This is a genomic window from Finegoldia magna (assembly GCF_002243175.1).
In the GTDB taxonomy this organism is placed as follows: Bacteria; Bacillota; Clostridia; order Tissierellales; family Peptoniphilaceae; genus Finegoldia; species Finegoldia magna_J.
This window is the reverse complement of record NZ_NDYF01000013.1, coordinates 288,357-341,173: the sequence shown is the minus strand read 5'-3', so window position 1 is coordinate 341,173 and position 52,817 is coordinate 288,357. Positions and strand designations below refer to the sequence as shown.

Below are 52,817 nucleotides of genomic sequence, written 5' to 3'. Positions count from 1 at the left end.
AAGATTTCTATGAGATTACTTGAAGAAAACAAGATAGATAGGTCAGAGGTGTAAAGATAGTAATATCAAAGCTAACTGATACTAATAAATCGAAAACTTGACTGGAAATATATACTGTTATTGATTGAGATGGAAAAGAGAATAAGTATGGTGATAAAAGCAAGAGGGATACACCTGTACCCATGCCGAACACAGAAGTTAAGCCTCTTAACGCCGATGGTACTACGATGGAAACGTCGTGGGAGAGTAGGTAGTCGCCAAACAAAGAAATTAAAGTTTGATTACTAAAGGAAAATTTAATAATTCCATTCGCTCAGTCTCACGTCGAAAATCTTCTATTAGGAAAAAGAAATGAAGATTCCCTCGTTCGAAGCGTCGCTCATGGAAAACATTAAATTTTCTAAAAAAGTAATCAAACTTTAAAAAGCGAACACCACTCTTAGGAGTGGTAATAATCCTAGGTAGCTCAATGGTGGAGCACTCGGCTGTTAACCGATAGGCTGTGGGTTCGAGTCCCACCCTGGGAGCCAAATGCCGGGGTGGCGGAACTGGCAGACGCACAGGACTTAAAATCCTGCGGTGGTAAAACACCGTATCGGTTCGATTCCGATCCTCGGCACCAATAACGCGGGATAGAGCAGTTTGGTAGCTCGTCGGGCTCATAACCCGGAGGTCGTAGGTTCAAATCCTGCTCCCGCAACCATACATAGCGTACAAATCATATAATATGGCGGAGTAGCTCAGATGGCTAGAGCACACGGTTCATACCCGTGGTGTCAGGGGTTCGATTCCCTTCTCCGCTACCAATTTTTTATTAAGCTATGTGGTATTTGAAAATTAAATTACCCTTGGCATTAAGTCTATGGTCACAGCGGTTCTTGATCCTAACCCAAATTACGAAGTAATTTGCAGGTAGGTCAAATGTCACGAAATAGAAATCTTTGATTTCGTGCTGAAGCTGACCCTTGATCCTAACCCAAATTACGAAGTAATTTGCAGGTAGGTCAAATGTCGCGCAATAGAAATCTTCGATTTCGTTATGTAGCGACCAAGACATTTGCAGCGAAGCTGCAACATTACAGAGACAACTTAATACAATAAAAAAATCTTGAATTATAAGGCCCTATGGTCAGCAGATAGTTTCTGCCAATCGGCTAACGCCTCTTGGGAAACTAGTTGCATCAGACCTTCCGTCAATTAGCTATCGCTAATTGGGATAGGTCTAGAAAGCGGTAACCGCAGGGTATGAATTGTAGCCAATAAAATTTAATAAAACAAAAATCATAGACATAAGGCCCTATGGTCAAGCGGTTCTTGATCCTAACCCAAATTACGAAGTAATTTGTAGGTAGGTCAAATGTCGCGCAATAGAAATCTTCGATTTCGTTATGTAGCGACCAAGACATTTGCAGCGAAGCTGCAACCATACTTTCACAATTTAATACAATATATTTAAACTTGAATAACAAGGCCCTATGGTCAAGCGGTTAAGACATCGCCCTTTCACGGCGGTATCCCGGGTTCGAATCCCGGTAGGGTCACCAGATATATGGGCGATTAGCTCAGCTGGGAGAGCATCTGCCTTACAAGCAGGGGGTCACAGGTTCGAGCCCTGTATCGCCCACCATATATTTTTAACAAAAATTTCTAACTAATGGCCCGGTAGTTCAGTTGGTTAGAATGCCAGCCTGTCACGCTGGAGGTCGACGGTTCAAGTCCGTTCCGGGTCGCCAAGTATGCTGGTGTAGCTCAATTGGTAGAGCAACTGACTTGTAATCAGTAGGTTAGGGGTTCAAGTCCTCCCACCAGCTCCAAATCCTTTTCAAATAAAGGATTAAGGAGGAGTTCCCGAGTGGCCAAAGGGGACGGACTGTAAATCCGTTACTTTATGTTTCGGTGGTTCAAATCCACCCTCCTCCACCAAAGAAATTCATGCGGAAGTGGCTCAGTGGTAGAGCATCGCCTTGCCAAGGCGAGGGTCGCGAGTTCGAGTCTCGTCTTCCGCTCCAGACAACAACAGATGTGCATACATCTGTTTTGTTGTATATGAACGATTAGCTCAGCTGGATAGAGCGTCTGGCTACGGACCAGAAGGTCGGGGGTTCGAATCCTCTATCGTTCGCCATGGCTATAGATTCATTCACGAATCTATAGTCTTTTTTTATTTATTAAAATTTAAATATATTTCAATTCAAATAAAATAACCTGCTCTCATGCCCAATTATTTTCAAAATAATCACAAATATCTAATAATTTTAAATAAATTTAAAAAAATTTCCAAAAAATACGACAATTTTTATGTTTATCACTAAGTTATATCAAAAAAATCCTTTTTAAAATCTGTAAATTATAAGGTTTTCTTTAAATAACCCATAAATATATAAAAATATTACTGAATTTTTATCTTATAGATAACTAAATATATAGAAAATAATTGAACAAATAACTTCGAATAAATATCAAAATAGCAATTAATTTCATAATATAAAGTAAAATTAGTCACAACATTCAGCAATAAGATAAAAATAAAACAAGAAAAAATCTATCTAAAAAGTAATTTGTAAATATTTAATAAAACTTTATTTGTATAACATCAAAAAATCATAGAAACTATATGAACAATTCATATAATTTGACATTTCCTATATATACTGGTAAACTTTACTTATAAATAATACATGCAAATATATATTACATAGAAACTCAAGCAAACGTAATTATAATGGATATAAAAAGCAATGCATTTTATTTAGAACTAACTGAGTCAGGCAACATTATTCATAAAACATGTTGGGCTGATTCTTTCTTTACGTTTAGGGGATAAATGCAAATGATTTGCATTAATTAGCTTAAAAAATGTAGTATTTTATTCCAAATGCATGTAAAGTAGTAGAGAATAAAATTAGTATAATAAATATCAAAAAACTAACATTTGAAATAAAAGTCAAGTAATTCAGGAGGTTAAAATGAGAAAAATATTAGACAGACTAACGGCGTTAGTCATGGTGATGCTGATGGTAATTCAGACTATAACACCAGCCATAACATCATTTGCTAAGGAGGAAGAGCTCGACAAGAGATATGTAATACAAAAGCTCGAGACCCTGAAACAGGATACTTATGCTCATTTTTCACTGAACCTCGCTACAGTAATTGATGACAAGAATTTGGACACAGATACGAACGTCAAGTTCACACTGAATGCGACGAGTACCGATTTCAACATTAAACTGTTAGTTAGAAAGGATTTTAGTCTTTATGACGAGAGGACATTTGATACCGTAGAAGATGCCTACAAAGAATTCGACAGAGTAGACAAATTACTAAAAGATCAAGGATTGAGCCTAGATGTATCCGTAGTACAAGATGGCGATAAATACAGAATTAAAAACAACTACGTACCTCAAGCCGATAAGGAAGACTTTGGAAATGACTACAAAGTATACAGCCTAAAAGTTATACCAGAGTTTGATTTTGACAAACAAGGATTGTTCAACAAACTTCCAGAAAACGATAAGTTATCAGCAGAACACAACCTTCAACTAGCTGAGCAAAGAAGACTTCAACAAGACGGCGAAGTTGCAGAACCTGACAAGCACAATCGTACTTACATCTTCGACTTCAAAGTTGACAAATCAGTTGACAGCAAACTTACAACAATAGCTCTTAATAAGGATGAAAACAATCCACTTGAAGTAAAACAAAATGCCGACTTATTTGCAGCTATATTAGATGATAAAACTTACAGCACATATCAAACAGAACAATTACCAGCTGAAGTTACATCATCAATAGAACATAAAAAAGAAGTTGCCAAAAAGAAAGCCGAAGCAGATGCCAAAGCGAAGGCAGAAGCAGATGCTAAGACAAAAAAAGAAGCCGACGAAAAGGCTAAAAAAGAAGCTGAAGAAAAAGCAAAGGCTGACGCCAAAGCAAAAGAAGAAGCTGACAAACAAAAAGCAGAACAAGACAAAAAAGCACAAGAACAAAAAACAGCTGAAGAAAAAACAAAGGCAGAAGCAGATGCAAAAGCAAAGGCAGAAGCAGATGCAAAAGCAAAGGCTGAAGCAGAAAAAATAACTGCAGCTGAAAAAGCAAAACAAGAACAACTTGCCAAAGAACAAAAAGAAGCAGAAGCTAAAAAGCAAGCAGAAGAAAAAGCAAAACAAGATTCTGAAAACAAAAAACTTCTTGGATTAGAACCACAAGACGAACAAACAGAAGAAGAACCTATTATAAAGAAGAAGGAAATAAAACAAGAAGTAAAATCAGAACCTGCAACACCAGAAGAAAGAAAACAAAAAGCAGAAGAATTTGACAAAGCATTAAAAGATAAAAAAGAAGAAATAAAAAAATCAGAAGATAAAAAAGATGCTAATAATAAAGAAGACAATAACAAGACAACTGACAAAAAAGAAGTCAGCAAAGAAACAAAAGGATTATTGGAAGGCATCAAAGAATTCTTCGGACTTACAAATCTTCAAAAAGCAGATCGTGAACTAAAAGCAATCCTATCAGTAAAAGCCAACGGATTAAAAGAAGTTCAGGCATTATTAACAAGCTTTGAAGCAAAATATCACCTAACACAACAAGAACAAGCAAAACTAATGGACGATAACGCAGACGCAATCAAAGCCCTTATCGAAAAAGATGCCGACAAGAACTTCAACCCACATATGCTAATGGCTAATTCAGATCAAGGCTTGGAAAATAAAAAGTTTACAATAAATACTAGGTTCGATACGTCAACAGCAGTTGGCCATATAAAAGCAGGACAATATTTCAATATCCACCTAGATGATAAGCTTACTGTAAAAGATCCATCAAGTCTAAAACCAATAGAATACAATGGAAAAGTTATTGCGACACCATCATATACAGGTAACACAATAACTTACAAAATAACAAATGATATTAATGATAATATCCAAGTCCCACTAGAAATATCTGTGGACTACAACACATCAAAAATAACTGATGGCAGCTTTGATAGTAATGGTCTAATGACTATCACTAACAAAGTATCAGGTCTTGGAGTAACTGATTCAAAAGTTCTACCTGCAAAAAAAATCGATAAAAACGGCAATCCAGCTGGAACTATCATAGAAGAAGGTGGAGATGATGTAGTCCAAATAATTGGTGAAGATGATCAGGACTACAAGGTAAACATGGATATCTTAGGAAATCCAGTTGTAGATGGCAACGAACTAAGTGGAATCAATTGGACACTAAGAGTCAACTCAACAGTAGACCTAAAAGAATTAGGCTACAAACTGAACCTAACTACAGTAGAAGGTTCTGGACTTGGAGAAATTCAAAATGTTAAGGTAAATGGAAAGCCAGTAACCTTAACTAATCAACTAGAAGGAAAACTTGGAATAACAGATTCAAAACACCATGACCTAAGTGAAAGTGAAAGTGGTCAAACACTTGTTTATACCTTCTACACTCCAAGAACAAATAAACAAGCTTCTTATATGATAGATGTATCAACTATCCTTACAAAGAAAAATAATAAGGTTGGTGCTCTAAGGCATATATTAAAGGAAGGATATTCTCAAGAAAAAATTGAAGTAAATTCTCCTAACCGTACTAGTATGAATAATAGAACTACTATAAAAGGTGAGTTCAAATCAGAAACTAAAGGAGAATGGACTATAACAGATGCGGTTTCTACAGGAGATACTAATATTGGACTTCCACTAGAAACAAGAAGTCTTAAAAACCAAACTCTAAATTCTGGCAAAAGAGCAGTTTATGGAATAAATACCACAAATGGTCAGATGGAAGTTAAAAATAAAGAAACTGACATACAAAATGTACCAGTAAAAGAAACTGACACAACTGGCATACAAGCAGTAGGAAATATTGGAGTATATAAGTTTGATACAAAGTTAAACACACCAAATGATCCAACTGATTACAGTGTTGGTGGAGTTACAATTTCTAAATATAAAGATATAATAGTTGACCAACACTGGTCACTAGCTGAAGGCTATGAAAAAATGCCAGCTCAAAGATTAACAGTTAAAGATAATAAGGGTAGTGAGTTAGGTGGAATAGATTTAAAAGAAGAAAACGGTCATCAAAGACTAGTTACAATTCCAAATGTAAGATTTTGGAATATAGGAGATGATGGTTCTTCTTCAATGATTGACCACAAAGTGGACCAACCTCTTCCAAGTGATATTATTTCAGTAGCTGATAAAAAATATACATTTAAAGAAAATGCAAACTACTATGATGTAGATTCAAAATCTCACCAAATTGTAAATGCCTTGGTAGAAAAAAATGACAAAATACCTGCAACATTTACTGTAATAAAAGTAGATGCAAATAATCATGAAAAAAGAATCCCAGGAGCAAACTTCTACCTACTAGGTGCAGGAATAGGAATAACAACAGATTCTAATGGTGAAGCTACTTTTAATAATATCAAACCAGGCACATATACTCTAAAAGAAACAAAAGCACCAACAGGCTACAAGCTTGACCAAGAAGAAAAAACTATCACAATTTCAGATGATGGAAAAGTATCTGTAGCAGGTAAAAATGCTCAATTTTCTTCTGGTTCTGGTAAAACAGATATATTAGAACATTCTGACTTTCCAAACTGGAAAGACTTCATGAATACTCAACACTATGGCAAAGTTGATAAAAATGGAAATTTAAAATTCTATGTATATCTAAAACCATATGACCAAAGAGTAGGCGGAAGAACTGATAAGGACACAACATTTAATATATCAATACCTGGAGTTAACTTACAAAATTCAGATATTAAGGTATATGATGTAAGTCCTTCTAAAAGACCAGATATTTTTGCCTCTATGAATAATCAAAGCGTTGATCAAAAACTATCTAGTCTAGGTCAAATTACTCTAGGGGAAGCGAACAATAACGGAGCGATTGAAGGAAAAGCAAATACAAAAAATCCTCTATCAGGAAATACAGGCTATCAAATAACCTTCCCTCAAGGAAGATTTGGTGACAATTGGGGTTTCTTAGTTGAAGTAAGTGCTAATATAGGAGATAAAGATAGTACAGTTTTATCTTATGATTGGCTTGCAAAAGATACACCAGCTAATCAATCTAAAATTAGAGCAAATGTAAATTTAAGCAAAAACTCTGAGAAAAATGGACATCCAACAATAACAATTTCAAACGATGAACTTCAAAAAAGTGATATAGAAGTAGCAAAATTTGCGAACACTTCTACTAATGGAAAGAAAGATAGATTAGGTGGAGCGGAATTTGTCCTTAAAAATGAAAACAGAGAAATAATTGCTAATAAAATAGCAACAGAAGATGGTAAGGTAAACTTTGGAAAATATCCAACAGGAACCTACTACCTAGTAGAAGTGAAAGCTCCAGAAGGATACGAAAAATCTAACGTATACTTTAGAGTAACTGTAAGTGAAGATGGACAAGTTTCTTACGATGCTAAGTTTAATAACTCATCTGCATCACCAACAGCAGGAGTTGACTACTATATAGAAAGAGAAGAAGGTGGTCAACAGAAAGACAAAGCTGTTGTTACCAATGTTAATCAAAATATGCAAATTAACGATGATGAAGGATCAGGTAACTTTAGAGGAGTATGGGAAGCATACAGACTAGAATCACTAAAATATCACTTAGATGCTACCATAAGTAATGCAGCTCCAGGATCAAGATTTGAAATCCGATTTGACCCTAACCTAGACTTCACTCAATATTTCAAAACTTTCCCAAACCTATATTTTAAGGGAAAGATGATAGCAGAGCCATACTTTAATTACAAGACTAACCTATTAACTTATGTCTTTAATGAAAACTCATTAAGTAATGGGGAAACAAAATTTAGTATAGACCTTAAGGGTATGATTCCATCTAAGTTCTATGCAACTCACTCTGGAGATTGGAATTTCACCAATGTAGTTGCTCCTAACCAATCAGGAACAATTTCAGGTAATCCAGTACAAAAGTTAACAGTCCATGCAGACTACGATGGTTATGATAAACACACCACAGTAGGCAAATTCCCAAGTCAAGCTTACTACTTTAGAGATGTTTACAAGGCAGATGACGGAAATTGGTATGTAAAGGCTATTGGATATTACAACCCATTAGGAGATTATAAAACTGGTGATGCCAACAAAATTTGGTTTAACTGGAAATTTGCTAATTATCAAGGTGCCAAGCAGGAAACTTGGCAAGGTCAATATGATCAACCATATTATTTAGATGATGTTAAAATCTATGAAACAACTATTCCACCACTTAAAAAATACGAGGCTCACCGTGATTACTATCCTCAAGTAAATGATTACATGCCATTGTCAATGGGTATAAGACCTGAACAAAACCCAGATATTTATAGTCTTGTATATCATGCAGAAATTGATCACAAAAAAGCTTACAATAGATCACAGGGTGGATTTAATTTAAGCTATGATCCAAGTAAGGTTACAAGCTCTGGCCAACTTTTTGACACACAAAATCCTCCACTAACTATATCTGTGCCAAAGATAAATCCTACAAAAGATGCTTATTTAATAGAACAAACATTTAGGATTAGAGATATAAATGAGTTTAACAAACACTGGAGAGCCTTTTACATGGCAAATGGTGAAGAAAAAAATGGAAATAGAGCCAATTCACTAAACTCATCTTTTGTAACAGGCCCTAATGATAACTACTCTAAAGCAGATCAAACAGGTGAGCAACTACCTTCATTTACTAAAGAAGTAGTTGGTATCATAAATAAAAAATACCAACCTGCAAGCTTCAAGATAACTAAGCTAAATGAAGCAAATCAAAATGAAAAACTTAAAGGAGCAACTTTCATTTTAATAGATTCTGATGGAAACAAAATTTTTAGAACATCAGGTCAAAACGGAGAGGTTAGCTTTAATAATCTTGCTCCTGGCAAATATACTTTAAGAGAGTATAGAGAACCAAATGGATATATTAAATCTACTAAAGAATGGAATGTTACTGTTTATAGTGATGGAAATGTAAAAATCACTTCAACATCAATCATAGGTGGAGGAGAAGAATACATTGGAAAAGATACTATAAATATTCCAGTAACAAACAAGCCAGTAGGACAAAAATTTAGAGTCTACAAAAAAGACGGCGATGGACAGCCACTTCCTGGAGCAAAATTCAAAATTACAGATCCAGACGATTCAAAATTCTCATATGAAGCTACATCAGGACAAAATGGTATCGCAGAATTCGATGCTACTCTAAAAGAAGGCAAGAATTATATCCTTGAAGAAATAGAGCCACCAGCAGGCTATAATCCACTTAACAAGAAATGGGTTCTAAGAGTAGAAAATGGTAAAACCAAAATCTATACCTACTCAAAATCAGATACTAATGTTATAAAATCAATCCTTGGCGAAAAAGGAACTCATTGGGTTAATGTAAAGGAAAGACCAACAACAGGCTGGTCAAGATATGACAATAGACTTACAGGATGGACTGCAAACTCAAATGAAGCAAGATACATGGGTACCAGAATTGTCGCTATAAATAAAGATAAAAATTATGTTATCCAAAGATATGTAATAAACCCAGAAGCAAGAAAAATCGGTGATACTACAGCGATAATTCATAGAGAAAAACCAGAATATCCAAATATGGATTGGTATAACAATGAAGAATACAAAGTATTTACCCTTGATCCAAAAGAGGGCGGAAATACTGACGGTAAAGTCACAGGATTTGTATCTGACCTAAGACTTGCGGACTTTAATGAAACAGATATTACAAATAGTGTTACAAAATCAGTAGATAAATCTCACTATGGAGAAAGTAGATTAAAACTAGAACTTCCAGCTACTACTAAGCCAATAGTAATAGATGTCAAAATACCATACAAAGATATAAATGGTGGAGTTGGTACTGGAATGGACTGGTATGAGGGTGGACAAACTTACTGGAAGTCTGACTACTATGAAAGAGTTTCTGACATTGTAGAAAGTGATCCAACAACAAGAGAAGAAGGTTCTATTATAGGATCTTACGTAGGAGAAGGATCACTTGATGTAACAAACGACATCAAAACTTATGGCTTTAAGATTAAAAAAGTAAAAGAAGGCGCAACTAATACAACAATTCCAGGAGCAGTTTTCAAACTAAAAGGCCCAGACGATAGTAAAGACGAAAGATTTATGACCACAGGCAAAGACGGAATGATTTCCTTCAACAGCCTTAAACCTGGTAAATATACACTAATAGAAGAAACACCAGCTCCAGGTTATGAAAAGGCAAGTACAATTTGGACAGTAAGAATTACATCTGATGGAAGAGTTTATATCAAAGACAATAATACTCAACCAGCACCAACTGAACCAAATGCACATCTGTCAGTAGCACAAGCAGCTCCTATCTCATCAGCCAATATAATAAAACAATATCTAGAACGAAACTCCACATCATTATACGGAGTGGATACAGGATTAGAATTTGGCCCAGATGTGGTAGAAGCGGCATTGAGAGCTGGAAACGCAGTAACTTATGAAATTTTAGGTACAATTTCTGATGTACAAAAGAGATTTGTAAAAGTATCCACTGATGCAAAATATCTAGGAAATGATGAGTTTTTAGTTAGAATTGATGTCAAGGGAAATGTAAATAAAGATTACTCAGATGTAACATTCTATCTAAAGCTTCATGATGATGTGACATTTGTTCCTAATTCAACAAGTACTTGGAAAGAAAGTGCAAATGACAAAGGTCAAATTCCGAACAATCCAAGTAGATGGCATACTGGATATGATCCAAACACTAATACAATTGGTGTAAGAGACGGAGCTATAAGTATCAACAAAGGTGATACTGCAAGCATGGAATTTAAGGTTAAGATGAACCGTGACTTAAGATCAGGCCAAGTTGGTAATATTATAGACAGTTTAAAAGTATATAACATAGATTGTGGTAAACTTAAAGCTAAAAAGTTTGATGCATATACAATTTATCAAAATGCTCAAAACGGAACTATTATTACAGACCCACTAAACTATCAACGTAATGGACAACCTGTAACTTTCACAGCTAAACCAAACCCAGGATATAAATTAGTAGGAGATGTAACAGTTACTAATAATAATACTAATAGAGATGTTCCAATTAGTAATGGAAATAAATTCACAATGCCAACGAGTGATGTCACAATAAATGCAACATTTGAAGCAGAAACTTATAGCATCACTTATAATAATCCAACAGGCGGAAGTGTAAGTGGACCAACAAATGCTAAAACTAATGAAAATGTAACATTAAAAATAAGTCCACAAACACAAAATGGATATAAGTTAAAATCTTTAACAGTTACTGATGGCAAGGGAAATAATGTTCCAGTAAACAATAATCAATTTACTATGCCAGCAGGTAATGTAAATGTCAATGCAGAATTTGAAAAGATAGAAGAAAAAACTTATACAGTAACTCCTAATGTACAAGAAAATGGTACTGTTACTGCAGAACCAAATCAAAATTTGAAAGCTGGAGACAAAGTTACACTAACATTAAGTCCTAAGACAGCAGATTATGTACTAAATAAACTAGAAGTAAATAGTACCAAAGGAGAAGTAGGAACTACTAAAGTAAAAGACAATACCTACACATTTACAATGCCAGAAGCACATGTAACAGTTAGTGTCTACTTTATAAAACCTCAAGCTGACACTTATACTATTACAGTTAATAATCCACAAGAAGGTGGAAGTATTTCTGCTGATAAAGATTCTGCAACAGAAGGAACACCAATTAACTTAACTGTTACACCAAACGAAGGTTTTGAAATCGGAAGTGTAACAATGAATGGACAATCATTAACAGCAAGCGCTGATGGAACTTACTCATTCAAAATGCCAGCAGGCGGTGTAACTGTTTCTGCAACATTCAAGAAAGCTGAACCAGAGGGACCACAAGCAGGCGAAACTGAAATTAAACCAGGAGAAGCTGCACAAATTACCAACAAGCAAACAGGTCTTGATCTTAGGATTATAAAAAGAGATAACAATGATAGAAGACTTAAAAATGCAGAGTTTGAATTAGAAAGATATACTAATGTAACTTACAAAACTAAGGATGATAACTTTAATAAAGTTCACGGTATATCAGATGCCAATGGTAATGTTAAGCTAGTAGATGATAAGAATAATCCTGTAAGTTTACCAGTTGGTTTCTATAGACTAACAGAAACTAAGTCACCATTAGGTTACAAAAAGCCACAAGCTCCTTTTGATATAGAAGTATATGAAAATGCTGGTCAACTAAAAGCAAAATATAAATCAGCAGAACATACTTCATATGATTATCTAAGAAATAAGAAGTCTTATGATAGCGAAGCAGTAAAAACTGCAGATAATGGTATTAAGTATAAGTCTAAAATAACTTATATAAATACTCAGTCTAAGACTTATATCCAAAGAATATACATTGATACAAGAGGATATACAGGAGCAAGTAATAAGATTAATATTCAAATTAATCCAAAACACAAAAGAGAAGAAACTGACCGTGGGCCAGGAAATGCACCAACTATAGATGTAGAAGGTGTAAAAACTGCTTACAGATCAACCTACAAGATTACAGGTGCACCAAATGATGACAGCTTTGCTGATACAGTATTAAACAATTATGACTTATCTAAAAATGATGTAACAATGCTTAATACTGCAAGATGGAGACCATTCGATTGGGGATTTGATGAAGATATAATGAACCTAGATAAAGGCGGAGTATATTATATCGACGTTGAAGGTTTCTATGATGATGCTATCCTTACTGGAATTGATAGTAAACAAGATAATAAAAATACTATTCCAGAAGCAGATTTGAAAAAACTTGAACTCAATTTTGACTTTTATGATGGAGCGAGAGAATTCCAACAAGCAGTTGGTAGAGATAATCAAGGAAATATAATATTTGAAAAAGTTAAGAAAGGTTCTTACCAAGCTGGTAACTTAGCCCTTGGATTAACAAAATTTGAAAAATCACCAACTGGACAATTAGGTAAAACTGGTGGACGAATCTATCCTCCATTAAATGAAAATGATAGAACAAGAGTTTCAACAAGTATAGATCTTCATACACTTTATTCATCTACAAACTACACAGAAGTTCCACAAGATGGAATGAGTGTTGTAAATGAAGAAGAAAGATACAATGTAACATTTTCTAAACACGGTCGTGATAATCCAAAAGATAAAGTTGATAGCGAAAAAGTAACAACAAACAGACTTGAAGGCGCTATATTTAAACTTGAAAAAGAAATTGCCAACACTTATGTAGATGTAGAAGGTTCATATGTAGGGTCAGCCTTTAACGGATATTTTGGTTTTAGAAACTTAGAGCCAGGTCGTTATAGACTAAAGGAAGTTAAGGCTCCAAAAGGATACAAGCCAATCACAGATCCACTACTATATTTCACAATCAAAACTGTTAATACAAATTCAGGAGATGTAGTAGATCCAGAAACAGGTGATACAGTTGATATTAAAACTATAAATGTTAGATTTGAAAGTAAGGGAAAAACTTATAAACTATCTGACCTTCAAATGGTAAATCCTAAAGATACTACTAAGAAGCTTGATATCAAGAATGTAGTTTCAAAAGATATAGACATAGAAACAAGTAAAATTGTTAACCCTGACACAGGTAAAGAAGTTTTACTAAAAGATATGATAGTAGTAGGTAAGGAACAATTTAAAGAAGATGGCACATCTTACCAAAATGAATATCCAGTAAAACAAATCAAAATCATCCCTGCATCTAGTGGATATATCTCCCTAGAATATGACAATGCAAATGGAGTTTATCAATATGTTCCAGAAAACAAAACTTCTGCAAAAGATGGTAAACTTATAGACTTTGTAACAAGTGCTACAGCCAAAAACATGGGTAAGATTATTAACGAAAAACCAGGTGAAGGAGAAATGACTGTTACAAAGGTCGATCAAAATGGTGATGCTATCAAAGCAAGCAATCTTTTAGCTGGTGCTAAGTTTAAGCTAACTAACTTAACAAATGGCTCAGTAACAAATAAAACTGTTGGAGAAGATGGTAAAATACTTTTCGATAAATTACCAATTGGTAACTACAGACTAGAAGAGATTAAGTCACCAGATGGATATGTAAATACTAACCAAGTTTGGAACTTTACAGTAGGTGGTGAAGGACTTGATCCATATGCAGGTCCTATTGAAAGAAATGGACATAACTTATCAAGTAAGATAAAGTTAGCATCTAGTATGAAAGTTCTAAATCCAGAAGATAAGACTAGCAAGGAAATAAACGAAATTCACCCTCATTTTGGTGAAAGTATGGAATTTACCAACAAGTACTCTGTTGATTCTAGCGTAAAGGTAAATCCAGGGGATTATTTCGTACTCAATATGAGTGATGTAACAGACCTAAATGGAATCGCTGAGAGTGAAATTGAAAACTTAGATATCATTGCAGCTGGAATTGGTACTATTGCTAAGGCTGATTATGACAGAGCAAAGAGAACTATAACCTATACATTCACAGACTATGCAAAAACCTACTCTCTAGTACAATTCTCAAACAAACTAACTTCCTTCATTGATCTATATAAGGTAAGGCAAACAGACGGACCGTTTAGTAAACAAAGAGTTGGATTCTACATTGAAAAGGATACTAGTCAATATAAGGATATGAAAGTAATCTATGATCTTGACTATGGTCACGAGATGGATGCCTATGGAAACAGGATCAACCTTGTTTCAAAGATAGTAAAATACAATACAGAAACAGGCGAATTCTTACATTACTATTATGTCAATAGACTAAAAGAAAATACAGCTGGTCCTGTTCAGTTAAGATATGAATCAGAGCAAAATATAGAAAACTTCAATATGTCTGTAAGCTATCTAAAAAATAACTCTGATGTATCTGAAGATATGCCAGAATCATTTGCTGTAAATGAAAATAGTTCTAACCTAACACCTTTTGACACAGTGAAATCTTTCCGTACCTTAGAAAAAGGATATAACACAGATGTTAAATTCAATGACGGAATTCACAATACCCATTCTTATATAATAAAGGTAACTGGAAGGGTAGCTGGAGATGATAAGTCTGAGTATAAAGCACACGGAACACTTCTTAAATTTAATAATAATTCCACACCAACCTACGCTGAAAGACATGACTCTATCCATTACTTTGTAAATGAGGCAAGTGGAAGTGTTAAACCAGAAATAGTAGCAGTCAACCCAGAAAACAAAATCTTGTTTAAGAAAGTTGACCAGGATGGTAAGGCTCTAGCAAATGCTAAGTTTAAATTAAAATACAAAGAAAAAGCTGTAGATCAATGGTCATATGTTAAGGATGAAAATAACAATGATTTAGTAAAAACATCTGGCGAAGATGGTAAGTTTGAATACACTAAACTAAAACCAGGATTCTATGAGTTAGAAGAGACATCCGCTCCTGACGGGTATAAGATTTTAGCAAATCCTGCTTATGAGTTTGTAGTAAATAGTAACGGCAAAATTATAAGAAAGACTATTGGAGATAAACCTAACGAAGAAAAAGATACAGAAGAGGATGGTATAGTTCCTATTTATATAGAAAATAAGAAGGAGCAAAAGATAAGCTTCAAAAAAGTTGATGCTAGTAACAAAGATAAAAAACTTGCAGGTGCTGAGTTTAAAGTATTCTATAAGAAAGAAAAGACTGGAGAATATTCTGACACTGAGCTTAAATTATATCAAAATGATAAGGGAGATAAGTTAGTCTTAAATAAAGATGAAACTGCTCCAACAGATTATAAGCCAGTAAATAATTTTACTACAGGTAAAGATGGCAAGATAGAGTTTACCTTCTATGAAAATGGCTACTACGCTCTTAAAGAAACAAAAGCTCCATCAGGTTATATAACACCAAGAGACTACGTCAAAGAGTTCAAACTTGACAAAGGAAAACTACAAGTTCTTGAAAAAGATCCATCAAAGGCATCCTTTACAAAGGGAGCAAAGGGATTAATAACAAGTCAAATCTTAGAAGTCGATAAAGGAAATAAGACATTTAAGCAAAGACTAATAGTAAACCCTGGCCACAAATTCAATATGGATCCTTATGAAACTCAATTTTATATAAGATCAGTAAATGATTCTATTAATAAGAATGTGACAATAAATAGTGTAAAGGCAGCTGTTTTAAAACAAAATGAGTCAATAGATTCATTAACAAGCAATAGCTATACAAATTTCACATCAACAAGTAGCTCAGGTAATATCTTATATAAACACAATTTAAGAGAATTGTATAAAATACCATATCAAAACTGGAGTAGCAACATAGATGTAACTGATTCCTTAGTAATTGAAGTTACCGGAACCTTTACAGATGACAATCCTGCTAACTTTAAGGTAGAAATGGTAAGTGACCAGATCACATACGATGATATAAGCTATACTATAGACCTAAATAATTTCTCAGAAGGTAAGGGAGCTTATATAGACTCAATGACTACTATCCAAGTGGAAAACCATCAGGCGACATTCCCTCACACAGGGGCGTTGGGTATATTCGGATTCCTAATTGCAGGGGCGATTATTATGACAACATCGTACTACAAGTATAGGAAAAAGAAGAGAGGACGTGCTTTATCATGATTAAATTAGATCAAAAGATGAGGTACCCTCCGTAAAGGACTAAATAAGAGATAAAGGGATGAGGCGAGAAGCCAATTCCCTGGTATCTCAATGATGTTCGAACAAATCTTTTAAACGTCTATGAGGTGGTCTTATGAGATATGATGGTAAGATAAGAGAAAAATTAAAGTTAGTAAGACTAAATAATAAAGAAATTGAATACGAATTATCTTACTTATTATCAACGACTCGTAGAACTTTTACAACATTAAAAAAAGTCGAGATAATCAATTATGTGGATGAATACTATTTTAGGGAAAAAAACCAAATTGATTATGATAACTTTTATGATAACTTGATAAATGACATTAATGTTTTTAAGAGCTACAGAGATGATGTAGATATAAATGTAAGAAAAGAAAACGACTTTAATCAGTTTGTTATGTTGGTAATTGCAATTATAGCAATATTAGTTAGTATCATTAACTTTGATAATACTGGTACAATTATTAAAAATCTAATTGCAGCCTTAACACTACTTGTACTTGCAGACTATGTATATTATAGGATTATCACTGGCAGCCATTCAGAAGCAAACAAACTTAAGGTAATCAATAACGTGATATACACACTTGAAACTATCAAGGAAGACATGGATAAGAATGGTAGTGCTAGTATGAAATATACTGAAATGAATAGCAATGTTAATGACTATCAAAGTGATGATATTGTTGATAAAATGAGTACTGAAGTTAAGCGTTTCACTGAAAATGACAAGGACATCTACGATGGACTTAAACTTACGGAAGTAAGAGAAGTGAGAACATACAAGGCTACGAAGAACAAATATAGTCCAAAGGCTATGCATGAGAGAAAAAGACGTTAAGAAAAGTTAACAAGCTAATCTAAGTTCTAAGAAAAAGGGCTTGATTATAGAAAGCGGACTGAAAGGTCTGGAGAAGTAGGCGATGCTGATGAAACCGGAAGGGTTGGCAGGTAGAAGCCTAAGAGAAGAAGTGCCCAGAGGGGCAAGGTTAAGGTAATAATTTGCGAAAAGCAAATGGTTATAAAATAAATATAAAGGAGTTATATTATGAAAAAAGATTTTTATCACTAATCATAGCATTAGCGATGATGGTTGGCGTATTCACCCCATTGTTGACAAGTGCTGACCCGGTAAAAAAAGAAGATGTTGTAGGTGATATCAAAGCTGAAGATCTTCAACCTACAGAACCAGACAAGACAACATTAACTATCCATAAATTAGTTGCTGATAGTTATAATGAAGGTGTTCCTGTTGATCATAATGGTGGTACATTAAGTAAAGACCAATTAGGGAAATTAGGAACAAACGTTAAACCTCTTAAAGGAGTTAAATTTACAATCTATAAGATTGAAAAAGATGAAGACTTCAAAGCTATCCAAGCTGCTAATCCAAAAACAACAGACGCTATGAAAGAATATGTTGATGGTGGAAAAGCTACTTTAGTTAAACAAACAGAAGCAACTGGAGAAGATGGATCTGTTTCAGAACAATTAGAAAAAGGAAATTACTGGGTAGTTGAATCTGAAAGACCTTCATCAGTAACAAGTTCACTTGCAGTTCCATTTGCTATCACTCTTCCACTTCTTAACCAAGTAAAAGTAGGAGAAATTGAAGCAGGAACTCAATATATGAAAAATGTTCATGTATATCCAAAGAACACTTCTGAAAAACCAGAAATGGACAAATACTTTGGTGAACCAGTAGAAGGAACAGAATCAAGTAAATTAACTAAAAACCATACAATGCATCCAGATTATCAAAAATATCTAGAAAAGAAAGAAACAATCGATGCAAGAGTTGGTTCAAAAGTTCCTTATGAAGTAAAAACTTCACTAAAAGCTGGACAAAAATATACAATATTATCATGGTCAGATATTATGACTACAGGTCTTAAATATAATAAGGATCTTAAAATAACTTATAAGGTTAAAGATGCAACAGAAGAAACAACTGTATCAATTACTGCTCCAAGTACAATTACAGATTCTGATTATGGATTTGATGTAGTAATTAAAGATGAAGCAACAATTAAAGCTATTAATGAAGCTTTAGCTAAAGGTGATGTAGAATTTACATTAAAATACACTGCTACATTAACAAATGACGCTGTAGTTGATTTACCAGAATCAAACAACATTACATTTACTCCAGGTGAACCAACACACAAAAATGACCAAGAACCAGTTAACCCAACTAATGGAGAATTAACTGTAACAAAAACTTGGGCTGATGGAACTACACCAGAAAATGTACTAGTAACTTATATCCTATTTGAAGGTAATAGTCCAATAGCTTCCGTAACTTTAAATAAAGGTAAAATTGAATCAAGCAGTCTTCCAAAGGATGTTACTGTAACAAATGATGGCTACAATGTAACATTTAAAGGATTAGACAACAATAAAACTTATAAAATCGAAGAATTTGCAAACGGATATGATCCAGAATACAAAGCTGGAAACGCAGTAACAAATAAAGTTAACCCTGATACAATAACTCCAACTCCACCACAAGTAGAAACTTATGGTAAGAAATTTGTTAAGACTGATGACACAGCTGAAAAGAACAGATTAGCTGGAGCTGAATTCGTTGTTAAAAATGGTACTGGTGAAGGCGCTAAATATTTAGTTGCTAAAACAGGTGATCAAATAGCAAAAGAACAAAAAGCTGTTACAGATGCAAAAATAGCATTAGATACAGCAGTAGAAACATATAATAAATTAGAAAAAACACAACAAACAGATGAAGAAAGAGCAAAAGTAACAGCTGCTCAAAAAGCTTATAACGATGCAGTAAAAGCAGCAGGAAATGTTTATGAATGGGGAGATAAAGCTAAAGCAATAACTCTTGTTTCTGATGGTCAAGGTAGATTCGAAATTACAGGACTTGCAAAAGGAGATTACTATCTTGAAGAAACTAAAGCACCTGAAGGATTTGCAAAATTAACAAGTGATATTAAATTCTCTGTTGATAAAAACACTTATACAACAGGAGATATTAACTATAACCCTGAAACTGCAGAAGCAAAAGATGCATTAAGAGTTGAAAATAAGAACTTAACAATCCCACAAACAGGTGGTATTGGTACTATTATATTCACTGCAATTGGTCTTGCAATAATGGCATCAGCTATTATCGCTATCAAAAAAAGACAAGCAGCAGAAGCTAGATAATAACTAAAAGAAGAGAGGAAAAGCAATTTTCCTTCTTCTAAAAGTGCAAATATGTGAGGTATTTGCACTTTTAGAAGGATAAGATAATGGATATAAATATATATGGAAGGTAATAATATGAAGATTTTAAGAAAAATTTTAATGGTTATGATAATGGTGGCGATGGTGGTGACTAGCACTTCATTTGCTGCGGGTGATTATTCGATAACTGTTACTGTGGATAAGAAACACGGTGATGTTACGGGGAAGATGAGCTTGTGGAAGGTATCCGATAAACAGATTCCCGATTCCGAAAAGGCTACTGTGCTTGGAGATTTGAATAAGTTGTCTGTGGATAATCTGAATTCTACATACAAGACAAAAGCTGATGTAGAGTTTTCCAATAATGAGGCTGTGTTTAAGAATTTGGAAAAGGGTGCGTATTATGTGCGTGACACTTCGGGCATCAAACGTAACAAGGAGATAGCTTCGGTATTGGTTAACCTTCCAGATGATGTGGAGGGTGACAGCAAGAATGTGACTATTCACGCGAAGGAATCTTCTACTAATGTGAGACTTGTGAAGGTGGACGAAAGCGGCAATCCTTTGAAGGGTGCTAAGTTTAAACTTTTGGTAAGACGTGGCAGCGAATACGTTGAGTTGAAGAACAAGGATACTTTGAAAAAAGATGACAAGCTTGAACTATCTCCAAAAGATGACGACAGATCTAAGGTCCAATCTGAAGAAAACGCAGATGAGTCTAAGGACGAAAATTCCAAGTCTGAAAAAAGGGAAGAAAAATCCAAGGAAGAAAAAACTGAGGATAAGGAATCCAAGGATGATAAGTCTAAGGAAGACGACAAATCAAGTGATGAGGGCTTATATATTTCAAATGAATCTGGTGAGATTATAATCAACGATATTAAAAGAGGAGATTATATTTTCAGAGAGGTGGAAGCACCAGCAGGTTATTTGATTAAGAATGTGGACACTAGGTTTACTATTACTGACAAGTCGGTGGAACTTAGGGTTGTGAACAGCAAGACTCCTGACAAGGACAAGGGTAGACACGATTTTATGAAGACTGATGAAGCGAAGAAGCCTTTGGGTGGTGCGATGTTCAAGGTTATGACTAAGAACAAGGATGGAAAGTTTGAGCCTGTGAAGAAGGACGGCAAGGATTATATTGTAACAAGTGCTGACAATGGTAAGTTTGCTGTTGAGGATATGGATTATGGTAAGTATTATTTGGTTGAGATAAAGGCTCCACAAGGTTTCATTTTGTTGAGTGAGCCTGTGGAATTTGAAATCAAAAAACAAGCCGATGACAAGACTATTTCCATTGCTTTCATCACTAATAAGAGTGACACTATTACTAGAAGAAGAACTCCAGGTGGAGATATTACACGCGGTGGTAAGATTCCAAAGACTGGGGATATTAGGTTCTTCATGAGTATGATTGGCGGTGCGATTATGTTCTTCATAGGTAAGTGGATAATTGCGAAGGACGATAAGTTAATAGGAAAGAATATTAAGTAATTCGAAAAATTATTTGGAATATGAATGTAGCATGCCCTCATGCTAGGTGATCTACGATTGTGAGTTGGGTTATTGGCGTGAGGGTTTTGTTTATGTTTGAGGGCTCAAATGTTTTTCGATTTTATTTTTTTAGGGTATAATTGACTTGGAAATCGGTGTTTGAGAAAGGTTATTGTAATGTGGAAGAAGATTAAGCATAATTTTGTGTTTATTTTAATATTTTTGTTGGGATTTGGTGTGATGATGTATCCTGTGATTTCTAGGTTGTATTATAGGGTGGATTCCACAAATCAAGTGAAGGAGTTCGACAAGGCTGTGAAGGGTTTGTCGAAGGAGGAATTGGATAAGAGGTTGGCTTTGGCGAAGGGCTACAATGATTCGTTGAACAATGTTGTGAGCAAGGATCCTTATGACAAGAAGAACCAAGAAGAGGGCAGGAAGGCTTATGCGAGAATGCTTGAGGTGAAGGAGAAGATTGGTCACGTGGAGATTCCGAAGATTAATCAGGATTTGCCGATGTATGCTGGTACGAGCGAGGATGTGTTGCAGATTGGGATTGGTCACTTGGAGGGGACTTCTCTTCCTATTGGTGGGAATAATACTCACGCGGTATTGACTGCGCACAGTGGGCTTCCTACGGCGAAGTTGTTTACGGATTTGAAGATGATGAAGATTGGCGATAAGTTCTACGTTCACAATATTTTCGGGACATTGGCTTATCAGGTGGATCAGATTAAGATTGTGGAGCCGTCTAATTTTAATGATTTGCTGATTGTGAAGGGTCATGATTATTGTACGTTACTTACTTGTACTCCTATTATGATTAATTCGCACAGGCTTTTGGTTAGAGGTCACAGGGTTCCTTATGTTCCGGCTGTGGATGAGGCTCTGATTGCTGATAATAAGGCAAGTTATATTTACAGGTATTTGTTCTATGTTTCTTTGGTTATTATCGCTATTTTGTTGTATTTGATTTATCGTCAACGTAAGGCTAAGAAAAGGTTGAAGGAACTTGATGTAGAGGATAAGCATGAAGAAGTCTAAGTTAAAGGAAAATTTGAAATATGTGTTGATTTTCTTGGTGGGTTTTGCTGTAGCGATGTATCCTCTGATTTCAAGGTTGTATTACAGGATTGAGGCTAACAGTGCGGTGCACGATTTTGATACTACGGCTAAGAAGATTGACAAGAAGGAGATTGACAGGAGGATTAGACTCGCTCAGATTTACAACAAGACTTTGGATCCTAGTAAGCTTGCGGATCCTTATTCTGAGAAGGAAAAGAAGAATGCGATTAGCGAGTATGCGAGAATGCTTGAGGTGAAGGAGAAGATAGGCCACGTTGAGATTCCGAAGATTAATCAGGATTTGCCGATTTACGCTGGTACTAGTGAGGAGGTTTTGCAAAAGGGTGTTGGTCACTTGGAGGGGACGTCCCTTCCTGTTGGTGGCAAGGGTACTCACACTGTGTTGACTGCTCACAGGGGTCTTCCTACGGCGAAGTTGTTTACTGATTTGAACAAGATGAAGAAGGGCGATGTGTTCTACATTCACAATATCAAAGAGGTGTTGGCATACAAGGTTATTGACGTTTTTGTTGTGGAGCCTAGCGATTTCGACAAGGTTTTGGTTGTGGAGGACAAGGATTACTGTACGTTGTTGACTTGCACTCCGTATATGATTAATTCGCACAGGTTGTTGGTGCGTGCTGAGCGTACTGAATACAATCCTGCTGCTGTGGAGAAGGATTTGGTGAGTCAAGTGACTGGTAAGTACAAGATTTATTTGATTATTTCACTGATTATTATCGCGATTTTGTTGTGGTACTATATTAGACAAAGAAGAAGGAAGAAGAATAATGAGATCAAGTAGGAAGTTTGGTTATGTGATTTTGTTTGTGGGGATTGGGATATTGACTTTTTGTTTGAGCAATTTGTCGTATAAGATTGTCACGCAAGATAAAAAGATGGATGATTTTTTGAGGACACAAGGTGAGATGTCGACTGAGCTTTCCGAACGAATCGACAAATACAATTCGAATGTGAATGTGGATGATACGGGTCTTGTGGATCCTTTTAATTCGGAGGATATTGAGCTTGAGAGTAGCAAGGTGATTGATGAGAATGGGATTTTCGGGTATTTGGAGATTCCTAAGATTAATTTCAAGAAGCCGATTTATTTGGGAGCTAGTTACAATCATTTGGCGAAGGGTGTCGGTCAACTTGACGGTACTTCGATTCCTGTGGGTGGTAAGGGCAGGCGTAGTGTGCTTGCGGGCCACAGGGGTTGGTACGGCGATATTATGTTGCTGAAGGTGGGTCAATTGTATTCGAATGATGTGGTGTATGTGCATCATCATGGTAAGACGTTGACGTACAAGGTTGTCGGAAGAGAGTACATCAGTCCGTCGGATTGGGATAGGTTGAAGCCTGTGGAAGGCAAGGATATGCTGACTATATTGTCGTGTGATCCTATGTATCCTCCGTTTACTAGAAGGATTTTGATTAACTGCGTGAGAGTTGATGAGAATTCTGGTAAAACTACGGCTGGTGCTACGAATAAGAAAAATGAGGCACAATTGAACGTGAAGAACGATTCGTCATCAAAGACTGTGGATTATGTTTTGTTGGCGTGTACAATCTTAGCGTGGATTGTGTTGATTGTGAATATTAGAAAGTTTGTGTTGGATATTAGAAGACACAAAGATTAGGAGACTGCGGGTGTGAGCTCGCAGTTTTTTGTGTGGGCGAAATATTGGAATGCATGATTATCTTTTAAAATTGGGTATATATAAGTTGTAAAGATTATGACGGAATGTTTTGTGGAGGTGTAGTTATGACTAAGAAGTCGGTAGCATTGAAAGAGTCAAAAGCATTGGAAGAGTTGGTAAATAAATATAAAGAAAAAATAGAAAACGTAGATAAAATTGATAAATTTCCTGAAAAATATAATCCATGGAGAGAAAAGAATCCAGAGGAAGAGAATACTCAACGTAAAGGAAAAGACATTGATGAATTATTAGATGATTTCTTTGAAGCTTTGAAGAATGATGATAAGGAGTTTTCATGGCTAAAGATAGATGATAAGTTATATAATGAATTAAAGGATAAGAATGGTAAGGCAGCAAGTATTGATTATGGAATTCCGAGTCATGTTAGAGGAGATATTGAAAATGGTACGTTGTTTTTGTGCTTAGTGAATCCGAATATTCAATATAACGGCAGAAAAAACAAAGGTATAACTAGTTTTTATGAGGAAGCAAGGAAATTAGAATCTGACGATCAGTCACTAGAAATCTTAGATAAAAACGGAGATATTTTAAAAACTAAAAAAGAAATAGAGAATTATATTATGAATAAAGAGGCAGAAAGTAGCATACTACATAAAGAATTGGATTCTCTTCATAAAAAAATTAAAAAAGATAAAAAAACGCCAAAAAAGTATTATGGATATTATTTAAGCAGGTATTTTGCACAGATTATTATTTCTTACATGGATAATGAAAAGTCTATTCAACCATTGATGAAAAACTTATCAGATGCTGAATGGAACAAACTAGAAAAAATGTCGAAGAAAATAGTAAATTTAGAAGCTTTTCCTTTTAGAAGCAAACTTCCAGGTTTTTCTAAAAAATTAGATATAAATAACCCTAGCTTTGCTGATTCAATCGTAGATTTGAATTCAGATGTAAGTATGCTAAGTGCAAGGATAATAATATGGAGAATAGTGAAATATTTAAAAGATATTAATGAAGACATTAATACTACAAGACCTATGTTTGTATTTAGAAGATTTAACACGGCGTGGTTACCGTCACTAATTAATGTATTACACGATGATTTAAGTTATACAAAAGGTGATTCCTTAAAATTGATTGACGAATTACATGAAGATTTTTTCTTAACAATTGATAAGAAGAGTTCTAATATGATGAGAGGATATATTGGTAAACGATTATTTAAAAACGATACAATGTTATCTGATGAAGAGTTTGATGAATTTGCAAGAGAAACACTAAAATAATTATTGATTTATTAAATATTTGATTTTACTGTGCATAATACAAAAAACGACTTTCTCTTACGAGTTAGTCGTTTTTAATTTATATCTATTAATTTTTTATCCGAAATATATTCCGAAAAACTGTGCTACTGATGCTAGTATTATGAATATGTGCCATATTGAATGGAAGTATTTGCGTTTTTTAGCGTAGAAGTAGACTCCGATGGAATAGAGTATTCCTCCCGACAATATGAGTATGAAGGAAGGCATTCCAGAGATTTGGATGACTTTTTTCATAAGTAGAACGGACATCCATCCCATTACTACGTAAAGTATGAGTGATTGCTTTTTGTATTTTTCTTGGAGATTTTTCTTGAATATTGTGATTTTGAGGATTATTCCTACTAGCGCTATAAGCCAAACGGCTACGAGAAATCCTACTCTTTGTGCGCCTTGTAACACTCTAACTATTATTGGTGTGAATGTTCCAGCTATGCAGATGAATATTGCAGAGTGGTCAAAATATCTGAGGACTTTTTTTGCTTTGGTGTTGGTGATGGCGTGATATAGTGTGGAGAATAGGAACATCAGCATTAGGCTTACTCCGTAGATTATGTTTGCAATTATGAGTGGAGGGTTGCCTTGAGATTTTATGATTAATAGTACCATGAACGCTATTGCTATTAGAACTCCCACTCCATGTGTTACGGAGTTGAAGATTTCTTCGCCTATTGTGTATCTTTTTTTAGTTTGTTGCATTAATTCCTCCTTGTTTCGTATTAATTAAATTTTATTACTTAAATGTGGTTATTTTATGAGTGTGTGGTTGGTGGGTGATGTGATGATAGAAATGGTAAATGTGTGTGAATTAGGATATAATTGATGTAACGAATGATGAAAAAGAGGGATTTATGAGATATAGATTATATAATGCGAATGATTACGACAGATGTTGTGATTTGTTGAGAGATTCTAATATGAAGTACAGTTTTTCTGAGAAGAGCGATGCGAAATTATTCACAGACATTGTGAAATCGGAGAGTTTCTGTGAGGATTGTACGTTTGTGTTGGAAGATGGCGATGCGATTTGTGGGCTTGTGATGTTCACGAGGTGTCATGTGAGGAAGTTCGATGGGTTGTTGTTGTCGATTTTCTACATTGACGATGAGCATTTGAGTGATGATAATGTGGATTTGCTTGTGGGAAATGCTGTCGATGATGTTATGAGCCTTGGGGTGAAATTTATCTGCGTGATGGGTGAGCCTAGTGTGTTCACGAGGTTTGGTTTCACGAGGGCGAGGGACTACGGGATTTTGTGTCCATTTTATGTTGAGGATGATTATTTCATGGCGAGATGCGAGGATGGTTTCAAGACTCGTGGTGAGTTGAGTTATGCAAGGGAGTTTTTTGAGTAATGAAGATTAGTTTGTGTGCTGTGGAGCAGCGTTTGAATGATAAGGAATTTAATTTGAAGCAGATTGAGAAATACGCAAGAGATGAGGCAGCAAACGGAGCTGATATGTGCGTGTTTGGGGAGAGTTTTCTGCAAGGGTTTGAGTGTTTGAGTTTTGTGTACAAGGATGATGTCGGTGTTCCTGTGACGCAAAATTCGAACGAGATTGCGGAGGTTCGTAGGATTGCGAGGGAGAATGAAGTTGCGATTTCGTTCGGATATATTGAGAATGATCATGGTGCATTTTATTCTTCGCAGATGACTGTGACGAAACGTGGCGAGATTTTGAACAATTACAGGAGAATGAGTCCTGGTTGGAAGGAGCCTTCTGCTTGCAGCGATTACAGGGAAGGCGATAAGTTGTATTTGTACAAGATGGATGGAGTGAGTTTTTCTACGTTGATTTGCGGTGATTTCTGGGATGAGAATTTGTATACTTATATTTCTATGATTGACTCTGATATTTTGTTGTGGCCTGTGTTTGTCGATTTTTCGGTGAAGGACTGGTTTAAGAATGAGTTTGAGGACTACAAGAAACAATCTCAGCTTGTGCCGATGCCGGTTTTATTTGTGAATTCGTTTGTGAATGAGGATGACAGGGCGAAGGGTGGAGCGTGTGTGTTTTACCAAGGGAAGGTTGTTGAGGAATTGGAGCCAGGAGAAGCGGGTGTGTTGAGGTATGAGTTTGTAAGGTGAGGTATTAGAGTTTTTTAGATGGGATGTTGTTAGAGTTAGAGTAGAGAGTTCGTGTGGAGGTAGACAGGGACAGGGTTTTGTTGCTAGAGATACGTTGAGAATTCGTGTAGAGATAGACAGAAACAGGGTTTTTGTTGAAAGATTTACGTTGTTTCAAACCAGAATAAAAGGTTTAACTTCACTCGTCTGGCTTCCAAAAACTGGAAAACTCTAATCTCGAAATCCTAAAATTTGAAGCACGCTTCGCTTACGCGGTCAAATTTTAGCCGGATTTCTGCGATTGAGTTTTCACAATTTTTTCCAGATGACTCGCTTAGTTAAAGCCTTTTATTCTAAAGGAATTTGTGGATAAAAGGTAATTTACAATAATAAAATTTTAACCGTATTAAAATTGAGATGTTTTGATAATAAGCAAAAATTTACATAAAATAATTATAAGAAGGGATGGTGTTTGATGGGTCGTTTTATTGATGAGGAACTTTTGTCTAAGAAGAGGGCTATTGAGCTTTGGGACGAGGGTTTGATTAATAACTTTGAGGTTGGTACTTACAAGGGTTTGCAGGAGATTCACGGGTTTTTGTTTCAAGATATTTTTGAGTTTGCAGGGAAGACTCGTGATGTGAATTTGTCAAAGGGGAATTTCAGGTTTGCAAATTTGTTGTATTTAGAGAGCAATTTGGCGATTATTGAGAGGATGCCTGAGGGGTCTTTTGATGAGATTGTTGAGAAGTATGTGGAGATGAATGTGGCGCATCCTTTCAGGGAAGGTAATGGTCGCGCGACTAGGATTTGGCTGGACTTGATGTTGAAGAAGAATTTGAATGTGTGTGTTGACTGGGCGATGGTGGATAGGGCTGATTATTTGAGTGCTATGGAGAGGTCGCCTGTGAATTCTTTGGAGATTAAGCACTTGTTGAAGAATGCTTTGACGGACAAGGTTGATGACAGGGGTGTTTATTTGCGTGGTATTCAACAGTCATATGTGTATGAGGATTTGGATCGATATGATATTGAGGATATAGAGGAGTAAGGGATTAAGGTGTGAGTGTTCGTTTGATGGTAGACAGGGACAGGGTTTTGGTTGCAGGAAATACTTGGTTTCAAACCAGAATAAAAGGTTTAACTTCGCTCCTCTGGCTTCCAAAAACTGGAAAACTCTAATCTCGAAATCCTAAAATTTGAAGCACGATTCGCTTACGCGGTCAAATTTTGGCCGAATTTCTGCGATTGAGTTTTCACAATTTTCTCCAGATGACTCGCTTAGTTAAAGCCTTTTATTCTAAAGGAATTTACGGATAAACTGATGGTTTTCGCATTACATGGTGTAAAAATTCGTGAGGTGCATTGAAAAGTGTAGGTAATGTTGTGTAGGAGCGGTTTTGCTCGAATATCTGGTCTACAGAAATTTGTGATTTCTAAATCTTGGTCTCCTAAAATTTGAAGCTCGTGCTCCGCACTCAAGCGGTCAAATTTTAGCTGGAGCCCTTCGATTTGAAATCAGCAAAATTTCTTCCGAATGATATTCTTCGCGAAAACTCGCTTCCTGCGTTAGGTTTTCTGACTAAATAGTATAGGTTTATTTCAAAAAAAATAGCAGATGCTTATCATCATAATAAATCTAATAGATTTGTTTTAATTATGATGTTCCATCAGCTATTTTAAAATAAGTCTTAAGTTGTTTATCTATAAATCGAATATTTTTGTCATAGAATTTTTTAGCTTTTCAATATCTTCATCATCTAGTTTATAAACGATGTCTCCATATACTCTATGCATAGAAACTTCTCTTATTTTATTAACCATTGCGAATGCTTTTTCTTTACTTGGATTATTTTGATATTTTTTACAATCAATTGTGAAACCACCTCTGTATTTTTTTCCAGATTTTTTACTAGTAATTGGTACAACTACAAATGTTTTGTGATCCTTATTAAATACAGTGACCGCTATAGCGTAATGTTTTCCTGACAATTCCCCACCTCTACTATGAGAAAAGTCAATTAAGTACACTCCAAATTTTTCTATATCCATCTTTATTTCTGTGCCTTTGCAAAAAATTAGGTGCGCCACAATGGCACACCTTCGGTCAACCTTAACGAGTAAGGCTTTTTCTCCTTTATAACCGTATCCTTAACGAATAAGGCTTTTGGTAAATTTATTATACCATTAATTTTAAAAATTAACAAGTAATTTTAAGGATATAGAAGGTAAAATTTACATATCTCTAAACGAGAAGAAAAGCAGATTTCTACAATTGCTGTAGAATATCATCTGGAGAAAATAAGTATAAATCCAAGCGAAATGAACCGTTAAGAAATCTCACTCGTGCCAGAGCGGAGCTCGCACTTGAGATTTTAGGGTCATGAGCTTAGGATTTATTTATTTTCGTAAGCTAGATATTCGGGCAATTGTAGTTTTCTGCTTTGTTTTAAGTTATGATGTGTTGGAAATTTTGTTGACAAAAAAATTAGGCACACTGTGTAGTACGCCTTGGTATAACCTAAAAATAGGTTTCCGTATCCTTAACTTATAAGGCTTTTGGTGAGTTTATTATACCACAAAATCAAAAAAAAGAAGCTGTTTGTCAGCTTCTTTCCTCATTTTCTTAGAATTTGTTTACTAGATTTTCCAATGTTTCTAATTTGATTTGTGGATTCCATTCTGCTCCACTATCTTCTAGTTGTTTGATGTATGCTTGTTTGTCTTCTTTATAGTAGTCGATTGTGTTTTTCAATGCTTTGACTGCCATTTTGAAGTTTTCTGTGTCTTTTACTTCTGAGACTTTTTTGATGAAGTATTGTTGTGATTGTTCTGGTTTTGTTTCTAGGAATTCGCATCTATTAACTATTTCTGTGAATAGTCTGTCCATTTTAAGTGATGCACCTGCTGTTCCTATTTCGTATTTTTCTAATCTTTCGACGAATTCATCTATTGTAGCTTTTTCATCATCTGTAAGTTGTTGGTCGTCTTTTTGTGTATCTTCTTTTTTGTCTGTGTTTTCTTTTTTATCTTCTTTTTGTTCTTCTTTTTTGTCAGTGTCTTCTTTTTTGTTTTCTTGTGTGTCAGCTGCTGTATCTTTTTTGCTGTCTTCAGCTGTTGATGTTGTTGTATCAGGTTTAGTTAATGATTGTTCGCTGCTGCAGCTTGATAATGACACTGAAGCGATTAATGCAAGTAATAATCCAAATTTTTTAATGTTTTTCATAAAATCCTCCTCCGATTTCCTTATATATATTATACCACTATTTCGATTTTCCAATCAGGAGAATGTCTACAATATAGCTACAATTATAGGGAAATTCCGATTAATATTGTGATGATGACAAGTGTTATGATGTGTAGGACGATGTCCAGATAAATTGCGGCCAATAATTCTATGAGGTAGGTGTTGATTTTGGAGTTGAGATTGGACTCTGCTGGTACGACTGTCCAATTGACTTTCATTTTGTTGCAGATGAGTTTGGTTCTGAATGCGTGGAAGTTGTTGGTGATGACGCAGACTTTTTTGTCATCGCATTTTGTATCTTGTTGTCGTATGAGATTTTTTACGTATTGGATGTTTTGCATGGTGTTCATGGCGAGTTTTTCCAATAAAATGTCTGTGTCTTGGATGTTGTTTTGGACGGCGAAGTTTTTCATGGCGACTGATTCTTCGATGTCTCCGTTTGATTTGCCGCCGGAAAATATCATGATGCTTTTGTTGGTTCTGTAATATGCAAATGATGTGAACATTCTTTGTTTGATGAGTTCGGACAGTTCGATTCCTTTCATGGAGCCTCCGAGGACTACGATGTAGTCGAAATCTGTGTCGATTTTTTGGTATTTGATTATGAGATTTCCAAGTAGATGCGATAATACCATCAAACTTAAGTACAAATTCATTCCTATTATGTATTTGTAAAGGTCAAATATTTTGAACAGGTTGACTATTATCATTGCGATGTAGAGGATACTTGACGTCAAGTGTAGCGCGATGTTTGATTTTACTTTTGCTTTTTGGTAGAGTCTGTAGGATATTATCGTAAGGATAAATAAATTTGTTATAATGTTGATTGCTATGATTATGTTCAAGATTATATTTGAACGTGGCGCAAATATTATTCCGATCGTACTTATTGCGAACAAAACGATGCTTGTCGCTGCGAACATACTTATGAAGTTGTCTGTGGCTGCGATTATTAGTAGTATCGCAGATATGAGTAGTAGTGCGTACATGTGTATTCCTTTCACGAAAAATTATATCACACATTGTGGGTTTGTTTGATGGTATAATTGTATTAAGAAGGGGGCGTTTATGAGAGGATTAGTGTTGGAAGGCGGCGGAGCTAAGGGCTGTTATCAGATTGGTGCTTACAAGGCTTTGGTGGAAATGGGCATTACGTTTGATTATGTTGTGGGGACTTCGATTGGAGCTATTAATGCGGCTATGATTTGTCAGGGCGATTGGGAGATTGCGTACAAATTGTGGGAGAATTTGACTTACGATGATGTGATTAGTTGCAAGGACAATGATGTCAATTCTATTATGAAGGAGAATCTGACGTTGGAAAATGCAAGGGACAAGCTAGGCTTGGCGAAGGATTTTTTCGATAACAAGGGTTTCGGGGTGGAGCCTTTGAATGAGTTGTTGAGCAAAAATATCGATGAGAAGAGAGTTCGTGAATCTAAGATGAAGTTCGGGCTGAATACTGTTGATGTGGAAAACAGGAAGGTTTTGAATTTGTTTATTGACGATATTCCACAAGGTCATTTGCGTGATTATTTGCGTGCGAGTTCCAATTTGTTAGTGTTTAAGCAAGAAAAATTGGACGGGAAGAAGTTGATTGACGGTGGATATATGGAGAATAATCCGTACAAGATGATTGATGATGTGTGCGATGAGATTGTGCTTGTGTCGTTGAAGCCGTATTTGTTGACGAATAAATTGAAGAGAAATCCCAAATACACGATTATTAAAACGTGGGACGGGGATTTTCCAAAAGTTTTGGAGTTTGAGAAGGAAAAGATGCGATACGGGTTGAAGCTTGGATATGATGATACGATGAAGGTGTATGCGGATTTGAAAAAAGAAAATTTGTAGAATTATTGGAAAATATGTTGAAATTTTGAAAATTTTGTTGGAAAAAATTTTAGTTAGTTGTATAATATTTAATATAGAGAATTTTTAGAGAGAAGGAGGTCTGAATAATGAGCATTAAAATTAATAATGAAGTAGTTGAAATGATGCTATATTTCTGGCAATCAGCGTCAGAAGGTCAAAAGGTTGCTGAATCTTTTATCATTGATGTGGCTAATAGAGACGAAATGAAATTAATATACAATGACAAATTTGATGAGGAAGCTGTAAGAAGAGTTTTGTCATCTATTACAAACAAAGAGCTTTTGAATGGTGGAAGTCCTGAAGAAAAAAGATTCTGGAACAACAACATGTGGATGATGGAAGATATGGGTGTGGTTGAAGCCATGGTTGACCCTATCAAACATTTGAACCTTGATGATGTTGAAACAGACAAGAAGGAATTGATTTTCGTTCCAGGTCATATTGAAGAACACTATGATTTGGGAGACAAATTAGTTGTGAACTTCTTCAAGGTATCTGTGGATATTTTTGGTGGCACAGGTGCTGTTACTATGGATGGAGAAGATTTCAGAGAACACATCATTAAATTATTGCAAAAATAGAATTTGCTATTTGGGGCTCTTTATGAGCCCTATTTTTTATTGCAAAAGTAAAGGAGTAAGTATGTTAAAAAGGTATAAGTGGTTTATTGATTACTACAAGAAAAGCTACATAATCGCAATTATCGCACTTATTTTTGATTATGCGTTCAAGTTGATTTTGCCGTACATGATTGGTAATGTGGCGGACAATATTTTCAACAGGAATGTGACAGCTGAAAACTTGAAGATTAATTTGGGAATTTGCTTGGTTGCAAGTGTGTTGTGTTATGTGGTTAGCGTTGTGTGGAATTTGAATGTGTTTAGGGGCGATGACACGATTAGGTATTTGGTGACTACAAGGTTGTACGACAAATATTTGAAGCAATCGCCGGAGTTTTTCGAGAAGAATTCCACGGGGTCTTTGATGGGGAAGGCTACAAATGATCCGTACGCTTTGGGAGATTTTGCGGGATATGGTCTGATGAGTTTGTTTGATTCGACTTTTTATCCAATTTTGATCGTTATCGTTATGATCGTGACGACGGATTTCAGGTTGACTTTGTTGAGCGTTCTTCCACTTCCAATTTTGGTTGTTGTGAGTAATAAAATCGGCAATAAATTGAATACGACTTTTGAAGAGTCGCAAAAATCGTTTGATAAGATGAACGATCAGACGTTGGAAACTGTGAGTGGTGTGCGTGTGGTTCGTGCAAATAATTTGAAGGATTTTCAAAGAAAGAAGTTCCAAGACAGGGCAGATGATTTGTACGAAAAAAACATGGCGACTGCAAAATTAATCGCGTGGTATGGCCCCATCCAAAAACCAATAGAGGTTATGACTTATGTGTTGGCGATTTCTTACGGAACTTATTTGATACGAACTGGCAGCATTACTGTGGGAAGATTGATGAGTTTTATGTTTTATTTGAATTTGTTGATTTGGCCGATGATTGGCATGGGCGATTTCATCAGCGTGAAGAAACAAGCCGATGCGAGTATGGACAGAATTCAAGAGGTGTGGGATTACAAGGAAGACATTGTGAATAAACCTGATGCAGTGGATTTGAAGGAAAATCCTACGATTGAGTTTAGGAATTTATCGTTCAAATATCCGACTTCGAAGGAGAATGTTCTGAGTGATATCAATTTTTGCGTAAAACCTGGGAAAACTTTAGGAGTTTTGGGGAAAACTGGAAGCGGCAAGACAACTTTGTTGAAGCAATTTCTGAGATTTTACGATGTGGAAGATGGCGAGATACTTCTGAATGACAGAAACTTGACCGATTATACTGTCGAATCAGTCAGAGAAAGAATGGGATATGTTCCACAAAACCACATGATTTTCTCGAAGACTATCGGCGAAAATATCAAGCTTACTAATAAGAATGCAACGGACGAAGAATTGATGGAAGCTATACGAATGAGCGATTTTGAGAAGGATTTGGATAAGCTTGTGAATGGAGCGGACACGTTGTGTGGAGAAAAGGGAATTAGTTTGTCGGGAGGTCAAAAACAAAGGATTGCGTTGTCGAGGGCGTTGATAAAAGATCCGGATATTTTGATTATGGACGACTGTATGAGCGCTGTGGACGGAACGACGGAGAAGAATATTTTGGATAATTTCAGAAAAATTCGCTCCGGCAAGACGAATATCATCGCGACTCACAGGATTAGCCAAGTGAAGGATGCAGATGAGATTATCGTGCTTGAAAATGGCAAAATAGTTGAAAGAGGTAATCACGACTCTTTGATGAAACAAGATGGTTGGTACAAGGAGCAATATTTGAGACAGACAGTGGAGAGTGCATATGAAAAAGAGTGTGACGAATAGAATTATAAAATACTCCCTAAACGAGAAGAAAAACTTGGCGATAGGGATGGTGTTTACGGTGTTGATGACTGTGTTCGAGATTATCGGGCCAATTATACTTGCGTATATCATCAACAATTTACTTACAGGAGAAAAGCTGGCATACAATATTAGAAAATTAGCGCTTGTGTTGTGCTTGTATGCTGTGGTTTTCTTCGTGGATTCGTTGTGGAAATACAATTCTACGGTGTATTTGGAGAAGACTGCGAACAAAATCGCGCGTAGAATGCAAATGGATGTGTACGATCACATTCAAAAAATGCCGATATCATTTTACGATAATTTACCAGCTGGAAAAGTTGTCAGCAGAATTACGAACGATACGAAAACTGTGAAGAGTTTCTACCAAATGGTGTTGGCACAGCTTATGGTTAGCGTAATCGTGAGTATATTCATGATTGCGATGGTGCTTATAACTGACACGAAAATAGGAATAATTGTGTGTTTGTTCTTCCCAATTATGTTTTATATTTTCAGAAAATTTCTGCAAAAATCACGCTTTGCATTTACAAATATGAGAAAATACATCAGCGAGGAGAATGCGAAAATCAACGAGACGATTGGCAATATCGAGATAATCAAGGCGTTTAATTTGGAAGATGATTTCAGCAAGGATTATGAATCTTCTGCAAAAAATGTCTACGATTACGGGTATATGGTGACGAAGGCTTACGGTACGATGAGCTACAATGTGTCTGAACTTCTTCGAAACTTTGCCAACATTACGATACTTGGACTTTACGCATACAATGTTTTGACAGGAAATACTGATGTTAAGTTGGGTAGTATGTATTTGACGATGGAATACACGACTAGGACTTTCTCGTACATCAGCAACTGCGTACAGAGAATGGGCTCGTTGGAGCAATCGTTCAGTGCAGCAGAGCATGTGTTTGAATTGTTGGACACTGAGGTTGAGGAGTTTCCAGAACGAGAAATTGGCGATATCAAGGGCGATGTTAAGTTTGAAAATGTGGATTTTTCGTATATTGAAAACGAACCTGTACTAAAAGATTTGTCGCTCGATATAAAAAGTGGAGAGAGTGTTGCATTCGTAGGATTTACTGGAAGTGGCAAGACTACGATAATCAATTTGCTTTTAGGATTTTACAAACCTCAACGAGGCGTAATCAAAATCGACGGCAAGAACTTTAACGACTACAGCGTGGATTCTATTAGAAAGAATATTTCGCTGGTGCCACAAGATCCGGTGCTTTTTATGGGAGATGTGAAGAGTAACATAAGGCTCGACAAGGATTTTACAGATGAGGAAGTCGAGAATGCGTTGAGGGATATCGGTGCGGACAGGTTGATAGATTTCAGAAATGGACTTGACGAGGAAGTCAAGGACAACGGAGCGAGTTTCTCAGCAGGTGAAAAACAACTTATAGCATTTGCGAGAAGTTACATCACCAATCCGAAGATTCTGATTTTGGACGAGGCGACGGCAAATATCGACACGCAAACGGAGTCGGTGATTCAATACGCAATCGACAAATTGAAACAAAACAGGACTACTTTTATAATTGCGCACAGATTGTCCACGATTAAAAATGTGGATTGCATTTATGTGTTGGACAAGGGCGTTATTGTGGAAAAAGGAACGCACGAAGAATTGTTGGCAAATGGCAAGATTTACACGAGAATGTATCGTGAACAAAACAAGAAGGGCTAATATGAGTGACAATAGAAAAGCAGGGATTTTGTGTCCTGTGTTCAGTTTGAGTTCTAAATATGGAATCGGAAGTTTTGGAGAGAGTGCGTATGAGTTTGTGAGGTTTTTGAAGAAATCGAAGCAGACTTATTGGCAAATATTGCCTCTGGTTCCGATAAGTTCTGACGGCAACAGCCCGTATTTGTCGCCATCAACTTTTGCTGGAAACTACATGTACATCGACATCGACAAGTTGATTGACGATGGGTTGTTGAGTGAGAGTGATGTTCGTGATTACAAATTCGAGGACGATTTTGTGGATTACGATTATGTGGCAAGGGCAAAAGATGAGATTTTACGCAAGGCTTTTGAACGTAACAAGGATTTGAAGATAATCGACACGGAAAATTTCCCTGAGAGAGAACTTGTTCATGGGTTTTGTTTGTTCAAAGCTTTGAAAAAGCATTTTAATGGCAAATCTTGGTTGGATTTTCCAGATGATATAAAATACCGCAAGGAAGAAGGCGTCGATTATTATGAAAAATTGTTGGCTGATGAGGTTGAATACAATGCATTTGTTCAGGCTTTGTTTTACAAACAGTATTTCGAATTGAAAAATTACGCGAATGATTTGGGGATAAAAATATTTGGCGATTTGCCGATTTATGTGTCGAAGGAAAGCAGCGATATGTGGCAAAACCCCGACATGTTTGTGGTGAACGAGGATTTGTCACCGAAATTGGTTGCAGGAGTTCCACCGGACAGATTTTCTGAAACTGGGCAATATTGGGGAAATCCCGTGTATGATTGGGATTATTGTGAGAAGACTGGATTTGATTGGTGGTTGAAAAGGTTGAAGCACAATTTGAAAATGTACGATGTGCTTCGTTTGGATCATTTTAGAGGATTTGAAGCTTTTTGGGCAATTGTCGCATCGGAAAGAACTGCTGAGAATGGACGATGGAGGCAGGCGAAGGGCGCGAAGTTGTTTGAGATTTTGAAGAAAGAGAACTTGATTGACAGGATAGTCGCTGAGGATTTGGGTTTGATTACTGATGATGTTATAGATTTGCGCGATAGATTTGGGTTCAAGGGAATGAAGGTGATGCAGTTTGCGTTTGATGTGAACGAGGAATCGGATTATTTGCCGCATAACGTGGGTGAGACTTCTGTGTACTACACTGGAACTCACGACAATCAAACGTTGATGGGATTTGTTAATAGCAGAAGTTCTGATGAGCTTGAATACATTAAAAATTATGTGAATTCAGATGATGTTGAAATGTCTTTGATAAAGGTAGCGTACATGACGAGTGCTAGTTTGTGTATGTGTCAGATGCAGGACTTCTTGGGTTTGGATGATGATTACAGGACGAACACGCCAAACACGTTGGGTAACTGGACTTGGAGAATGAAAAAAGAATGGCTTACGGATGAACTTGCGGAAAAAATTTCTGCGATTACGAAACTCTACAACAGGGATTAGTTGAAGTAAAATGATTATAGGTATATAATTTAATTTGCAGCAAATTATTAGGAGGAGTTATGAAGAAAGTTCTTACGATTGCAGGTTCTGATTGTTCAGGCGGAGCGGGAATTCAAGCGGATATCAAGACTATGTCGGCACACGGGGTGTATGCGATGAGCGTTATTGTTTCGGTGGTTGCTGAGAATACTTTTGAGGTGGTGTCGATTGAGGATTTGCCCGATAAGATTATAAAGGATCAGATTGATTGTATTTATAATGATATGGGAACCGACGCTGTGAAGATCGGAATGTTATCGAACAAGAGGATTATGAGTTGTGTTAGGGACAAATTATTGGAATACAAACCGGAAAACGTGGTGTTGGATCCTGTGATGTACGCGAAGCACGGCGCTTGTTTGATGCAAGAAGATGCGATTGATTTGTTGATTGAGGATTTGATTCCTTTGTGTACTTGCATAACTCCGAATATTCCAGAGGCAGAGAGAATTAGTGGTATGAAAATCGACGGTGTTGATGATATGAAAAAAGCAGCTGAGATTATTCGTAACATGGGGGCGAAATACGTTCTTGTGAAGGGCGGTCATCATGTGGGAGATGCGATTGATATTTTGTATGATGGCGAGAATTTCCACGAATTTGTGACTGAGAAGATTGACACGAAGAACACTCATGGGACTGGTTGTACGCTTTCAAGTGCGATTGCTAGTAATTTGGCGCTTGGAAAATCTATAGATGATGCTGTAAAATTGAGCAAGGAATACATTACTAATGCTATTAAGCACGATTTGCATATTGGCAAGGGAAATGGGCCGACAAATCATTTCTACAAATTTTTTGAAGGAGAGTTGAAAAATGAATAAGGAATTTAACTTAGGGTTGAACTTGGTCACGAATAAACAAACTCTCAAGGGAAGGGATTTGTCAGAGACTATTGAGATTGCGCTGAAAAATGGTGCAGATTCTGTAAGACTCAGAGAAAAAAACATGGATACAAGAAGCATTATGCGTGAGGCTTTTAAGATAAAGGAGATTACTCAAAGCATGGGCAAGCTTTTGATTGTGAATGACAGGGTTGATATTGCGAAAGCGTGTGATGTCGACGGGGTGCATTTGGGTCAAAAGGATATGCCGATAAAATATGCGAGGGAGATTCTTGGTCCTGACAAGATTATTGGGATTAGTTGTCACACGTTGGAACAAGCGTTGGAGGCTCAAGAGGCTGGTGCTGATTACATTGGTGTAGGGGCGATTTTTCCGACGTTCACTGGAGATGATTTCGTGAGGGTTTCCATCGACACGTTGAATGAAATTTCTAAGGAAATTCACATTCCAATCACTGCGATTGGTGGCATTAACAAGAACAATATTAGGATGATTTTCGACTGTAATGTGGATTCTGTGTCATTGACTTCGGCGATTTTTTCGACGGGAGATGTCGCAGCGGCAACACAAGAGTTGAAACAAAAATTCGATATTATTATGAGTAGATAACTAGGGGTGCAAGGGCACCTCTTTTTTGATGCGGTGAAAGGTAGTTTCAGGACAAGAAAATTGCTGAAGGTAGTTTCAAGACAAACTAAAGTAGAAAACCAGTTTGCACGACGTCTACACATTACAGGGACAAGAAAACACAAAAACTCGTAAACCGTTCATCTGTCTACAAAAATTGATAAATTCATCGCTTGTGAATCTAAAATCGCAAACTCGCTGATGCTCAAACAGTGCGATTTTTTAACGATTCACTTCGCTTGAATTTGATGTAATTTTTTCCGTATGATATTCTAACCGTATCGGATTGTCTATTTTTATTTCACTGATTTACATAATCTATGGACGTCTACACATTACAGGGACAAGAAAACGCAAAAACTCGTAAACCGCTCATCTGTCTACAAAAATTGATAAATTCATCGCTTGTGAATCTAAAATCGCAAACTCGCTAACGCTCAAACAGTGCGATTTTTTAACGATTCACTTTGCTTGAATTTAGAACAATTTTTTCCGAATGATTCACTTGTTTACGATGTTTTTGGTTTGTTTCAATGCAATCATAGCAAAACTACAAATCGCAGGACATTTACGTTTTACAGGGACAGGGTAAAGTAGAAAACCAGTTTGCACGAATATCTGGACTACGCAAATAAATAAATTCTAAGCTTGTGAGTCTAAAATCGCAAACTCGCTAACGCTCAGACAGTGCGATTTCTTAACGATTTACTTCGCTTGAATTTATACTTATTTTCTCCATATGATATTCTTAGCAAACTTGGTAATCTACTTTTATTTCAATGCTAGCTCCATGCCACTACATACAAACACCCATACCCACGACGTGCCGAAATTCCTTAACTTCATCCCACAACCAAATAACATCTCCACGCCCACATCCACACCCACGCCCGCACACCCGCACTCACAACCCAACACCCTCTCCACGCCCACATCTGCACTCACGCCCACACCTACGTCTGCACCACATCCTCGCCACGCCGAATCACCACAACCCAACAAATTCTCCACACCAACATCCACACTCCACGCACTCCCACGCTCACGGCTAACTCCCGACAAACGGGGCGCCTTAATACTGTTATGATATAATCTAGAGTGACAAGGGGGATTTATGAAGGGAAATTACGAGACGATTGTTCATCCGTTATCTCCTCTTTACGATGAGGATTCGAAGATTTTGATTTTGGGTTCTTTTCCGTCGGTGAAGACTAGGGAGTACGGATTTTTCTACGGTCATCCACAAAACAGGTTTTGGAGGTTGATGGAAAGGCTTTTCGATGTGGATTTGGATGTGAGTATTGAGGAGAGAAAGAGGTTTTTGTTGGAGCATAATATTGCTGTGTACGATTCGATTTATCAGTGCGATATTATCGGCTCGTCAGATTCTAGTATCAAAAACGTGGTGCCTTCTAATTTGAAGGGGATTATTGATTGTGCAAATATTAATCATGTTTTTTGCAACGGGGCTGCTTCTTTTAAGTGTTTTGAGAGATATCACGCTAAGAATTTGGGCGTGGAGGCCATGAAGCTTCCTTCGACTTCACCTGCAAATGCTAGATACAGGTTGGATGATTTGGAAAAAGAGTGGAAGGTTATTTTGGAGTATTTGTAGGAGTTTGAAATCATTTACAATAATGTATTTCTGGTGTTATAATGGTTAATGTATGGAAGAAATTGTTATAAAATTATTTTTTATTGAGGAGTACAAATGAAGAATTACACTGAATTATTAAAATCTGAATTAATTATGGCGTTGGGATGTACTGAACCTATTTCTATTGCGTTGGCAGCGGCTAAGGCTAGGGAAGTTTTGGGGGTTATTCCATCTAAAATAGAGGTTATGTGTTCAGGAAACATCATCAAAAACGTTAAGGGTGTTACTGTTCCAAACACAAACGGCATGAAGGGCGTGGAAGCTGCGACTGCTATTGGAACTGTTGCGGGAGATTCTTGTCTTGGGCTTGAGGTTTTGTCAAAGGTTACTGATGACGACATAAAGGCTGCGAAGGATTTAATCGCGAAGGACATAATAACTGTTAGCTTAAAGGAAGGCGTGGAAAATCTGGACATTGAGATCGTAGCAGATGATGACAACGGAAACACTGTGGATGTTGAGATCAAAAACAAACACACAAATATCGTTAAGGTTACTAAAAACGACGAAGTAATACATATTGACAATTGCTACACTCACACACCAGAATACGAAAATTACGACGAACTTTCTGTGAAGGATATTTTTGAATACGCAAACAATGTGGACTTGGATGAGGTTAAGGATTTGTTGGAAAAACAAATTACTTTGAATTCTGATATTTCCGATGAAGGTTTGACTGGAAAATGGGGAGTTGCAATGGGCAAGATTTTGATGGAGGAAGATGATTCTATCAGAACGAAAGCTAAGGCAAGAGCTGCAGCAGGGTCAGATGCGCGTATGAGTGGATGTTCTCTTCCAGTTGTGATTAACGCAGGAAGTGGAAACCAAGGTATAACTTGTACGATGCCTTTGGTTGTGTTTGCGAATGAAAAAAATTACGACAGGGAAACTTTGTATCGTGGGCTTTTGGTTACAAACTTGGTAGCACTTCACATTAAGAGATTTATCGGTAGACTTTCAGCGTTTTGTGGAGTTACTTCTGCGGGAGTTGCTGCGGGAGCTGGAATTTGCTACATGGAAACTAAGGATTTGGATTTGATTGAAAAAACAATCGGCAATGCTTTGATGATTGCATCGGGTATGATTTGCGACGGTGCGAAGGCATCTTGTGCTGCAAAAATCGCCACAGCTGTCGATGCGGGAATTTCCGGATATTATTTGGCGAAAAATAATAGAAACTTCGAAGCTGGAGATGGTTTGTTAAAAGACGATATCGAAGAGACTATCAGAAGCATCGGTTATGTTGCCAAGGAAGGCATGAAGGAAACAGATATTATTGTGCTTAACACGATGATTCAAAAATAAATTTGAAGGCGTTAGTGAACCTAATGCCTTTTTATTTGTTCAAACAAAAACATTTTCATATTTAACACGAATATGATTTGAATTTAACGGTAAATTATCGTAAAGATGTGGATTTAAAAGCAAGTAAATTACTTGTGATTTTATTTATAAATTCTAAGAAAACACTTGCATAATTTATTTATTGGTATTATAATTTAATTAAATAAAATATTTTGAAGGAGGATTCTTATGGGATCATTTATTAGTGCCGAAAGTACTTGGATACTTTGGGCTGTGTTGGCATCATGTGCTGCTCTTGCAATATATTTGGAACAAAAATATACATGGGCAAGTAAGGTTACAGGATGTATTTTGGCTTTGACTTTTACTTTAATTTTGTCAAATCTTAAAATTATTCCAACAGAAGCACCTGTTTACGATGCTGTTTGGGATTATGTAGTTCCTTTGGCTGTACCAATGTTGTTATTTAACGCTGATATCAAAAAAATTGGTAGAGATTCAGGAAGAGTTTTAATTATTTACTTATTAAGTGGTATTGGAACCGTTTTAGGTGGATTTATAGCATACTTTGCTTTGAAGAATGCAATTCCTGCTTTGAACGATATCGTTCCAATGTTTGTGGGTACTTATACTGGTGGTTCAGTAAACTTCGTTGCAATGAGTCAACAATACAAGGTTTCTGGAGCAACTGTATCAGCTGCATTAGTTGCGGATAACTTACTTATGGCTTTATATTTCTTCACATTGATGGCGCTTCCAACAATGTCTGTTATCAAAAAACATTACAAGATGCCTCTTGTTAACGCATTGGAAGAACAATCAGAATCTGACAAGGAAGCTAACAAAACTATGGCTGCAAAATATTGGGGAGCAAAAGAAATCTCTCTTAAAGATATTGCTTTCACAGTTGCATTATCATTTGTTATCGTAGCCATTTCTGATAAATTAGCCACTGTTTTTGGAAACTTATTTTCAGGCGAAGGCGCTGGAAGTGCAATTTTAGGTGGATTATTGGGAAATAAATACTTGTTAATGACTACATTTACTATGATAATTGCATCTGTATTTCCTAAACAAATTTCATCAATCAGAGGTAGCCAAGAAATTGGTACATTTTTGATTTATTTGTTCTTCGCAGTTATTGGTGCTCCAGCATCAATCGGACTAATTTTGAGAGAATCTCCATTGTTATTAGTATTCGCATTAATCGTTGTACTAATCAACTTAGTAGTTTCATTGATATTTGGAAAACTTTTCAAATTCAACATCGAAGAAATCATTATCGCATCAAATGCGAATGTTGGTGGACCAACTACTGCAGCAGCAATGGCTGTATCAAAAGGTTGGACAGAACTTATCGTTCCAGCACTTCTGGTAGGTACGTTAGGTTATGTAATTGGTAACTACTACGGTATTCTTTCGGGAATATTGTTACATTAATTTAGAAATTTGAACACATTCTTTGGGTTAATCTCAAAGAATGTGTTTGTTTGAACAGTAATTTGAACAAAAAGGAGAAAATATGTTAGAAAATTTAAAACCGGAAAGAGTGTTTCATTATTTTGAAGAATTGACTAAAATTCCAAGAGAATCTGGAAATGAACAAGCAGTGAGTGATTTCTTGTACAAGACTGGAAAAGATTTGGGACTTGAAACTATTCAAGACGAAAGCAACAACATTATTATCAGAAAACCAGCTCATCCTGATTATGTGGATCATTCTTCAGTTGTAATTCAAGGTCATATGGATATGGTTGCAGAAAAAGCTGACGGCGTTGACCACGACTTTTTGACAGATCCTATTCCACTAGTTGTTGACGGTGATTGGGTTAAAACAGAAGGCACTACTTTAGGTGCAGATGATGGTATCGCAAGTGCGATTGGCCTTGCGATTATGGAAGACAAGGACGCTAAGCATCCAGCGCTTGAATTGTTGGTTACTACTAATGAAGAAACTACAATGGTTGGTGCAAGAGCTTTGAAGAGGGAAAATATCAATGGCAGAAAACTTTTGAATATTGACGCCGAAGTTGAAGGAATTTTGTTGTCTGGTTGTTCAGGTGGACACAATATAATTGGTACGAAAAAGCTAAATTACGTGGACAATAAAATGAAAAACACTTTTGTGATGAACATCAACAACATGCTTGGTGGTCACTCAGGAATGGAAATTCACCAACAAAGAGGTAACTCCATCAAGTTTGCGCGTGAAGCTTTGAAGTTAATCGAAGAAAAATCACCTGTAGCACTTGTTAGCATCGAAGGTGGAACAAAACACAACGCTATTCCAAGAGATGCGAAGGTTGTATTCAGTTCTAACGAAGACGATTACGATATTGATTTTTTTGATTTGATTGCAAAATATCCATTAGATAAGGATATGAGAGTCAAGATTGAAAAATGCGATAACGCAGAAAAAGTTTTGGATGACAAAGACAAGGACGATATCTTATCTTTCATAGAAGATGTTCCTCACGGAGTTTACAGCATGATGAAAGAATACCCAGATATCGTTGAATGTTCCAACAACTTGGCGATTTTTGAAATAAAAGACGATGTATTGAAGGTTACTATTTCTCTTAGAAGTTCAAACCCAGAAACTTTCGATGCACACACTGAAGATGTGTCAAAAGTTTATGAAAAATACGGATTTGAAGTTAAGAAGGAAGATTATTACAAACCATGGGCGTTCGCAAAAGATTCTGAATTGAGAAACTTGGCGCTTGAAACTTACAAAGATTTGTTTGGAAAAGAAATGAAGGTTGAAGTAGTCCACGCTGCATTGGAACCAGCAGTATTCATCGACACTTTCCCAGACATGGAAATGATCTCAATAGGACCTACTATGAAAGACGTTCACAGTCCTAAAGAAAGACTTTCAATTGAATCTACACAAAGAACTTACGAATTTGTGAAATCACTTCTTGAAAGACTTTAGTTCTGACAAAATAAATCACAGAGAAAAACTGTGATAAACAAACCCTTATGCATAGAAATCGACGATTTTGTTGTCGTGTGCATAAGGGTTTTTGCGTCTTCCGTCGCTGTGAAATATAGATGTTTAAAGATTTTGTATTTCAGTGAAATAAAAGCAGATTATCAACTTTGTTAATTGTGCATTGAAACAAACAAAAAAGATCGTAGCTAAATGAGTCATCTGGAAAAAATTGCGCAAAATTCAATCGAAAAAATCCGTCCAAAATTTGACCGCGTAAGCGAAGCGTGCTTCAAATTTTAGGATTTTGAGATTAGAATTTTCCAATTTTTGTAAGCTAGACGAATGTGCTACGACTTTTATTGTTCCCCTTTCCATGAAAAACGTAGATGTTCAGCGAATTACTGCGTGTGCATTGAAACAAACCAAAAACATCGTAAATAAGCGAATCATTCGGAAAAAATTGTTCTAAATTCAAGCGAAGTGAATCGTTAAAAAATCGCACTGTTTGAGCGTCAGCGAGGCTCTCGATTTTAGATTCATGAGCTTAGAATTTGCTAATTTTGTAGTCTAGATATTCGTTCGTATCGGTGTCTATTTTCGTATACACTGGAACTACTTTAGATTTTACAACATAGCAAGACCGCAACTAATGTCGCGGTCATTGCTTAGGAGTATTTATTTGAAATTAGGTAGATTTATTTTAGTAAACCAACAAATCGTTGATTTTTCGAAGTCGATTGATGGCCTCAATCAATGTGTCGTCGTTTTTGGCGAAATGAAATCTCACATAATCGTTGTTATCGTCTTTGAAAAACGATGAACCAGGTACTGGTGTTACGCCGATTTTTTGTGACAATTCTACGCAGAAATCATAGTCTGATTTGCGATTGAACTTGGATATGTCGACCATCACGAAATACGTTCCTTGTGGACAGTAGAAGTCTAGTCCGATTTCTTTTAATCCGTTTAGAAAAATATCTCTTTTGTGAGTGTATTTTTCTTGTAGTTTTTCGTAGTATTCGTAACCAAAATTAAGTCCAACTATCGCTGCTTCTTGTAATGGGGCTGCTGCTCCGACTGTAAGAAAATCGTGCACTGATTTGATTGCTTGTGTGATTTCTTTGTTTGCGATTGTGTAGCCAAGTCTCCAACCTGTTATGGAGTATGTTTTGGAGAGAGATGTCGTGGTGATGGTTCTGTCTTTCATTTTTGATAATGATGCAAAATACGTGTGCACGTATGGTTTGTAGACTATGTGTTCGTACACTTCATCTGTCACGACGTAGGTGTCGTATTTTTCTGCAAAATCTGCTATTATTTGTAATTCTTCTCTGGTGAATACTTTTCCAGATGGGTTAGAGGGATTGCAGAGGATGATGGCTTTCGGATTTTGTTTGAATGCATTTTCCAATTCGTCTATGTCAAAATCAAAATTTGGAGGGTTTAATTTTACGAATATTGGACTTGCCCCCGACAAAATCGCGTCGGCTTTGTAGTTTTCATAAAATGGAGAGAATATGATAACTTTGTCACTAGGATTTGTGATTGCCATCATGCTCGCCATCATTGCCTCTGTACCACCGCATGTCACAACGACGTTTTCTTCAGGGTTAGTGGTGTTTCCTGTGAATTTTTCGTGTTTTTTTGCGATGGCTTCTCTCAAATTTTTCGCCCCACAAGTTATGGAATATTGATGTGGGCCTGTCAGAGAAATTTCTTGTAATCTGTTTAATATTTCAACTGGCGGATCAAATTCTGGGAATCCTTGCGCCAAATTGATTGAATTGTATTTGTTGGCGACAAGTGTCATTTTTCTGATGACAGATTCTGTGAAACTTGTCGCTCTATTTGATAAGTTTTTCATTTTATTGTCTTTCGTCTATAACTCTGTTTGCTTTGTGAGTTTGTCTTGGAAGATATCCGTCTTCATGGATGATGATTTCGTGAGGTTTCACACCAAGTCTAACTTTCAATTCTTTCCATATATTTTCTCTCAAAGCTTCTACATCTGTGATGTCGTCGTTTTTTTCAACTTCAACAGAGTAAGCTGTGCTGAGGTTTTTGTCGAAGATTCTGATTCTGTATTCGCCAGTGATTCCTTCGACTTGTCTGATTGCGTGTTCCACATCTGAAGGAAATACGTTCACTCCAGATACTATGAACATGTCGTCTAATCTTCCTTGTATGTAAATCCTTGTAGATGTTCTGCCACATTTGCATCTTTGTTTGTTTACATATCCGATGTCTCCAGTTCTAAATCTAATCATTGGTCTTGCTTGTTTTCTCAAAGATGTGAAGACCAATTCTCCGACTTCACCTTCTGGTAAAACTTTTCCAGTTTCAGGATCGATTACTTCAACTAAGATTTGATCCTCAGCGATGTGAAGTCCATCTTTTTGTTCACACATTGCAGCGCACGCTCCGAAAATATCGCTTAATCCGTAGAAATCATACAAATCAGCATCCCACAATTCCTCTATTTTTTCTCTTGTGGCGTTGATTGATCCGCCAGGTTCTCCTGCAACGATTATTTTCTTCAACGATAATTCTTTTGGATCATAGCCGTGTTTTTTGGCAGTTTCACCCAAATACCACGCATAAGAAGGAGTCGTCCATATTATAGTTGGTTTGTAATTTACAATTATGTTCAATAATTTTTCAGATGGAATAGTTCCTGCCCAAATACAAAGTGCGCCGACATTTTGTGCTCCGATTACATCAGGACCTCCGACAAATAACGAGAAGTTGAGTGCGTGAACATAACGGTCCCTTTTTCTCATTCCGATTTGGTAGAAAAATCTGGATTCTACGTTTTGAAATTCGTCGAGGTCTTGTTGTGTGAATGGAGAAATCGTAGGAACTCCTGTTGATCCAGAAGATGCGGAGATGAACACTACTTCGTCTTCACTTGTACATGCCATTTGTCCAAGAAAACTTCCTTTGTGTTGTGTGTCACGTTCTGTTTTCTTGTTGATAAATGGATAGTTTGCAAGTTCTTCAAGAGATGAAAATTCGTATGGATCTAACAAATTTTCGTCGAAGCTTTTTCTGTAGTATTCTGAATTTTCGTAAGCGTGAACCAATATGTTTTTCAATTCGTGTAATTGTAGTTTTTCGATTTCTTCACGGCTTAGCGTTTCCAATTCTTCTTCCCAGTATTTTGATGTTCTTAAACTTTCTAATTTTTCTTTTGTAATTTCTTTGATGTTGTTTCTAATCATGATAGCTCCTCCTAAGTTTGTTTTCGTAATTTTTGATTGTGTTTTCTTCAATTAAATCTATTTCTTCATCTGTCAAATGTTTGTATCTTCGCTGTTTTCTTATATAATCGTGAACTGTTTTTCTATTTTTGATTTCTCTTATGGAATATTTTCCGTTTTCGTATTCTTCTAATGGGAACATGCAATTGTCCACGATTTCTTTTGCCAAATCAATCGTATCGTCTGTATTTGTGCCCCAACCGACTGGACAAGGGGAGAGGACGTGAATGTATTTGGTTCCACGGATTTTGGATGCTTTCTCAACTTTGTCGATGTAATCTTGAATGTAGCCGACTGATGCAGTGGCTGCGTAAGATATGTCGTGAGCTGCGATTATATCGAAAATATTTTTCTTGTTGCGAGTGTTTCCGTGGATGTTTTTTCCTGCAGGTGTTGTAGTTGTCGATGAGCCAAATGGTGTCAAGGACGATTTTTGAATTCCTGTGTTCATGTAGGCTTCGTTGTCGTAGCAAATGTAGATTACATCGTCACCTCGGTCGATTGCAGCGGATAATGTTTGAAATCCAATGTCTGCCGTAGCACCATCTCCTGCAAATCCTACAATTTGCAAATCTTCAATCCCCAAAGCCTTCGCCCCTTCGTAAATTCCAGAAAGCATGGAGCCAGTTCCTGCGAACGTCGAAATAATCGAGTTATTCTTGAAGGCTAATTGCGGAAAATTAAATCCAACTGCCGACATGCAACCTGCTGGAAGAACTGAAATTGCTCTATCTCCGAGAACTTTCAAAGCGATTCTAACTGCAAGGGCAGCGCCACAACCGGAACATGCCTTGTGTCCGTAAAAATATTCATCTTGTGTAATTGTTCGTTTGTTTATGTTACTCATAGCACTTCGCTCCTATAAAATTAAGTTCTTCGCCATTTTGTTTAAGATTTTGGAAAATCTCTTTGATGTTATCTCGTGTGATATTTCGTCCTCCAAGTCCTCCCACGAAGTTTTGTGAATCAATGTCTGTGACTGATTTTACATTAGTGTAGACTGTTCCAAAATGTCCGAATGAAATATCTTTTTCCAAAACTCCAATTCTTTTCGTGTTTTGAAGTTCATTTCTCAATTTTTCTGTTGGAAAAGGTCTGATGTATCTTAGTTTCAAGTATCCGACTTTTTCTCCTTGTTCTCTTAATTCATCTACTACACTTCTGATTAATCCAGAGATTGATCCGATGGAAATCAAAACGTAATCTGCATCTTCAACTTTGTAGGAATCAATCACACCACCGTGGTCTCTGTTGAAAATTTTTTTGAATTTCGCTCTGGATTCTTCGATTATCTCCAACGAATCCACAACTGCTTTGTTTTCTCTGATTTTCCATTCCAAATTATCACTTGGTCCCACTGAAAATCCCAAATTTCTTGGATGATCGACATCGAATTTGTTTTCTGTTTCAAATTTCGGTAAGAATTCATCCACATCATTAGCTTCAGGAACATCAACAGGTTCGTAAGTGTGTGTGAGGTCGAATCCATCCAAGTTAATCATCACTGGAGTGGAGACTTTCTTGTGTTCAGCTATGTAATACGCTTCAATCACTGTGTCCAAAGCTTCTTGTGCATCTTCCACGTACACTTGAATCCAACCGCTATCTAATTGCGACAAGGAATCTCGTTGGTCTCCAAAAATATTCCAAGGAAGTGCAGTTGAACGATTTGCATTCACCATAACGATTGGGAATTTTCCGCCAGCAGCGTAGGGAAGACATTCCGCCATGTACAACAGTCCTTGTGAACTTGTCGCTGTGAAAGTCCTCGCCCCGATTGCACTTGCACCAATTGCACAAGATAGAGCAGAGTGTTCACTTTCAACGTGCACAAATCTAGAATCAAGCTGTTTCTGTTCTACTATTTTCGATAATTTTTCAACCACTGTAGTTTGTGGAGTGATAGGGTAGGCCGAGATTACGTTTGGTTTCGATAATCTAACGCCCTCTGCTACAGCTTCATTTCCCGATAAAAATCTTCTCATTTTATTTTCCTTTCTATCGCATTGAAATTGCAAATCTTCTGGCAAATTCCGCAACCCTTGCAAAAATCTTGGTTAATACTAACGTATGAGTCTTGCTTTTCAATCGTCCCATCTGGACAATACAAGTAGCATTCCAAGCAGTTTTTGCATTTGTCCTTGTCAACGAAATAATCAAAACTTCGGTACGAATCGTTGGTAACTGTGAGGAAACCCGCTTCGTAATAAGTTCCCAAAGGATAATCTTCTATTTTTTCAAATCCATTGAACTGTTTAAGCTCTGGTCTTTTCATTTTCATTCACCTCTTTCAAAACTTCTTCGAATAATTCTACGTTCTTGTCCACAACTGATGGCGACAAATTATCTTTGAAACTTTCTACAATGCTCTGTTTGTCAATTACATCGAATTTGGAAAACAACGCCCCAATCATTGCAGTATTTGTAATCGGCTTATGTAAAATATCCAGTGCGATTTTGGTTGCATCGACAGAAATCACATTTTTTTCTTCAAATTTTTTTGAAGAATTGATGAATACTGTGCAATCTTTAAGATTTTTTAATTCACCTACATCGAACAGCGATTCGTCGAGTATAACCAAATAATCTGGATTTTGTACTTGGGTTCTGTCTTCGATTTTTTTCGTATCTATTTTTGTAAAAGCACTCACTGGAGCGCCTCTTCTTTCAGGACCAAACGTTGGGAAAGCCAACGAGTACAAGTTGTCTTGTTTTACACATGCATTTCCAATTATTTTTGATGCAGTGAACGCTCCTTGTCCACCTCTTCCTCTAAAAGTTATTTCAATCATAATCTCCTCCTAATTTTTATAATAAAAAAAGCCCTTTCTATTATTTCTAATAGAAAGGGCGAAATATCCGCGGTACCACCTTTTTTGTGTATGTAAAAATACACCACTTCAAGCTCCATCAAGCTCTAACTCATGATAACGGAAGTCGCCGTACAGTCCTAATATCGAACTGTCCCCTCAAAGACCATGTTCACCATAACATCAATTTGCTCCTCTCACCAAATGGAGCTTCTCTGTAAAATCTATTTATGACTACTCTTCTTTTCTGTAGGTTTGATTTTTAATCATTATACATTCGTAAGAAAATATTGTCAAGCTTTTTTTGAAAAATTTATAAAATAATAACATATTACGTGCAAATTTAACAATTATCTTATAAATCTTTAAGTTCCGATTGCGCTTTGTGGCAGATGTATTCAAAAAGAATTATGGATTTGTTTTCTTTTGCGAAATTTTTCCTGAAGATAAAATAGTGGTCGCGGTTATCCTTGCAGTTTTTCGCGGTTATCCTGAAATAATCATTTTTTGTAGACACCATGTGTTCTAAAATGTCGTCTGTCAAGAATGTAAGTGGCACGTTGATGTTTGCGTATTTGTAAAAATCTTTCTCGAAAGCTATGAAATTGTCCGAAAAATAATCGAATTGAAAAGTATTTTTGTGTAATGTATTCATAATTACTCCATCAAATTAATGTTCAAAATATTGTCGAATTTTATCTCTATCATTTGACCGTCGCTTTCAAAATATATCTTGTCTTCGAAAAAATCGTAGATTGTCCCTACGTATGATTTGTTGTTTTGGATGAAGATTTCGACTGTAAAATCATTCAGAAAAGCTTGGCTTATCAGTAAAAGCAAGCTACTCGCACCCAACGATTGTACGCTTACATTTTCAGTCATCGAATGTAGTGCTGTCGTGTGCTCTGACAGGAAAAATCCCATCCATTTCGCCATTTTTCTGTCGCAATATTCCCTGGCTGATTTGTAGGGAAGATAATTTCTAATAATCATAAGTGCCGTCCATTCCACCGCAGTGGCCTCCAATTAGTTTGCTTCGTTCGATAACACGCGATCCTTCCATGAGAGATGTCGCTTTTTGAATGGAAGTGAATCCGTATTTGTCTCTGATTTCATCGATTGCAGATTCCAAATTCTTCTGCTTTTCTATTTTCTCAAT

General features: G+C 36.4%; 35 protein-coding genes, 11 tRNA genes, 2 rRNA genes and 1 other annotated feature (1 of these 49 only partly in view). Of the genes, 35 read left to right on the top strand and 13 right to left on the bottom strand.

The features are described 5' to 3' along the window. From B9N53_RS06765 to B9N53_RS06665, 21 genes are all read left to right on the top strand, one after another. Positions 1 to 105, top strand: a 23S ribosomal RNA gene (locus B9N53_RS06765); the annotation flags it as partial. A gap of 41 nt (positions 106 to 146) precedes the next feature. Continuing rightward, a 5S ribosomal RNA gene (rrf, locus tag B9N53_RS06760) occupies positions 147 to 263 on the top strand. 192 nt (positions 264 to 455) lie between these two features. Further along, positions 456 to 530, top strand: a tRNA-Asn gene (locus B9N53_RS06755). Between the two features lie 3 nt (positions 531 to 533). Beyond that, positions 534 to 622 (top strand) — tRNA-Leu (locus B9N53_RS06750). A 4-nt stretch (positions 623 to 626) separates the two neighbouring features. Next, positions 627 to 703 (top strand) — tRNA-Met (locus tag B9N53_RS06745). 26 nt (positions 704 to 729) lie between these two features. Then, positions 730 to 806, top strand: a tRNA-Met gene (locus B9N53_RS06740). A 663-nt stretch (positions 807 to 1,469) separates the two neighbouring features. Continuing rightward, positions 1,470 to 1,544: transfer RNA gene (locus B9N53_RS06735), tRNA-Glu, on the top strand. A gap of 7 nt (positions 1,545 to 1,551) precedes the next feature. Further along, positions 1,552 to 1,627: transfer RNA gene (locus tag B9N53_RS06730), tRNA-Val, on the top strand. A 29-nt stretch (positions 1,628 to 1,656) separates the two neighbouring features. Beyond that, a tRNA-Asp gene (locus B9N53_RS06725) sits at positions 1,657 to 1,733 on the top strand. Positions 1,734 to 1,738: 5 nt separating this feature from the next. Next, positions 1,739 to 1,814 (top strand) — tRNA-Thr (locus B9N53_RS06720). 24 nt (positions 1,815 to 1,838) lie between these two features. Next, a tRNA-Tyr gene (locus tag B9N53_RS06715) sits at positions 1,839 to 1,923 on the top strand. Between the two features lie 11 nt (positions 1,924 to 1,934). After that, positions 1,935 to 2,009: transfer RNA gene (locus B9N53_RS06710), tRNA-Gly, on the top strand. A gap of 39 nt (positions 2,010 to 2,048) precedes the next feature. Continuing rightward, positions 2,049 to 2,125, top strand: a tRNA-Arg gene (locus B9N53_RS06705). An 841-nt stretch (positions 2,126 to 2,966) separates the two neighbouring features. After that, a complete protein-coding gene (locus tag B9N53_RS09515; protein ID WP_094204245.1) occupies positions 2,967 to 16,640 on the top strand; it encodes a SpaA isopeptide-forming pilin-related protein in 13,674 nt (4,557 codons plus the stop codon). A gap of 133 nt (positions 16,641 to 16,773) precedes the next feature. Continuing rightward, positions 16,774 to 17,505: a hypothetical protein gene (locus B9N53_RS06695; RefSeq protein ID WP_094204244.1), complete on the top strand. Its 732-nt coding sequence runs from the start codon at positions 16,774 to 16,776 to the stop codon at positions 17,503 to 17,505. A gap of 161 nt (positions 17,506 to 17,666) precedes the next feature. Next, positions 17,667 to 19,835 carry a pilin N-terminal domain-containing protein gene (locus tag B9N53_RS06690; protein WP_094204243.1) on the top strand — a complete coding sequence of 723 codons (2,169 nt, stop codon included), beginning with the start codon at positions 17,667 to 17,669 and terminating at the stop codon, positions 19,833 to 19,835. A 117-nt stretch (positions 19,836 to 19,952) separates the two neighbouring features. Continuing rightward, positions 19,953 to 21,353, top strand: coding sequence for an MSCRAMM family protein (locus tag B9N53_RS06685; RefSeq protein ID WP_094204242.1), 1,401 nt, complete (start codon positions 19,953 to 19,955; stop codon positions 21,351 to 21,353). Positions 21,354 to 21,530: 177 nt separating this feature from the next. Continuing rightward, positions 21,531 to 22,397 carry a class C sortase gene (locus B9N53_RS06680; RefSeq protein WP_002840364.1) on the top strand — a complete coding sequence of 289 codons (867 nt, stop codon included), beginning with the start codon at positions 21,531 to 21,533 and terminating at the stop codon, positions 22,395 to 22,397. Further along, positions 22,384 to 23,223: a class C sortase gene (locus tag B9N53_RS06675; protein WP_094204241.1), complete on the top strand. Its 840-nt coding sequence runs from the start codon at positions 22,384 to 22,386 to the stop codon at positions 23,221 to 23,223. Before B9N53_RS06680 ends, B9N53_RS06675 begins: the two co-directional genes overlap by 14 nt. Further along, complete coding sequence (locus B9N53_RS06670) at positions 23,210 to 24,061, top strand: class C sortase (RefSeq protein WP_094204240.1); 852 nt, start codon at positions 23,210 to 23,212, stop codon at positions 24,059 to 24,061. Before B9N53_RS06675 ends, B9N53_RS06670 begins: the two co-directional genes overlap by 14 nt. Positions 24,062 to 24,186: 125 nt before the next feature. Then, positions 24,187 to 25,374 (top strand): hypothetical protein, encoded by a 1,188-nt coding sequence (locus B9N53_RS06665; protein ID WP_094204239.1) that lies wholly within the window; start codon positions 24,187 to 24,189, stop codon positions 25,372 to 25,374. A 96-nt stretch (positions 25,375 to 25,470) separates the two neighbouring features. Here B9N53_RS06665 and trhA read toward each other — a convergent pair whose 3' ends face one another. Next, positions 25,471 to 26,112 carry a PAQR family membrane homeostasis protein TrhA gene (gene trhA, locus B9N53_RS06660; protein ID WP_094204238.1) on the bottom strand — a complete coding sequence of 214 codons (642 nt, stop codon included), beginning with the start codon at positions 26,110 to 26,112 and terminating at the stop codon, positions 25,471 to 25,473. 152 nt (positions 26,113 to 26,264) lie between these two features. Here trhA and B9N53_RS06655 point away from each other — a divergent pair, with 152 nt between their 5' ends. The 3 genes from B9N53_RS06655 to fic all read left to right on the top strand — a co-directional run bounded on the left by B9N53_RS06655 (position 26,265) and on the right by fic (position 28,532). Further along, the gene (locus B9N53_RS06655) at positions 26,265 to 26,768 is read left to right on the top strand and encodes a GNAT family N-acetyltransferase (RefSeq protein ID WP_094204237.1); all 504 of its coding nucleotides are present in this window, start codon (positions 26,265 to 26,267) and stop codon (positions 26,766 to 26,768) included. Beyond that, the gene (locus B9N53_RS06650; RefSeq protein ID WP_094204236.1) at positions 26,768 to 27,502 is read left to right on the top strand and encodes a carbon-nitrogen hydrolase family protein; all 735 of its coding nucleotides are present in this window, start codon (positions 26,768 to 26,770) and stop codon (positions 27,500 to 27,502) included. The genes B9N53_RS06655 and B9N53_RS06650 overlap by 1 nt, the downstream gene beginning before the upstream one ends. Positions 27,503 to 27,956: 454 nt before the next feature. After that, positions 27,957 to 28,532: a protein adenylyltransferase Fic gene (gene fic / locus B9N53_RS06645; RefSeq protein WP_094204235.1), complete on the top strand. Its 576-nt coding sequence runs from the start codon at positions 27,957 to 27,959 to the stop codon at positions 28,530 to 28,532. Between the two features lie 653 nt (positions 28,533 to 29,185). On the opposite strand, the gene B9N53_RS06640 is transcribed toward fic, so the two are convergent. The 3 genes from B9N53_RS06640 to B9N53_RS06630 all read right to left on the bottom strand — a co-directional run bounded on the left by B9N53_RS06640 (position 29,186) and on the right by B9N53_RS06630 (position 31,717). Continuing rightward, the gene (locus B9N53_RS06640; protein WP_094204252.1) at positions 29,186 to 29,533 is read right to left on the bottom strand and encodes a type II toxin-antitoxin system PemK/MazF family toxin; all 348 of its coding nucleotides are present in this window, start codon (positions 29,531 to 29,533) and stop codon (positions 29,186 to 29,188) included. Between the two features lie 574 nt (positions 29,534 to 30,107). Then, on the bottom strand, positions 30,108 to 30,707 hold the full coding sequence (locus B9N53_RS06635; RefSeq protein ID WP_094204234.1) for a hypothetical protein: 600 nt from the start codon (positions 30,705 to 30,707) through the stop codon (positions 30,108 to 30,110). Positions 30,708 to 30,790: 83 nt separating this feature from the next. Next, positions 30,791 to 31,717, bottom strand: coding sequence for a YdcF family protein (locus B9N53_RS06630; RefSeq protein ID WP_094204233.1), 927 nt, complete (start codon positions 31,715 to 31,717; stop codon positions 30,791 to 30,793). 79 nt (positions 31,718 to 31,796) lie between these two features. Here B9N53_RS06630 and B9N53_RS06625 point away from each other — a divergent pair, with 79 nt between their 5' ends. The 11 genes from B9N53_RS06625 (at position 31,797) to pepD (ending at position 45,588) form a co-directional block, all read left to right on the top strand. Next, entirely contained in the window at positions 31,797 to 32,582 is a 786-nt protein-coding gene (locus B9N53_RS06625; protein WP_094204232.1) for a patatin-like phospholipase family protein, read from the top strand. 107 nt (positions 32,583 to 32,689) lie between these two features. Next, on the top strand, positions 32,690 to 33,184 hold the full coding sequence (locus tag B9N53_RS06620; RefSeq protein WP_094204231.1) for a hypothetical protein: 495 nt from the start codon (positions 32,690 to 32,692) through the stop codon (positions 33,182 to 33,184). Between the two features lie 61 nt (positions 33,185 to 33,245). Continuing rightward, positions 33,246 to 34,994 (top strand): ABC transporter ATP-binding protein, encoded by a 1,749-nt coding sequence (locus B9N53_RS06615; RefSeq protein WP_094204230.1) that lies wholly within the window; start codon positions 33,246 to 33,248, stop codon positions 34,992 to 34,994. Continuing rightward, positions 34,972 to 36,708, top strand: a complete 1,737-nt coding sequence (locus B9N53_RS06610) for an ABC transporter ATP-binding protein (protein WP_094204229.1) — start codon at positions 34,972 to 34,974, stop codon at positions 36,706 to 36,708. The genes B9N53_RS06615 and B9N53_RS06610 overlap by 23 nt, the downstream gene beginning before the upstream one ends. Position 36,709: 1 nt before the next feature. Then, the gene (malQ, locus tag B9N53_RS06605; RefSeq protein WP_094204228.1) at positions 36,710 to 38,173 is read left to right on the top strand and encodes a 4-alpha-glucanotransferase; all 1,464 of its coding nucleotides are present in this window, start codon (positions 36,710 to 36,712) and stop codon (positions 38,171 to 38,173) included. A gap of 59 nt (positions 38,174 to 38,232) precedes the next feature. Continuing rightward, the gene (gene thiD / locus B9N53_RS06600; RefSeq protein WP_094204227.1) at positions 38,233 to 39,036 is read left to right on the top strand and encodes a bifunctional hydroxymethylpyrimidine kinase/phosphomethylpyrimidine kinase; all 804 of its coding nucleotides are present in this window, start codon (positions 38,233 to 38,235) and stop codon (positions 39,034 to 39,036) included. Then, positions 39,029 to 39,667, top strand: a complete 639-nt coding sequence (gene thiE, locus B9N53_RS06595) for a thiamine phosphate synthase (RefSeq protein ID WP_094204226.1) — start codon at positions 39,029 to 39,031, stop codon at positions 39,665 to 39,667. Before thiD ends, thiE begins: the two co-directional genes overlap by 8 nt. A 1,132-nt stretch (positions 39,668 to 40,799) precedes the next feature. Continuing rightward, positions 40,800 to 41,300, top strand: coding sequence for a DNA-deoxyinosine glycosylase (locus B9N53_RS06585; protein ID WP_094204224.1), 501 nt, complete (start codon positions 40,800 to 40,802; stop codon positions 41,298 to 41,300). A gap of 96 nt (positions 41,301 to 41,396) precedes the next feature. Beyond that, the gene (locus tag B9N53_RS06580) at positions 41,397 to 42,650 is read left to right on the top strand and encodes a serine dehydratase subunit alpha family protein (RefSeq protein WP_094204223.1); all 1,254 of its coding nucleotides are present in this window, start codon (positions 41,397 to 41,399) and stop codon (positions 42,648 to 42,650) included. 228 nt (positions 42,651 to 42,878) lie between these two features. Further along, positions 42,879 to 44,090 (top strand): DUF819 domain-containing protein, encoded by a 1,212-nt coding sequence (locus B9N53_RS06575; protein WP_094204222.1) that lies wholly within the window; start codon positions 42,879 to 42,881, stop codon positions 44,088 to 44,090. A gap of 82 nt (positions 44,091 to 44,172) precedes the next feature. Further along, a complete protein-coding gene (gene pepD / locus B9N53_RS06570) occupies positions 44,173 to 45,588 on the top strand; it encodes a beta-Ala-His dipeptidase (protein ID WP_094204221.1) in 1,416 nt (471 codons plus the stop codon). A 700-nt stretch (positions 45,589 to 46,288) separates the two neighbouring features. Here the strand turns inward: pepD and B9N53_RS06565 are convergent. From B9N53_RS06565 to B9N53_RS09590, 9 genes are all read right to left on the bottom strand, one after another. Further along, positions 46,289 to 47,452 carry a pyridoxal phosphate-dependent aminotransferase gene (locus tag B9N53_RS06565; protein WP_094204220.1) on the bottom strand — a complete coding sequence of 388 codons (1,164 nt, stop codon included), beginning with the start codon at positions 47,450 to 47,452 and terminating at the stop codon, positions 46,289 to 46,291. Between the two features lies 1 nt (position 47,453). Continuing rightward, a complete protein-coding gene (locus B9N53_RS06560) occupies positions 47,454 to 48,809 on the bottom strand; it encodes a phenylacetate--CoA ligase family protein (RefSeq protein ID WP_094204219.1) in 1,356 nt (451 codons plus the stop codon). Beyond that, entirely contained in the window at positions 48,802 to 49,695 is an 894-nt protein-coding gene (locus tag B9N53_RS06555) for a thiamine pyrophosphate-dependent enzyme (RefSeq protein ID WP_094204218.1), read from the bottom strand. Before B9N53_RS06555 ends, B9N53_RS06560 begins: the two co-directional genes overlap by 8 nt. After that, positions 49,688 to 50,833 (bottom strand): pyruvate ferredoxin oxidoreductase, encoded by a 1,146-nt coding sequence (porA, locus tag B9N53_RS06550; RefSeq protein ID WP_094204217.1) that lies wholly within the window; start codon positions 50,831 to 50,833, stop codon positions 49,688 to 49,690. The genes B9N53_RS06555 and porA overlap by 8 nt, the downstream gene beginning before the upstream one ends. After that, positions 50,830 to 51,123, bottom strand: coding sequence for a 4Fe-4S binding protein (locus B9N53_RS06545; protein WP_158520790.1), 294 nt, complete (start codon positions 51,121 to 51,123; stop codon positions 50,830 to 50,832). Before B9N53_RS06545 ends, porA begins: the two co-directional genes overlap by 4 nt. Then, the gene (locus B9N53_RS06540) at positions 51,104 to 51,640 is read right to left on the bottom strand and encodes a 2-oxoacid:acceptor oxidoreductase family protein (protein ID WP_094204215.1); all 537 of its coding nucleotides are present in this window, start codon (positions 51,638 to 51,640) and stop codon (positions 51,104 to 51,106) included. Before B9N53_RS06540 ends, B9N53_RS06545 begins: the two co-directional genes overlap by 20 nt. A 51-nt stretch (positions 51,641 to 51,691) precedes the next feature. Beyond that, positions 51,692 to 51,917, bottom strand: a binding site (T-box leader). 96 nt (positions 51,918 to 52,013) lie between these two features. Further along, positions 52,014 to 52,313 (bottom strand): DUF5960 family protein, encoded by a 300-nt coding sequence (locus B9N53_RS06535; protein ID WP_094204214.1) that lies wholly within the window; start codon positions 52,311 to 52,313, stop codon positions 52,014 to 52,016. Between the two features lie 2 nt (positions 52,314 to 52,315). Further along, a complete protein-coding gene (locus B9N53_RS06530) occupies positions 52,316 to 52,651 on the bottom strand; it encodes a hypothetical protein (RefSeq protein ID WP_094204213.1) in 336 nt (111 codons plus the stop codon). Then, positions 52,641 to 52,817: the end of a Y-family DNA polymerase gene (locus B9N53_RS09590; RefSeq protein WP_094204212.1), read on the bottom strand. The gene runs 1,242 nt beyond the window's last position; the window shows 177 of its 1,419 coding nt (coding positions 1,243-1,419); its start codon lies beyond the right edge, outside the window — the gene reads right to left on this strand; its stop codon occupies positions 52,641 to 52,643. The genes B9N53_RS06530 and B9N53_RS09590 overlap by 11 nt, the downstream gene beginning before the upstream one ends.

What these genes read in the sequence shown, in the direction of transcription:
- B9N53_RS09515 (WP_094204245.1), top strand. Translation starts at nt 2,967, where the DNA reads ATGAGAAAAATATTAGACAGACTAACGGCGTTAGTCATGGTGATGCTG.
- B9N53_RS06695 (WP_094204244.1), top strand. Translation starts at nt 16,774, where the DNA reads ATGAGATATGATGGTAAGATAAGAGAAAAATTAAAGTTAGTAAGACTA.
- B9N53_RS06685 (WP_094204242.1), top strand. Translation starts at nt 19,953, where the DNA reads ATGAAGATTTTAAGAAAAATTTTAATGGTTATGATAATGGTGGCGATG.
- B9N53_RS06680 (WP_002840364.1), top strand. Translation starts at nt 21,531, where the DNA reads ATGTGGAAGAAGATTAAGCATAATTTTGTGTTTATTTTAATATTTTTG.
- B9N53_RS06675 (WP_094204241.1), top strand. Translation starts at nt 22,384, where the DNA reads ATGAAGAAGTCTAAGTTAAAGGAAAATTTGAAATATGTGTTGATTTTC.
- B9N53_RS06670 (WP_094204240.1), top strand. Translation starts at nt 23,210, where the DNA reads ATGAGATCAAGTAGGAAGTTTGGTTATGTGATTTTGTTTGTGGGGATT.
- B9N53_RS06665 (WP_094204239.1), top strand. Translation starts at nt 24,187, where the DNA reads ATGACTAAGAAGTCGGTAGCATTGAAAGAGTCAAAAGCATTGGAAGAG.
- trhA (WP_094204238.1), bottom strand. Translation starts at nt 26,112, where the DNA reads ATGCAACAAACTAAAAAAAGATACACAATAGGCGAAGAAATCTTCAAC.
- B9N53_RS06655 (WP_094204237.1), top strand. Translation starts at nt 26,265, where the DNA reads ATGAGATATAGATTATATAATGCGAATGATTACGACAGATGTTGTGAT.
- B9N53_RS06650 (WP_094204236.1), top strand. Translation starts at nt 26,768, where the DNA reads ATGAAGATTAGTTTGTGTGCTGTGGAGCAGCGTTTGAATGATAAGGAA.
- fic (WP_094204235.1), top strand. Translation starts at nt 27,957, where the DNA reads ATGGGTCGTTTTATTGATGAGGAACTTTTGTCTAAGAAGAGGGCTATT.
- B9N53_RS06640 (WP_094204252.1), bottom strand. Translation starts at nt 29,533, where the DNA reads ATGGATATAGAAAAATTTGGAGTGTACTTAATTGACTTTTCTCATAGT.
- B9N53_RS06635 (WP_094204234.1), bottom strand. Translation starts at nt 30,707, where the DNA reads ATGAAAAACATTAAAAAATTTGGATTATTACTTGCATTAATCGCTTCA.
- B9N53_RS06630 (WP_094204233.1), bottom strand. Translation starts at nt 31,717, where the DNA reads ATGTACGCACTACTACTCATATCTGCGATACTACTAATAATCGCAGCC.
- B9N53_RS06625 (WP_094204232.1), top strand. Translation starts at nt 31,797, where the DNA reads ATGAGAGGATTAGTGTTGGAAGGCGGCGGAGCTAAGGGCTGTTATCAG.
- B9N53_RS06620 (WP_094204231.1), top strand. Translation starts at nt 32,690, where the DNA reads ATGAGCATTAAAATTAATAATGAAGTAGTTGAAATGATGCTATATTTC.
- B9N53_RS06615 (WP_094204230.1), top strand. Translation starts at nt 33,246, where the DNA reads ATGTTAAAAAGGTATAAGTGGTTTATTGATTACTACAAGAAAAGCTAC.
- B9N53_RS06610 (WP_094204229.1), top strand. Translation starts at nt 34,972, where the DNA reads ATGAAAAAGAGTGTGACGAATAGAATTATAAAATACTCCCTAAACGAG.
- malQ (WP_094204228.1), top strand. Translation starts at nt 36,710, where the DNA reads ATGAGTGACAATAGAAAAGCAGGGATTTTGTGTCCTGTGTTCAGTTTG.
- thiD (WP_094204227.1), top strand. Translation starts at nt 38,233, where the DNA reads ATGAAGAAAGTTCTTACGATTGCAGGTTCTGATTGTTCAGGCGGAGCG.
- thiE (WP_094204226.1), top strand. Translation starts at nt 39,029, where the DNA reads ATGAATAAGGAATTTAACTTAGGGTTGAACTTGGTCACGAATAAACAA.
- B9N53_RS06585 (WP_094204224.1), top strand. Translation starts at nt 40,800, where the DNA reads ATGAAGGGAAATTACGAGACGATTGTTCATCCGTTATCTCCTCTTTAC.
- B9N53_RS06580 (WP_094204223.1), top strand. Translation starts at nt 41,397, where the DNA reads ATGAAGAATTACACTGAATTATTAAAATCTGAATTAATTATGGCGTTG.
- B9N53_RS06575 (WP_094204222.1), top strand. Translation starts at nt 42,879, where the DNA reads ATGGGATCATTTATTAGTGCCGAAAGTACTTGGATACTTTGGGCTGTG.
- pepD (WP_094204221.1), top strand. Translation starts at nt 44,173, where the DNA reads ATGTTAGAAAATTTAAAACCGGAAAGAGTGTTTCATTATTTTGAAGAA.
- B9N53_RS06565 (WP_094204220.1), bottom strand. Translation starts at nt 47,452, where the DNA reads ATGAAAAACTTATCAAATAGAGCGACAAGTTTCACAGAATCTGTCATC.
- B9N53_RS06560 (WP_094204219.1), bottom strand. Translation starts at nt 48,809, where the DNA reads ATGATTAGAAACAACATCAAAGAAATTACAAAAGAAAAATTAGAAAGT.
- B9N53_RS06555 (WP_094204218.1), bottom strand. Translation starts at nt 49,695, where the DNA reads ATGAGTAACATAAACAAACGAACAATTACACAAGATGAATATTTTTAC.
- porA (WP_094204217.1), bottom strand. Translation starts at nt 50,833, where the DNA reads ATGAGAAGATTTTTATCGGGAAATGAAGCTGTAGCAGAGGGCGTTAGA.
- B9N53_RS06545 (WP_158520790.1), bottom strand. Translation starts at nt 51,123, where the DNA reads ATGAAAAGACCAGAGCTTAAACAGTTCAATGGATTTGAAAAAATAGAA.
- B9N53_RS06540 (WP_094204215.1), bottom strand. Translation starts at nt 51,640, where the DNA reads ATGATTGAAATAACTTTTAGAGGAAGAGGTGGACAAGGAGCGTTCACT.
- B9N53_RS06535 (WP_094204214.1), bottom strand. Translation starts at nt 52,313, where the DNA reads ATGAATACATTACACAAAAATACTTTTCAATTCGATTATTTTTCGGAC.
- B9N53_RS06530 (WP_094204213.1), bottom strand. Translation starts at nt 52,651, where the DNA reads ATGATTATTAGAAATTATCTTCCCTACAAATCAGCCAGGGAATATTGC.